Below are 57,671 nucleotides of genomic sequence, written 5' to 3' on the forward strand. Positions count from 1 at the left end.
AGAAGTTTACGATACAGGAAAGTACAATCAACAATGCTTACTTTGATTATGTGAGCCGTAAAAAGATCAACAAAAACGGAGGAACTATTTACATCGACTATAAACCGCTGATTAACTTAGAAATTCCTGAAGAGGATTTTGAAGATTTCAGGGAAGCCCATAACGAGGTCGCCGACAGTAATTTTGGAATTGGGGTCGACATTATAGAAGACGGTTTATTGAACAAGCTGAAATTCAATTTCAAAAAATTAGTAAAATAATCCTCTAAATAAGGAGGTTAATTGTAGCCTACTGTCTCAACACAAATTACACGAATTTGCACAAATTTTAATCCGTTAACCTTGTTTGTGGAATTAATTACACAAACAAATTAGTGACAATTCGTGCAATTCGTGTTATTTTTTATAACAGTAATCTATATTTCTGTTTGGTTAAAAAAGTTAAAGCAATTCAAAATCTGCTTTTAATTTGAGGTCAGCTGATGAAGCTCCGATCATGACTTCAAAATCTCCCGGTTCTGCTGTCCATTCTAATTTATTATTGTAGAACGAAAGTTTCTCTTTGTCAATAGTAAATTCAATTGTTTTAGATTCTCCTGCATTTAGTTTTACTTTTTGAAAATCTCTCAATTCTAAAACGGGTCTTACCACCGATCCGAATTTGTCTTTTAAATACAATTGAACCACTTCTTCTCCTGCTACTTTTCCAACATTTGATAATTGAAAAGAAACTTTAATAGTTTCGTTGTTTTTCATTTTTACTGCTGACAATTTCAAATCAGAATAATTGAATTTGGTATAACTCAACCCGTATCCAAAAGGAAATTTAGGAGAGTTTTTCAGATCAATGTAGGCCGAAACATAGTTTTTGGCATCTTCATCTTTAGCAGGTCTTCCTGTACTGAAATGATTGTAATAAATTGGGATCTGCCCCACTTCTCTCGGGAAGGTCATGGGCAATTTTCCTGATGGATTGTAATCTCCAAATAAAACATCGGCTATAGCATTACCTGCTTCGGTTCCCAACCACCAGGTGTAAACAATTGCCGGAACATGATCTGCTGTCCAGTTAAATATAAGAGGTCTTCCGGCGTTTACCAGAACGATTACCGGTTTTCCTGTTGCCTGAATCGCTTTTACCAAATCTTCCTGAACACCCGGCAAATGAAGATCGCTTCGGCTTTTTGCTTCACCGCTCATGTCACGTCTTTCACCAATACTCAAAATCACCACATCTGCCTGTTGGGCCGTTGCCACTGCTTCTGCAAAACCGTCTTTGTTATCTCCGTCTACTTCACAGCCTTTGGCATAAAGCAGTTTTGTGTTTTTACCCACTTTGTTCTGCAAACCATCCCATTGTGAGACAATCCATTTATTGTAATCAACCTCAGGTAATTCTACGGACCAAAACCCCATATTTTCTTTGTACTCTTTCACCATTGGACCAATGAATGCAATTGTTTTCAGGTTTTTGGACAGCGGTAATGTTTCGTTGTCGTTCTTTAATAAAACGATACTCTTCTTAGCTACTTCAAGAGCTGCCTTTCTGTTTTCAGGGTTGTTTAAAGCTTTATCGGCTCTTTTTTGATCTGAATATCGATAAGGATCATCAAATAAACCCAATTCATATTTCTTGCGTAAAATACGCTTCACAGCATCATCAATCCAATCTACAGGTACTTTGCCTTCTTTCACTAATTCTGCCAAATGATATCGGTAGGCATTACTTTCCATATCCATATCACTTCCAGCTGTAATCGCGGCAAGTGCAGCAGCTTTCAAATCTTTAGAGTATCCGTGTGCTACCATTTCCCCAATCGATCCCCAGTCTGAAACTACGAATCCCTGAAAGTTCCATTTTCCTTTTAAGATATCACGCTGCAAATGCACATTTGCGGTAGCCGGAATTCCGTTTAAGTCATTAAAGGAATTCATAAAAGTGGCTGCACCGGCATCGAGAGCTGCTTTAAAAGGAGGCAGATAGGTTTCTAAAAGCATGCGTTCACTCATATCTACCGAGTTGTAATCTCTGCCACCCACAGCTGCGCCATAAGCTGCAAAATGTTTTACGCAGGCCATGACCGAGTTCAGATCTCCGAGTTTATTTCCCTGAAAACCTTTAACTCTGGCATAGGCAATTTTAGAACCCAGCCAGGTGTCTTCTCCCGCTCCTTCCATCACTCTCCCCCAACGCGGATCACGGCCAATGTCGACCATTGGAGCAAATGTCCAGTGAATCCCACTTGCTGAAGCCTCTGTAGCCGCTACTCTTGCCGCCAATTCAATAGTTGCTAAGTCCCAGCTCGCTGCTTCGGCTAACGGAATTGGAAAAGTTGTTTTGTAGCCATGGATGACATCCTGACCAAATAACAGGGGGATTTTCAAACGGGACTGCATGGCCAGTTCCTGATATTGTCGGGTGTATTTTGTTCCGGTTACGTTTAACATCGAACCTATTAATCCAGCCTTTATTTCGGCTTGTTTGTTGGCGTTTATGGTAATAGGCCCCGTTGCTGCATTGTCGCCCGTATACTGATTTAGCTGACCGATTTTTTCCTCAAGAGTCATTTTTTTCAACAGAGCATTAACTTTCTGATCTATTGTTTCTTGCTGAGCGGTCGCAAAAAGCGATACCATCAACAGGGTAAATGTGGTTATTTTTTTCATAATTAATTTATTTGGATCAAAACAGGCAAATGATCGGATGGATATTTTAAATCTTTTGAATCACTTAAGACTGCATGTTTTTGAATTTTTAATCCGCTATTTTTTGATACAAAAATATAATCCAGTAACAAATTCACTGGTTCATTGTGTTTGAATTCATTAAAGGTTCCCAAAGGACCAAAAGGTTTTTCTATCGAAATATCCCTGGTATCGTCCATCACCTTCTTTATCTCTACAATTTGTTTCGTGTCAGGTACTGAATTGAAGTCTCCCATTAAAAACACGGGCTGATTTTTAGTGTTTATTTCTTTTATTTTTGAGAGAACTAACTCGACTCCCTTTACGCGGGCTACCTCTCCAACATGATCCAGGTGAAGGTTAAAAACCCAAAACATTTTTTTTGTTTTTAAATCTTTAAACAATCCGTAAGTACAAACTCTGTTACAGGCAGCATCCCAGCCCCTTGATACTTTTTCCGGTGTTTCTGACAGCCAAAATGTGTTCGTATGTTCTACCTGAAAACGGTCTTTTTTATAGTAAATCGTACAGGCTTCTCCGGTTCCTTTTTCTTCTCTGCCTATCCCAAATTTATGGTACTCCGGTAAGGCCGAAGCAATCTCAGCCACCTGATTAGGCAATGCCTCCTGAATTCCAAGAATATCGGGACTGTAAAATCTGATTTGAGAATTAAAAAAGTCCTTCCGGTTTGGCCAGGCATTTTCTCCGTCAGAAGCAACATCTAAACGAATATTATACGTCATCATTTTTACACTCTGAGCATAAAATGAAGTACTGACAAAAATCAGAAACATTACGAGAGCAATTGTATTTGTCTTTTTCATAGTAAAAAAATTGAATTCGTAAAGCTACCATTTCATTAGCCCTAAAGAAAAATATAAGCTTCAAAATAATGTTAATTTAACCCGCTGCATTTATTTAAACATATAGAAAGTTTGCAGTCGCAGTTTTCAGCCACATTTCACACATCTATTTTTTCTCGCAGATTATGCAGATTTTTTTAAATCCTTTAATCTGTATCGGTTACTTAAATTCATAGATTGCAGTCGCATTTCACATCTAACATTTCACATTTCACGCATCTATTTTTTCTCGCAGATTATGCAGATTATGCAGATTTTTTTTAAATCCTTTTAATCTGTGGCGGTTATCTAAACACATAGGTACTGCACGCATAAAAAAGACGTTTCTACTTCATTTAAATACATCTATTCTCTTATAAATACCTCGTCTACCTTTATTTTTTCTGTTCTGAAAAATCTAAGTAATTCAGGTTGAAACCTCCTTTTTCGAAAACAACTTTAATTTTTTGCGTTCCGGCATTTAATATCACTCCGGACAGTACAACCGTTTTCCATTTGTCATTTCCTCCCGTTGCAGGTAATGTAACGATTTGGGATCTTTTTCTATTTTCTGCTTCGAGGTATATTTTCCCTTCTGAATTTTCAGCCGAATATCGAATTGCTACTTTGTATGTATTTTGCTTCTTTATTTCAGCTGTAAACTGTAACCATTCTCCATCCTCAATAAATGAAACCTGATATCCGTTTGATCCGGCATCTTTGCAGGGTAAAATATCAACGCCATCATTTCGCATCGTATTTCCTTTGTTCCACTCGTCAAATTTTCCGGTTTCGACTCTGTAGTTTATAAAATCTTTGTCTGAATAAGCCTTTTCATTGGTTCCCAAATCATACTCTGTTGCTGCAATTTTTCCGGGAATCAAATGCCGTTTATAAGGTTTGGTATCGTTGGTTTGCACTTGTCTGAACATGGCATCGATCACGTCCGGTTTTACGGTTACGTTTTCTATTTTGTAATTGTCGGCGATTTTCATTAAAGTTTTTTTAGCAAAATCAGGCTTTGGTTTCTCTCCGCCGTCTTTCCAGTACTTTAATAAAACATCGTATTCGGGAATCTTTGTAACAGAGGTCACTCCCGCAATATTCTCGATTTTTTTCATGGGCCAGAATGCCCAGCCTATATTGTTGTTTTCGACCAATGTCAATGCCTCTTTAAACCATACGTTCGAATTTTCTCCGCTTTCACCCAACCAGATCGGCACATTGTATTGTGTTCTGTAGTCCAGCATTTTCTGAATGGAGGCTGTGGTATTGTAGTTCCAGTATTTGTGAAAACTCAATGCCATATTTTCATCCCATAAAGGAAAAATTCCGTTGTAATTGTTTCCCCAGCAGTTTCCTTCAATAAAAATTAAATGGTTGGTATCGACTTCCCGAATGGCTTTTGTAACCCGAACCATCAGATCTCTTAAAGGACCGTTTGAGTTTTCATCACAGCCATTTTTATTCGTCCCGGTAAAATTCCAATTAGGTTCGTTGATAATGTCATAGGCTCCAATCCACGGATTATCTCTGTAACGTGAAGCCAGTTTTTTCCATAAGGCAATCATTTTTTTCTGATTGGCTTCGCTCTCCCACAAGGAGGGTTTTGTGGTATCATAATCTGAAATTGCGGCATCGTTTCCCTGGCCTCCGGGAGCGGCATGTAAGTCTAAAATCAGATACATTTTATTTTCGGCGCACCATTTCAGCAAATTATCGGTCATGGTAAAGCCTTCTTCAATCCAGGAGATTTCATCCTTTTTTTCGGCTTCGATTGGTGGTGTGTATAAATTGTAATGCATCGGCAGGCGGATCGAATTGAATCCCCAGGCGGCTAATGAATCTACATCTCTTTTGGTGATTCCGTTTGCTTTGTAGGCAGCGTAAAATTCTTTGGTTGCTTCTTCTCCAATAACATCCTGAATCTTCTGCCTGATAACATACTGCGGACTTGCAAAAGGTTGTGTCTGTAACATATAGCCTTCCTGAACCATCCAGCCTCCTGTTCCGAGACCTCTTAAAATGATATTCTTTCCGGTTCCGTCTACAATTTTTTGTCCGTCTCTATGTAAAAAACCCTGAGCGAAAGTGGCAAAGGAAAGTAGTAACGGTAGGGTAATAATTATTTTTTTCATGTCTTTGTAATATGAAATAGCAAATTTTCTTTTGACATTCAAACACCAAATATCTTTTCGGGAATAACCATGTTTGGTTTATTTACTGTAATAAAAAGTCCTTTTTAAGATTTGCGATCTGAATCGTAAAAGTTCCTTTTTCGGATATCCATTTCAGGTCTTCGTTTACGAATTGCAAATCTTTTTGGTTTAAAGTAAATTTCACCATTTTGGTTTCGTTAGGCTCCAAACTAATCTTTTCGAATCTTTTTAGCGCTTTTACTTCAGGAGTTATAGAAGCATAATGATCTGACAGGTACAATAAAACCGATTCTTTTCCGGCTCTTTTTCCGGAATTGGTAACCTCAACGGTCACCTTTATTTCATCGGTATTCGTAATTTCTGTTTTGTCGATTTTTAAATTCGAATACGTAAAGGTGGTATAAGATAATCCTGTTCCAAATTCAAACTGAGGGGAATAACTTTTCTCATATTTAGCATCATTATTTTGTTCTTCATCTGCTAAACTTTCTGTATGTTTTCTATTGTATTTTTCTAATGAATTAGGGTATCTCGGATAGTTATAAGGCAATCTTCCACTTGGATTTACCTCTCCGTACAGAATGTCAACCAAGGCTCTTCCTCCTTCATTTCCCGGCAAATAACACTGTACAACGGCACTCATTTTATCTTCGAAATCACTGATTAATCTTGGTCTTCCTTCGTTTAAAACCAGAATAATTGGTTTGTTTACTTTGGATAAGGCAAGAGCTAATTTTATCTGAGATTTACTCATATAAAGATTACTGATATCTCCCGGAGTTTCGGTGTAGTTTTTCTCTCCAAGGCACAATACAATTTTCGATGCCTTTTGAGCCAGTTCAACCGCTTTTTGAATTTCGGCATCATCTTCTTTTTCAATATCTGCTCCGGCGGTATAGAGTACATTCTCTTTTCCTAATTTAGCCTGAAAAGCTTCCAGAATAGTTAATTTGTCAGCAGCGTAAGTATCTGCATTTTCACCCTGCCAGGTGTACGACCAGCCACCGTTCAGGTTTTTCATGCTGTTTGCCGTTGCTCCGGTTACCAGGATTTTTTCCTCTTTGTTTAAAGGTAAAACGGCATCGTTATTTTTTAACAATGTAATGGATTCCGCCGCCGTTTTATAAGCTTCCTGAATGTGTTCGGCTGAACCAAATTTTGGATAATCCTTTAGATTCGCAACCGTATTCTGGAACAGGTTTAACTCGAATTTCATTCTCAGAATTCTGGTTACCGCATCATCAATACGGGACATTGGCACTTCTCCTTTTTGAACTAAATCTACAAGGTCTGTGTAAAAAGTAAATTCTTCGGGCACCATGCTCATGTCTATTCCGGCCATAACCGCGATACGAACTGCATCTCTTTTGGTTGCTGCAATTTTATGTCTGGTATTCAAATAAATAATATCCTTCCAATCGGTTACTACTACTCCCTCAAAACCTAATTCTTTTTTAAGAATGTCCGTAATCAGATGTTTACTTGAATGTACCGGAGTTCCGTTGATTTCTCCGGAACTTACCATTACGCTTTTTGCTCCGGCTTTTATGGCAGCCTGATATATGGTTAAATCATATTGTCTTAGAATGCGCTCGGGAATAATACTTGGTGTTCTGTCTTTTCCGGTTGTAGTGCTTCCGTAACCAATATAATGTTTCATACAGGAGGCTACGCTATATTTTGATCCTACATTGCTTCCTTCAAAACCATCTACCAAAGCGACGGCCATTTTGGAAGACAAATAGGCATCTTCTCCAAAAGATTCCCACATTCTGGACCAGGCCGGGTTTCTCGGAAAATCCAAATCTGGAGAGAATACCCATGGAATGGAGGAGGCTCTGGTTTCGTAAGCCGAAATTTCAGCCCCGCGTTTTACCAGCTCTGTATTAAACGTTGCCGCCAGACCTATTTGTTGTGGAAATAAGGTGGCTCCGGCGGTATAACTCGCTCCGTGTATGGCATCTATACCATACAATACCGGAATTTTAAGTCTCGATTTGTTGGCTTCATTGGTAATGGCAGTCATGGTCTCCTGCCATCTCTGAAGGGTCGGTGCTCCCGGATTAGGTACATTCAGAATGGAACCGATATGGTACTCCTGAATTCCTTTTTTTAGTTTGGCGGCATCAAAATAACCCGGTTTTTGAGCATCTTCAAAAACAGTAACTGTAATTTGCGTCATTTGCCCTACTTTTTCTTCCAATGTCATCTTTGATAACAACTCTGATACCTTGGCATCTATTGCTGCTCTCGTTTTCCTGGCTTCCTGACTCCATACTGCTCCACAAAAAAATAGAGCAACTACTATAAACTTCGTGTTTTTCATTGTATTTCTTTAAATTAATATGCTGCTAAAAGAGGCTAGTACACTAACGTTTGCATGGCATGAGCCGGTATAGTAAACGTTTTTTTCACCGCATTGATTGCTATTTCGTACACCACTGCTTTGTCTGACTGATTCATTACAACGGTGGCAATTTTTCCGTTTGTATTTAGAAAAGAAGTGCTTAATACACTTTTGTCGCTTATTACATTTCTAATTCTTTTCGCTCCCGGTTGGATGAATTTTGAAAAATGTCCAATATAATAGTACATCGGTGTGTAGATCAGTTCATCTTTCGTGGTATCGGCATGAATAGGGGCAAAACAAAAATTACCAACATGATTGGGGCCTCCGTTTTGATCCAGCAAAATGTTCCAGTCCGTCCAGCCTGTCGTTCCGTTGTTAAAATCATTGATCATATTGATTCCGTATCGTTCGGCATTTCCCCAAAACTGGAATTTCGAAGCGTCAAATTTTTCGATACAGCCTTCGGTAAACAGCAGATTTTTACTTGGAAAAGCTTCATGCACGTTCCCCACAGATTCAAATTTCGGACTACCTCCGTTCCAGGTTTCGTACCAGTGGAATCCAATTCCCCAGGCGTATTTGGAAACTTCAGGATCAGAAAAAACCAAATTAGCTCTTTTCTCTAGCATCTCTCCGCGGTTGTGGTCCCAAATAATGATCTTTTTAGACCCCAATCCTTCTTTTTCTAAAGTAGGCCCCAGAAAATTTTTCAAAAAATCTCTTTCGGCTTCCGGGGTGTAAATGCAAGACTCCCATCTCTGACTTGCCATTGGTTCATTTTGAATCGTCAGTCCCCAGACCGGAATTCCTTCTTTTTCGTATGCCTTTATAAATTTAGCATAATAATTGGCCCATGATTGTGCAAACTGCGGCAATAAAACGCCGCCGTGCAAAATATCATTATTGTCTTTCATGAAAGCCGGGGGACTCCACGGACTAACAAATAAAGTTAATGTCCCGCCGGCTGTTTCAATTGCTTTTTTGAGTAATGGAATTCGGTATTTTTTATCGTGATCAATAGTAAAGGTTTTGAGCTCTTTGTCGCCTTCCTGAATATAAGTATAACTTTCGCTGCTAAAATCACAGCTATGCATATTGGTTCTGGCCAAAGAATACCCTATTCCTTTATTTTTATCATAGTAAGCGGTTAGAAATTCCTGTTGCTTTTTGGATGACAGTTTAGCAAAAACTTCTGCACTGGCATCGGTAATGGCTCCGCCAATTCCTAAAAAAGTCTGATCAGTTTTTGAAGGATCAATCGCAATTGAAACCGTTGATTTTGTTTGCTGTGAAGCTGAATTTAAAATGAAATTATTGGATAATGACAATCTTAATTTGGGGTTTTCGGCAGTAGTATATACTTGTATTTTGGGGTTTGATTTAAATGAGGGTGCTGCAGACTGTGCTCCAACTTTTGAAGAAGAAACGAATTGCAGCACTAGCAATGGGGCGATTAAAACTCTATTTATGGCTTTCATGGTACACTCAAAACGATTTCATTATTATTAAAAAGCAAGGGGCGAAACGGACGAATCAGATTGCCCCTCTAACTAACTCCAAAATTTTAATAGACCAGCGTTTGTATCGCGTGTGCAGGAATTTTTACAATGGTCTGTTCTGTTGCAATAATAAAATTATAGGTAATAGCATTGTCGGTATTGTTCATCACTACGGTTGCCATTTTTCCGTCAGTATTTAAAAAAGAGGTACTTGACAAATAACTGCGGCTTACCGAAGTACTTACACGAACGGCATTCGGACGAATGAATTTTGAAAAATGCCCGATATAATAATACGATGGGGTGTAAATGAGTTCCCCTGTAGTGGTATCTGCATGTATGGGTGCGAAGCAAAAATTGCCTACATGGTTCGGTCCTCCAAATTGGTCCAAAAGTATATTCCAGTCTGTCCAGCCCACGGTTCCGTTGTTAAAATCATTGATCATAGAAGTGCCGTATCGCTCTGCGTTTGGCCAGAATTGATATTTTGCAGCGTCAAATTTCTCGACACAGCCTTCTGTAAAAATGAGTTTTTTGTCCGGATATGCTTCATGTACTCTTGCGACATTGTCAAACATCGGCTGAGCTCCTGTCCAGGTTTCGTACCAATGAAAACCCATTCCCCAAACATATTTGGAAGCTTCCGGGTCGGAGAAAATAACATTGGCTCTCTGTACCATTAAATCACGATTATGATCCCAGGCAATAATTTTTACCTTTCCCAAGCCTTCTTTTTTTAAGGTTGGTCCAAGGTAATTCTTCAGAAAATCTCTTTCCTGTTCGGCAGTGTACAAACAGGATTCCCAAGTTTGGGTGGCCATGGGTTCATTCTGAACGGATGTTGCCCAAATTGGAATTCCTTCTTTTTCGTATGCTTTTATAAATTTTGCATAGAAGTTTGCCCACGGTTGATAAAATTCCGGGAGTAATGTTCCGCCTTTGAGTACATTCTTATTGCTTTTCATAAAAGCATTTGGTGACCACGGAGTAGCATAAGTAATCATTTTTCCGCCTGCCGTTTTTAGGACCGCTTTAATCATTGGTAAACGGTATTTGCGGTCATGATCAATCGAAAATGTTTTTAAATCTTTGTCGCCTTCTTCGATATAAGAATAACTTCCGCTGCTAAAATCAGAACTTTGAATAGTTGTTCTTAGCAATGAATAACCGATTCCTTTTTGAGTATCGTAGTAAGCGTTTAAAAATTCCGTCTGTTTTTCTTTTGATAATTGGGCAAAAATTTCGGCACTTGCATCGGTAATGGCACCGCCAATCCCCAGAAAACTCTGGAAACGTTTGGATGGTTCAACAAAAACGGACAACTCTGTTTCTATAGGTTGTCTGGATGCGGTAAAATTTAAATGATCTGTTGGTGTTAATCTTAATTGTGTATTCGCTGCTGTGGTATAAACCGTTATTTTTTTATTGGTAGTGGTAAATTTTTGTTGCTGTTTTTGATTTTTCTGTTGTGGAAAAACAGATAAAGAAAAACATAAACAAGTAATAATATAGCCAATCTTTCTCATTGAGTATGTTTTAATAATTGAGACTTTGATCAAATTTCTTAGTCAAATGATTTCCGGTTTGATTTAAAAATAGCCCATACTCATAATGATCATGGGCTATTTACAACCAACCTTAAACTTAAACTTAACTTACTTCATTATTGTGGATATCCCTGATTTTGAACCATCTTAGTGTTATTGAATTCACTATATGGAATTGGGAATGCTTCATTTTTATTGGCCTGAAATCCTTTGAAAGCAAGTTTGGCAGCAGCCTGACCTGTTCTCACCAAATCAAACCAACGATGACCTTCACCTGCAAGTTCTAATCTTCTTTCGGCTAAAATAGCCGGAATAGAAACCGGTACTGATGTTAATCCGGCTCTTAATCTAACAGCATCTAGTAGTGCCTGAGCTCTTGCTCCTGTTCCTCCTAAAGCTTCAGCCTCTAATAAATAAGTATCTGCCAAACGAATAACGTAAGTATTGATTCCAAAATTTAAGAAAGGGTTACTTGCTTTGATATCGGCATTAACCGGTGCATATTTAATAAAATGATATCCAGTCTCCTGATAACTGTCTTTGTAAGTAATCAAAGTGTTTGGATCTTTATCCGGATCTCCAGTAGCTCTTGCAGTCTTTGCATCAAAAATAGTAGACGCGAAACGTGGATCGCTTTTCATTGTATTTGCCAGATCTGCGGTAACAACACAAAAGCCCCATCCATTAATATAATCTGGTAAAAGTGCTGCTTTTCCATATTTTGTTCTGGAATAATCTCTAATTCCCATCAACTGAGCGGCAACGTTACCTTCGTCATCACCTCTTTCAAAATTCCCCCAATCTGCATTGGATTTATCGGTATAGGTAATTTCAAAGATAGATTCTGAATTGAATTTTTTGGTATGATCCCATAAAGAAGCGAAAGTATCCATCAGCTTATAGCCAAAACTACTTGTTCCTCCGGGAGTTCCGTTTACTTTTGCCAATTCAACCGCCGCCTGTGGCTTTTTGTTATCGTATAAATATACCTTTCCTAAAAGTGCTGTTGCAGCTCCTTTAGAGAATCTTCCCAACTCAGGTGCAGGTATGGTCATTGGCAAATCAGGAATTGCTTCATTTAAATCTTTTTCAATTTGTGCATAAACCTCGTCCGGTTTAGCCTGCATAACTAAAGGAATTTCGTTTTTCGTTAGTGGTGTCAGAATCAAAGGAATATTCTTAAACATTCTCACCAGATCAAAATAATAATAAGCACGTAACGCTTTTACTTCTGCGGCAAATCTTGCTTTCTTAGCGGCATCCATAGGAACATTCGGAAGTTTTACCAACATAACGTTGCATCTCGCTACACCTTTATAATAATCTGCCCAAATTGCTGGTGGAATATTAGCCGGACTAACAGAATAGTTCGATGCCACCTGTAGTCCAGGCTGATCGTCTGAACCACCCCCACCTGCATAGAAGTCATCGGATGCAGAGTTTAAGAATAATAAGGGCGCATTTTCCATTGCTCCTGCAAACTTTCCTAGTTTATCGTATGCTGCTACCAGACCTGAATAAGCCTCGGTTTCGTTTCTGTAAAAATTATCTTCCAGTACTACTCCATCTCCCTTTACCTCCAATTTTTCATCGGTATCGCACGATCCAAGTGTAAGTAACACCCCAAAAGCGAATAATGATTGTTTAAAACTTATAAGTTTCATAATATCTTTTTTTTTAAATTTAAAATTGCAAATTAACTCCTAACATATACGATTTTGCCTGAGGGTAATATCCTCTGTCAACACCCTGTACGTTGTTCATTCCGGCTGTAGTAGGACCTCCAATTTCAGGATCATAACCTGTATATTTGGTAATCGTCCATAAATTTTCTCCTGTTACATACAATCTTACTTTTTGCAATGAGATGCTTTCTATCCATTCTTTTGGAAATGAATATCCAAGTTGGATTGTTTTGAATCGGAAGAAATCTCCTTTTTGCAAATTGAAATCTGATGGATTTGTAAAGTTTTTGTTGGAATCATCAGTAGTGACTCTCGGATAACTGTTTGTTGATCCCGGTCCTGTCCAGCGTCCCATAACTTCTGTTTGATAATTTGCGGTAGAAATATCAAGTCTTCTCAATCCCTGATAGATCATATTTCCTCCTGCACCCTGACCGAAAACTAACATATCAAATCCTTTGTATGCTAAGTTCATTGTAAATCCATACGTGAATTTAGGCAATGAAGTTCCTAAGAAAGTTCTGTCGTTAGCTCCAATTACGCCATCTCCATCCAAATCCTGCCAACGGAAATCTCCCGGTTTAGCATTAGGCTGAATTACTTTTCCTGCCGCATTTTTATAAGAATCAATATCGGCCTGAGTCTGGAAAATACCATTTGTTTTAAATCCGTAGAAGGAGTTATACGCATGACCAACTTCCGTTCTGTTGATTTCATAAGAACTGGACTGTACCGTTTCGTCTCCAACTAAGAAATTAACTCCTTTGTCTATATAAGTAATTTCATTTTTGATGTAAGAGAAGTTTCCATTAACAGACAGGTTCAATTCTCCAATTTTCTTACGGTAGCCTAATTCAATATCTACACCGCGGTTTTCCATATCTGCTAAGTTTGCATAAGTATTACCTGTGGCTCCAACATAACCCGGAATTGGCACTTTCATTAAGATACCTTCTGTTTTTTTGTTGAAAAGGTCCACACTTAAATTGAAATCATGCAATAAAGTAGTTTCGAAACCAATGTTAAGTTGTTTGGTTTCTTCCCATTTCAAATCAGGGTTTGGAATCGCATTCGGACTTTGTCCGTTAACAATTACCCCACCGATAGTATAGTTTCTTTGAATTCCAACTGTAGAAATGTATAAGAAATCAGGAGAGGAATCATTACCCGTAACTCCATAACCTCCTCTTATTTTTAAAGTATTCACGATTTTATTTTCTCCCCAGAAATTTTCTTTGGAAGGAACCCAGCCTAAAGATACTGACGGGAAAGTTCCGTATTTATGGTTTGGTCCAAAGCGTGTAGAACCATCACGACGAAGAATCCCGGTAAAAATATATTTTTCTTTGTAATCGTAGTTTAATCTGGAAAACAAGGACTCCACTCTGTGTTCTAAAGCTTGTGCATTGTAAGCGTTTGCTATTTTATCAGAAATTGGAATGTCAACATTAAAAGAAGCTTCGGCATGTGTCGTAGCCGGTACACCTCTGTAGGTGATATCATTACCGGAAGTAATATTATCAACATAAGTACCTTTTCCAATTAAAATACCGAAATGATGATTTCCAATTTTCTTATCGTAGTTTAGAGTGTTCTCCCAGTTCCAGCTGAAAGATTTTTTGTACGATCGGAACAATTCATTTACATCTTTTTTGGTAGCTCCGTTTAAGTAATAAACCGGTGTAAAGTTATCTGAACCGTAATAGGCTAATTTTCCACCTGCAGTAGATTTGAATTTTAATCCGGGTAAAATTTCTGCTTCAGCAAAAATATTTCCAACAAAATTATCTGCAAAATCATTATTTCCTAATCTTGTTTGCGTATACGCTAATGGATTTGAAGTTTCCTGAGTTACAATTGTCGAGATACCGTAATAATTTCCGTTTGCATCTCTAAGCGCATTTTTGTTCTCGTACGGAGTACCTGCCCCGGTTGCCGCACCCGGTGCAACAAGTACCGGTGTTAACGGATCTAAGTTTATGGCTGACGACAAAGGCCCTCCAAACTCATCATTGGTATTTCCTACACCAATTGTTTTTTCGTGAGAATATCCTAAAGTTTGACCAATTTTAATATACTTCCCTAATTTATGGTTAGAGTTCAAACGGATATTTTTTCTGTTGTAATTAGAAATATCAGAGTTTACAATACCTTCCTGATCTGTTAATCCAAAAGACATGTAAAAAGTTGACGTATCATTACCACCGCTAAAACTTAGCTCATGAGAAGAACGTTGTGCATGATTATTAAAAATTACATTCTGCCAGTCTGTTCCGTTTCCAACATTTGCAGGAACGGTGTATCTATTCGGAGTTCCGCCATTTACGTTAGCTTCATTCATAATAGTTACGTACTGATTAGCATCTAGTAAATCTAATTTTTTAGCTGCCTGAGATGTTCCTGCAAAACCGGTATAGCTTACTGATATTTTACCTGCTTTACCTTTTTTTGTAGTTACAAGAATAACTCCGGCCGCTGCACGAGAACCATAAATAGCTCCTGAAGCGCCATCTTTAAGCACCTCAATAGACTCGATATCAGACTGGTTTAGGTAACCAATACCTCCATTATCAACAATTACACCATCTACAACCCATAAAGGATCATTATTGTTTAATGTAGTAAAACCTCGAATACGTATGGTCGAAGCTGATCCCGGTTGTCCTGCATTTGCTGCAATAGAAACCCCGGAAACTCTTCCTTGTAGCGCTTGTTCTACCCTTGTTATAGGGAGACTCTCTAAGTCTTTTGCCTTAACACTGGATATAGAACCTGTAACGACACTTTTCTTTTGTGTACCGTATCCTACTACTACAACTTCATTTAGGGCCTGAGATTCCGCTTTTAACTTAACATCAATTTTAGTTCTTCCGTTTACAGCTTCCTGTACTGTATTATAACCTACAAAACTAATTGTTAAGGTGCCGTTTGCAGGAACATTGATCTGAAATTTTCCATCGAAATCAGATGCTGTCGCTTTATTTGTGCCTTTTATTAAAATAGACGCACCCGGAACTGGCATTCCATTTTCATCATTTATGATTCCGCTTACTGTAACATCCTGCGCCATTGTGACAACTGAAAACAACAGAAACGAAAAACAAAAAATAAGTAATTTTGTTAATTTCATTTTTCTAAAAATTTTGGTTAATTAATTAGTAATTCGATGCAATAATAAATTTAAAATTTCAGTATGTGTAATTAAAATTCATTACAAAAACACATCAACCTATAAATTCACACCTTACAAAAACACATCAAATTATGAATAATTTGTTGATTTTTAGGATTTTAAAAATCATTTTATACTGTTATAGAATTGTTAACTAAATAAAATAAACACTACATTTACTAAAAATGAATTATTTTCGATTTTATGGAAAAATTCTATAGAAAAACACAATATTCCGATTGCATTAATCCAAAAAAAGAGGATTACAAAACATTACTAATAAAAACACTGATCTAAAATTATGAAATTCGCAAATGCATCTATTTCGATTTTTATCCTTTTTATACTGCCTTTTACTCTTTTTTCCCAAGTAAAAAACATTGGATTACCCGCAATCAAAAACTATAAGCGATCCGATTATAAAGGAGGCACTCAAAATTGGAATATTGATCAGGATAAAAATGGCAACATCTACTTCGCAAACAATAACGGCTTAATACAGTTTGACGGATCAACCTGGAACAAATATCCGCTTCCCAACAATACTGCTATCAGAAGCTTAAAAATAGACGGCCAGTCCGGCAGAATATATGTTGGCGGAAATAATGAATTTGGTTATTTTAAGAGTGATGCAAAAGGCAGATTACAATACCATTCCCTTTCTGCGTTAATCAGTAAAAAAGACAGCAGAAACATTAACCTGATCTGGAGAATACATCTTTATAAAGGAGAAGTCGTATTTCAATCTTTCACCAAGGTCTTCTTTTACAAAAACAATAAATTACGCCTTATCAATGCCCCGAGAAGGTTTCAATTTTCGTTTCTTATAAAAGAACACCTATATTTTCAGGATAAAGTTCTGGGTATTTTAGAATACAAGAACCAGAAACTAAGTCCTTTAAAAGGAACCACTGCTTTAAACGACAAAGAGATCTGGGCGATGTTTCCGCTACCCAACAACAAATTACTTTTTGCAACCTTAGAAAAAGGACTTTTTACTTATGACTATAATAGCATTACCCCTTGGGAAACCGAAGCAAATAGTTTTATCAAAAAGAACACCTCTTTGGGCGGAGCTATTATCGGAAACAAATTCATCGTACTCAATTCGGTTCTCAATGGCGCAGTCATTTGCGACCTGAATGGAAAAATCCTTCAGCATCTAAACCGACAAAAAGGACTCCAAAACAACACGGTACTGACCTCTTTTGTTGATAATAAAAATAATCTATGGCTAGGACTGGATAACGGAATCGCCTTTATAAACCAAAACTCTCCTTTTACCTTTTTTGACTATAGTTATAATATAGGTACTGTTTATGCATCTGTAATTTTCAACAAAAACCTGTATGTTGCTACCAATCAGGGTTTATTTTATCATGCCTGGAACACACCTTTTAAAGACGAACCATTCAACCGCGTCGAGGGTACCATTGCACAAGCCTGGAACATTCAGATCATCAATAATACACTTTTGTGTGCAAGTAATAGCGGCGCCTTGGTAATTGATCAAAACAGAGTGTCAAAAACACTGGACAATAAAGGTTATTTCGGCTTCAAAACCATTCCAAACCACCCCGGTTACATTATTGGTGAGAGTTACAGTGGTTTTTCTATCTTTAAAAACTCAGCAAACGAAATCAGTTATGTCAATCAGGTTGAGGGATTTGACGAGACGACAAATACATTTGAAATCGAGCTTGATAATAATTATTTGTGGCTGAAAAAGGATCCTTATCTGTATCAGATGAGATTGTCTGAGGATTTAAAAAGATTTGACCTTGTAAAAAAACACGCTCACATTTCCACATCAAAAAAAGGAATAGGAAGTCTTCAATTGATCAACAACAAAGTTTACTTTCAAACCAAAAATCACTTTTACAGATACAGTGACGAACAGGAAGACTTTTTTGAGGACAAAAAGGTAACCGCTTTATTCGAAAAAATTCCGACTGTAAATACTATAATAGAAGACAAATACAACAATTTATGGTATTCCTACAATGAATCACTTGGCGTTTTAATAAAAGGTTCCAATGGAAAATACATCCGCACGGAAGCTCCATTTTCCAATTTAACAGGTAATCTGGTAAACAAATATATTTCGGTCAATACAATCGATCCGGAGAACATTTTTATAGGACTAACCGATGGACTTGCACATTATGATTCTCAAATTTCAAATAAATTCATCACAAAACCTAAGGTCTTTTTTGAAAGTTTCTCCTCTACCAGCGATACTATTATGACAGGTAATCTTGAAAAACCACTAACAGACCTTTTAATTCCTTATCAATCCAATCATGTCAAATTTACGTTCTCCTCTCCTACTTTCGAAAATCAGGAAAATGTAACCTATTCCTATAAATTAGAGCCATTTGAAGAAAACTGGCGCAATTGGTCGACCACCTCTATAAAAGAATACACCAATCTAAGAGAAGGCAAGTACACCATGAAAATTAAAGCAAAAAACAGCTACGGCAGAGAGTCTGATGTGTCTGAAATCATTTTTACCATCTCACCTCCCTGGTACAGACATTTCCTGGCCTATCTGACCTACTTTTTATTACTTCTGGCAGGAATTTATATTGTTTCAAACAGAATTAAACTCAAAATCAGGAAAAACAAATATTATGAAACGATAGAGCAAAGAAAACTGTATCTTGAAAAAGAATCAAAAATAAAGCAAAAACAATATGAGCTGGCAAAAGAAATTGAAAGACTAAAAAATGACAAACTCCAGATAAAAATCCTCGCCAAAGACAAAGAACTGGTGAGCAATTCCCTGCAGGTTGTAAAGAAAAACAAAGTCTTAAATGGTATCATTCACAAACTAAAAGAAATCGACAACGATGCTCTCGACGAATCGACAAAGTTTCAGGTGAGCAAACTAAATAAAAGCATTGTAAAAGAGGTCAACACAGACAAGAGCTGGAAAGACCTTGAGAAGCACATCAAAAACGTACATTTTGAATTCTTAAAACGCTTAAAAGAAAAATACCCAACAATTTCTCCGCGCGAACTGGATTTATCCACTTATTTACTGATGAATATGTCTACCAAAGAAATAGCCGAAATTATGAATATTTCGACAGGCGGAGTGGAGTTGGCACGCTACCGACTCCGGAAAAAACTAGGTTTAAACAAAAAAGAAAACCTGATTGGATTTCTGATGAGCATCTAAAAACAAAAAGGCATTCTGTAGAGAATGCCTTTTTATTAGTTTATAAATTCCAATGTTCGTTCCAAAGCCATACCTCTGGATCCTTTTATCAGAATCGTATTTTCTTTAAAATGTATCGTCTTCAAAAACTCCGCAAAAGCATCAAAAGTTTCAAAAAACTGAAGTTGATCGCCGGCCACTTTTGTTTCGTAAAAATACTTCCCAATCAAATAACAAACGGATTGATTTTGATCGGACAATGAATCTACAATTTGTTTGTGTTCCTGCAGGCTTTCGTCGCCAAGTTCAAACATATCACCTAAGATCATGACTTTATTCGAATTTTCCAATTGCAGGAAATTAGTAATAGCCACAGCCATACTACTTGGATTAGCATTATAGGCATCCAGAATAATTTCATTCGATCCCTTCTTTAATAATTGAGATCTGTTGTTCTCCGGTATGTAATTTTCGATTGCCTGTTTTACCGCCTTATCTTCAACTTTAAAATAAGCTCCCATTGCTACAGCCGCATTGATATTATTTGCGTTGTAAAGCCCAATTAAATGTGATTCTACACTAAAATTATCGTACCCGATCACCACAAATGGATTGGCCTGAATACTATTGATTTTCAGGTTTGCCTGAGCATTATTCACTCCAAAAGTAAAAGATTCAATTCCGGCTGATTTTTCAATCTGGATTGGATCTTCGAGATTAACAAAAGCAATCTTATTGTTTTTCGCCAGATATTGGTACATCTCACTTTTACCGATAATTACTCCTTCAACACCGCCAAAACCTTCTAAATGTGCTTTTCCGAAATTGGTAATATAGCCAAAATCAGGCTGCGCAATCTCACACAAGAACGCTATTTCTTTCTTGTGATTTGCTCCCATTTCAACGATTCCGATTTCTGTATCTTTTGTAAAAGACAACAAAGTCAGCGGAACCCCAATATGATTATTTAAGTTCCCAACAGTTGCTTTGGTTTTAAACTTCTGAGATAAAACTACATTGATCAATTCCTTGGTAGTTGTTTTTCCGTTACTTCCTGTTAAAGCAATAATGGGAAGTTTCAAATATGCTCTGTGATACTTTGCCAGTTCCTGCAATGTTTCTAAGCTGTTTTCCACCAAAATTGTTCTGTCGTCAATAGCATAAGCGGCATTGTCAATAACCACAAATAAGGCTCCTAATTCTATCGCCTGCGAAGCAAACGTATTCGCATCAAAGTTTTCTCCTTTTATAGCAAAAAACATAGAATCCTTTTCAATTTTCCTCGTATCAATTGAAACTGATTTACATTTTAAAAACAGATTATGAAGGTCCTGAATATTCATTTATAAAAAATTTTACATATTAAAAATAAGCAATAAAAAAATTCCAAATTCCAAAAGCTGAGTAAATCAGTTGGAATTTGGAATTTTTTTATTGAATTTTCTAGAATTTAGTTTCTAGGTGATTTTCTTTTCTCAGATTTAGCACCTACTCTAGACATTGCACATCTAAATCCGATGTAATCAGTTGCCATATCCTGAGGGAAATATCTTCTTTGACCCGGATCCAACCAATAAGCTCTGTCTCTCCATGAACCTCCTTTGTAAACTCTTACATTATCATCGATCAATGTTGTACGTTTACTTGAGTTATCATATTTCTTAACCATCTGACCTAAACTATCTGTTGTGATATTGTGTTTAGGTGAGTTGTACATCGTCTGATCTGCTTTTGATCCTGATTCAGAATCTCCGAAATCAAAATACTTAGAAGATTGCTTGTCTCCGTCTCTGTAGTTGATGTTATTACTTGTATCGAAGTTAGTTCTTAAGTAAGTTTCATTTTCATCAACAGGAACCTGAGCGATTTCTCCAGGTAAATTTGTTGCTACTTTTTTACCGTTACTTAATGTTTTGTATTGAATATTATCTTTAGTAATAATTTCAATTTTACCATCTTTCCCGATTTTGTTTTTAGCATATTGATTTCCTCTAAAGTAGTTGAAATCATTTGCTTCGTTATCGATAATAGGTCTGTAAACGTCAGCAACCCATTCGGCAACGTTTCCTGCCATATCATACAATCCAAAATCGTTAGGAGCGTAACTTTTTACAGAGTTTGTAATATCTGCACCATCATCAGACCAACCTGCAATTCCACCGTAGTCACCGTTTCCTTGTTTAAAGTTAGCCAATTGATCTCCTTTGTTTTTACGTTTTGAAGAACGTGTGTAATCACCAGACCAAGGATATTTCTTTTGTCCTTTATAGATATTGTATTCTCTTTGTCCAACATCAGCAGCAGCAGCATATTCCCACTCCGCTTCGGTAGGAAGTCTGTATTCCGGCAAAATAAGTCCTGAAGAACGTTGTGCATATACATTTTTCTCTTCCTGAACAACACCGTCTTTACCTGCTTTAGGTTTTTTTCTTCCGCTAGGGTTTTTCTTTAACACAAGCTCTTCATTACCTCCATAAGTTGTACTTGGTGAAGCAACGTAACCTTCTGTATTAAATAAACTTTCAGCGCTAACATCCTGAGTTTTTGCTCCTCTTTTAAGGTAACCGTTTTTCTCTAAAACTGCTTCGTTCACACGATCAGTTCTCCATTTAGCAAATTCAACAGCCTGAATCCAATTTACACCTACTACCGGGTAGTTTGCGTAAGATGGGTGTCTTAAGTAGTTGTTTGTCATCGTTTCGTTGTATCCTAAACGATTTCTCCATACTAAAGTATCAGGAGATGCTCCTTCGTAAATATTCTTGTAATTTTCTTCTGTTGGTGGGAAAACTTTCTTTAACCATTCCAGGTACTCTAAGTACATACCGTTCGTAACTTCAGTTTCATCCATATAGAATGACTGAACGTGTTGTTGAGTTGGTGTGTTATTCCAATCGTGCATAACATCATCTTGTACTTTACCCATCGTAAATGTACCTCCCTCAACAAAAACTAAACCAGGACCAGCCTGTTGTTTTTTTCCTGCATTTCTGGCAGCAGTTCCATTCTGACTGTCTACGTCCCAACCAGTTGCCCTGGAGGCATGACTGGAACTCGATTTTTTGCTACAACTAGCCGTGCCTAACATCAATACCATTGACATCATTAATTGCAAGACTACAATTTTGTTTACTTTCATACTCATTCTTAGGTGATAAATTTAGGTGCTGCAATATAATAATTAACATTTAATTGGCAACATCTGTTCTAATAATTTTATTTCGCTGTTTTTTACCAGAAAATAACCTATTGTTACGAACGCAAAAATATACTTTTTATTATTTACTGTAACATGAAATACTATATTTTTACCTACTAAAATATTTTTAATTAAAAACCGTTTTATTCGCTAATGAAACAAGTCCTCATCTTATATCTTTTTCTCCTTCCATTTATCTCATTTTCCCAGATAAATGGTGACTTTACGTTAGATTGGCAAAACAAAAAGGAGATGAGTTTTGGCGACTCAAAATTAAAAATACCGTATTTTTCCGGAAACAGTTTTCGGTATGATACTACTAAAAAAAGCATAATATTACTGCTCTATCTGACTGAGTCCGGTTATTCAAACTACAATTCGATTCAAATTTTCAACGTCATTTACGAATCTGTTTCAACTGCCGATCTGGGTGACCTTTCGCTCGAGAATATCCCTGAAAAACCAAATGAGACTCTTAAAACAACTACCTCAAGAGACCTAAAGCAGGTATTTTTATCATTATCGCCTATTATAAAAGAAGGAAACAGCTTCAAACGAATCCGATCTTTTTCTTACAAAAAAACGACTGATAACGCTGCAAAAAACAACAACACTTCTTCCTTTCAAAAAGCAAATACGATTTACAATTCTGTATTAGCCACGGGAGACTGGTATCGTTTTTACATTGAAAAATCGGGCGTCTACAAAATTTCGAGATCTTTCCTTCAAAGCCTGGGATTTGACCCCGGAAAAACAGACCCGAGGAGAATCAAAATTTATGGAAATGGAGGAAAAATGCTTCCTCTTGCCAACAACACTTATTATCCGGAAGATCTGGCAGAAAATGCGATTCAGATCGTTGGCGAAACAGACGGCGTATTCAACAACGAAGATTATATTCTTTTTTATGGGGAAGGCGTTGAAAACTGGAGCACAGAAAGCCAGACTAACCTGAACTTGTACGACACCAAATCCTATTATTACATTACCACTACAGGTGGTGATGGAAAACGAATCGTTCCTCTAAATCAACCCACCGGCAACAGCACTTTAGAGCTCAATACTTTCGACGATTATCAATTTCATGAGATCGACAAAATAAACATTGCTCACCTGGGGCGTCAGTGGTGCGGAGAATCTTTTGACATTACTCAGGAGCAGGAATTCAGCTTTAACTTTCCCAACATCGACACTTCAGTACCTATAAAAATAGAACTCAAAGCAGCCTCAGCAGCCTATACTCCTACCTCGTTTACCATTTCTGCCAACGGACAAAATGTAGGCAATCTTAATTTTCAAGCCTTGGCACTAAATTCTGATATCAAATATTACAATCAGGAATTACCATCCAACGCAGCCTTTACCGGAGCCGAAAATGTAAAAATAAAACTCACCTACAACAATAATGGTGTTCCGGGATCAAAAGGATATCTTGACTTCATAAATCTGACTGCCAAAAGAAAACTTCTGGGCATCGGTAAACAATTCAGATTTCAATACAATTTAGCAGGTTCAACTCCCGGAATAGCCAATTACACCATCGGAAATGCTGCGGCTATTTCTCAAATTTGGGACGTTACAGATCCCACAAACACCTTAAAAATAGAAAACAACAACCAAGCTAACTTAAGCTTTAAGACATCATTGGGCGAAATCAGAACATACATCGCCCTTGACCCTGCCGATTATTACGCTCCTTTAAAAGAAAGCCAACCAAAAGTTGCGAACCAAAATTTAAAAGGAACACTTTTCAGGAATGCTCAAAACAGTTTTCAAGACATCGACTATATAATTGTGACGCCAAAAAACCTTGTTTCTCAAGCTGAAAAACTAGCCACTTTCCACCGGATAAATTCTAATTTAAATGTAAAAGTAATTCCGCTGGAAAACATCTATCAGGAATTCTCTTCAGGAAAGCAAGACGTGGCTGCCATTAGAAACTGCATTCGATACCTCTACAATAATGCCTCAACTTCCGAGAAAAAACTTAAATATGTAAATCTGTTCGGAGACGCCTCATTTGATTACAAAGACCGAATTACAAACAATACCAACATTGTACCTGTATATCAGTCCGTCATCAGCAACTCTACCGGAGAAGCCTCATTTGCCTCAGATGATTTTTACGGACTTATGGATGCCAATGAAGGCATTGTCGTTTTCCCTTTTGGAGGAATTGATATCGCAGTAGGCAGAATGTTAATTTCAGACAATGCTCAGGCAGCAGAAATGGTTAACAAAGTTTTAGAATACCACGACCAAAAATCATTTGGAAACTGGCGTAACAATGTTGTCATGGTAAGTGATGACTCTGACCGAAGCTCAGACGCAAGCCTACAATCACGCCAGAACACCCTGGCCGATGCAATCTCTACCCAAAAACCATTTTTAAATGTAGAAAAGATTTTCCTCGACGCCTACACTCAGGAAGCTTCCGCAGGAGGATCAAGATACCCGAAGGCAAGAACCGATATATTTAATGCTTTCGAAAAAGGCGCTTTAGTCTTTAACTATCTTGGACATGGTGGCGAAGACGGTCTCGCAGCCGAAAGAATCTGGGAAAAATCAGACGGTCAAAACCTGAACAATCAATACAAATACCCCTTATTCATTACAATAACCTGCGAGTTTTCAAGATTTGATGACCCAACAAGACCAACCGCAGGAGAATATACTTTTTGGAATCCAAAAGGAGGGGCCATCTCCATGTTAACCACCATTCGCGCCATAGGACAATACAATGCGGAAAACTTCAATGACAACCTGAACAAAAACCTGTTTTCATACGGATCCAACCAATACACGAGCATCGCCGAAGCGCTTCGAATTTCTAAAAATGAAAATCCAAGTTCATCCAGCAATGTCATTTTTTACATTGGCGACCCTGCTTTGATGCTTGCCATTCCGAAACCAAAAATTAATTTAACAAAAATAAATGACATTGCGATTTCTCAGCCTATTCCTGATTTCAAATCTTTGTCAAAAATTAAAATCACAGGAGAAATAACAGACGAAAACAACACGCTACTAAGCAATTACAATGGCGAACTGGCAACCGCCATCTTTGACAAGCTAATCACTACCAGCACCCTAAATAATGATGGATATAGCCCTGCAATGTCATTCAAAATACTGGGAGAAACTATTTTTAGAGGAAATGCTTCGGTAACCAACGGTCAGTTTGAATTCAGCTTTGTTGTACCCCGAGACATCCGTATTCCTGTTGATTATGGCCGAATCAGTTTTTATGCCAGAAAAAACCAAACACTTGAAAATCAATCAGGTTACAACACCAATATAAAAATTGGAGGAATAAATGAAAATGCTCCACAGGACAATATAAGTCCAAAAGTGAAGTTATATATGAACGATGAAACTTTTGTATCGGGAGGAATTACAAATGAATCGCCATTTTTGCTGGCGTTTCTTGAAGATGAAAATGGAATCAATACAGCAAGCGGAATCGGGCATGATATTACAGCAGTGCTGGACGGCGATGTAAGCAATCCTTTTGTTCTAAATGATTATTATCAGACAAAACTTGACGATTACACCAATGGAAATTTACGTTTTCCATTGCGAAATCTTGCTGCCGGAATGCACACGATAACATTTACAGCATGGGACGTTTACAACAATCCTGTAACTAGTGAAATACAATTTATAGTTGTTGGAAATGAATCGCTGACCCTAACACACGTTCTTAATTATCCTAACCCATTTTCAACCTATACGCAATTTTGGTTTTCACACAACAGACCTTATGAACCTCTGGATGTGCAAGTTCAGGTCATGACTATAACAGGAAAAGTAGTCTGGACAAAAAACCAAATCGTCACCACAGAAGGTTTTTTATCGAGAGATATAACCTGGGACGGGAAAGATGATTTTGGCGATCGAATCGGGAAAGGCGTATACATTTACAAACTCACTGTCAAATCTAATTTAACAAATAAAAAAGCAGAAAAATACGAAAAGCTTGTCATTTTATAATATTCTATATATTTGTATCACCAACACCATACCTAACATAAATGAAAAAAATATCGCTTCTATTAATTTGCCTTTTAATTATTCCGTACGCAAAAGCTCAAAACATTGAACGCCCTATTACTACAGGAGTACCTTTTTTACTTGTCGCAGCTGACGCAAGAGCTGCAGGTTTAGCCGATCAGGGGGTCGCTACATCAGCCGACGCTTATTCACAACAATGGAACCCTGCGAAATATGCTTTCTCAGTAGACAAGCAAGGATTCTCTATCAGCTACACCCCTTATTTGACAGACTTAGCCAATGATATTTCATTAGGTCAGGCAACCTATTACAACAAAATTAACGAACGAAGTGCCTTTGCAGGAAGCTTCCGTTATTTTGGCTTTGGAGACATCGAATTAAGAACAACCGGAGACCCAAATGAAGCCGCAAGAATCGTTTCTCCAAATGAGTTTGCCTTAGACGGTTCTTACTCTTTGAAATTAAGCGAGAAATTCTCAATGGCAGTAGCCGCAAGATACATTCGTTCTAATCTGAAAATTGCTTCTGAAGAAATCGACGCGTCAGCTTCAGGCTCTTTCGCTGTAGACGTTGCCGGATTCTACCAATCAGAAGAAATTGCTTATGCTGATTTTAACGGAAGATGGAGAGGTGGTTTCAACCTGCAAAATCTTGGACCAAAAATAAGTTACGATAACGACAATATCAGTTCCAACTTTTTACCGGCAAACCTTAGATTAGGAGGAGGTTTTGACTTTATCTTAGACGATTACAACAAACTAGGCCTTAGCGTTGAATTTACCAAACTTTTAGTTCCAACACCTCCGGGACCGGGAACTCCTGTAGATGCAAATGGTGACGGTGATTTTACAGATCCGGGAGACATTTCTCAGTCGCAAGCTGACGCAGCAAAATACAAAACCTACAAAGACATTGGCTGGGTATCCGGAATTTTTAAATCTTTCGGGGATGCTCCGGGTGGTTTCAGCGAAGAATTAAAAGAAATCACTTATAGTGTAGGTGCAGAATATATGTATCAGGATGCTTTTGCTGTAAGAGCAGGATATTTCCACGAAAGCCCTGTAAAAGGAGCCAGACAATTCTTCTCTTTAGGAGCAGGATTCAAATACAATGTAGTAAAAGTTGACGTTTCGTATTTATTTTCAACATCAAAAGTTAAAAATCCGTTAGAAAATACACTTCGTTTTTCTTTAACCTTTAACTTTGGCGACAAATACGAAGTATATTAAAACCTGAAAATAAAAAATTAATAACAATCCAAATTCCTGTTTCTTCAGGAATTTGGATTTTTTTTCCCTTAAACAGAAATGAAAGAAATAAGCATTACATCATCCTTCAACATTTATAACAACCTTGAAGAACTCCCAAAAGACATTCAGGAGTTAATGAGTCAGGCGGTCGAAGTTCGCAAAAAAGCATATGCGCCCTATTCTCAATTTCGGGTTGGAGCTGCTTTACTTTTAGACAATGGAAAAATAGTAGTAGGATCTAATCAGGAAAATGCAGCATATCCTTCAGGATTATGTGCTGAACGCGTTGCCATTTATCATGCCGGAAGTGTATATCCGGAAGCCAAAATTCTAAAAATGGCTATTACAGCAGCTTCAGACACTAATCAGACCACAGCACCAATTCCGCCTTGTGGATCTTGTCGTCAATCTATTGCAGAATACGAGATCAGACAGGACACCCCAATTGAAATCTTTTTTATGGGAGAAATCGGCGAAGTTTACAAATCGGCATCTCTAAAAAATTTACTCCCGTTTATGTTTGATAAAAAGTTCTTGTAAAAAAAAGCCAAAAAGTAGCTTTTAAATTTTACTTCTTACTAGGAATGTCTTATTTTTGCATCCCGACCTTTCGGGCGCAAATTTGTGGGAGGAAACTATTTTGCGTTACAGGCAACAATTGATAACACAAACAAACTTTAGCAAAAGAAAGAATTCAGATGAAAGAAGTTACAAAAGAGGTATATTTAAAGTGGTACGAAGACATGCTACTTTGGAGGAAGTTTGAAGATAAACTTGCAGCATTATACATTCAACAAAAAGTTAGAGGTTTTCTACACCTATATAATGGTCAGGAAGCTGTATTAGCAGGAGCTTTACACGCTATGGACCTGACCAAAGACAAAATGATTACTGCTTACAGAAACCACGTACAGCCAATTGGTATGGGAGTTGATCCTAGAAACGTAATGGCAGAACTTTTAGGAAAAGCAACCGGTACCTCTAAAGGTATGGGAGGTTCTATGCACATCTTCTCTAAAGAACACCGTTTTTACGGAGGACACGGAATCGTAGGTGGACAAATTCCTGTTGGAGCTGGTTTAGCTTTTGCTGATAAATATTTCAACACTGGCGGAGTTACTATGACCTATTTTGGTGATGGAGCTGCGAGACAAGGTTCTTTACACGAAGCTTTCAACATGGCAATGTTATGGAAATTACCGGTTGTATTTATCGTTGAAAACAACGGTTATGCGATGGGAACTTCTGTTGAAAGAACAGCAAACCACACCGACATCTGGAAACTTGGTTTAGGATACGAAATGCCTTGCGGACCTGTTGACGGAATGAACCCGGTAAAAGTTGCCGAAGCAATGACAGAAGCAATCGACAGAGCACGTCGTGGTGACGGACCAACTTTCCTTGAAATGAAAACGTACCGCTACAGAGGACACTCTATGTCTGACGCACAATTGTACCGTTCTAAAGAAGAGGTAGAAGAATACAAAAAAATTGACCCTATTACTCAGGTTTTAGATGTAATTATGGATCAAAAATACGCTACAGAAGAAGAAATCGAAGTAATCGACCAAAGAGTAAAAGACCTGGTTGAAGAATGTGTGAAATTCGCTGAAGAATCTCCATATCCTGAATTACAACAATTGTATGATGTAGTATACGCACAAGAAGACTATCCATTCACACCTCATAAACTATAAATCAATGGCAACAATTATTACAATGCCTCGTTTGAGCGATACTATGACGGAAGGAACGGTAGCGACTTGGCTTAAAAAAGTAGGCGACAAAATTAGCGAAGGAGATATCTTAGCTGAGATTGAAACAGACAAAGCAACAATGGAATTTGAGTCTTTCAACGAAGGAACTCTTTTACATATCGGAATACCAGCGGGAGAAACTGCTCCTGTTGACTCTTTATTAGCAATCATTGGAAACGAAGGAGAAGATATTTCTGCTCTTTTAGCCGGTGGTGCTGCTCCTGCTGCAGAAGCGCCAAAAACAGAAGCTGCCCCTGCTGCAGAAACAAAAACAGAAACTGCTGCTCCTGCAAAAGCAGCCACTGAATTACCAAAAGGTGTTGTAGTGGTTACTATGCCACGTTTGAGCGACACGATGACTGAAGGAACAGTAGCTACCTGGTTGAAAAAAGTAGGTGATGCTGTTGCCGAAGGAGATATCTTAGCAGAAATTGAAACAGACAAAGCTACTATGGAGTTTGAGTCTTTCAATGCCGGTACCTTATTATATATTGGAATTCAAGAAGGAAATACAGCTCCTGTTGACAGCTTGTTAGCTATCATCGGACCTGCCGGAACTGATGTTTCAGGAATTTCTGCAAACTATACTGCCGGAGGTGCTGTAAGCGCTCCTGCAACTGAAGAAACTAAAGCTGCTCCTGCTGCTGAAAAAGCAACAGAAACAGTAGCCGAAACTTCAAACGGAGGAAGAATTCTAGCTTCGCCATTAGCGAAGAAAATCGCTTCTGACAAAGGAATTTCATTAAATCAGGTTAAAGGTTCAGGAGAAAACGGACGTATCGTGAAAAGCGATATCGAGAACTTTACTCCTGCTGCACAAACACCTGCTGCGGCTACTGCAACTACAACTTCTGCTGCTAAACCACAAGAAGCTGCACCTGCTGCACCAAAAGTATTTGTTCCTGCCGGAGAAGTTTTCACAGAAGAGATCAAAAACTCTCAAATGCGTAAAATTATCGCAAAACGTTTGGCAGAATCTTTATTTACAGCTCCTCACTACAACTTAGTGATCGAAGTAAGTATGGACGAAGCTATGGGAGCAAGAGCAACAATCAATACGGTTCCGGATACAAAAGTATCTTTTAACGATATGGTAATTAAAGCTTGTGCTTTAGCCTTGAAAAAACATCCAAAAATCAACTCTCAGTGGAAAGAAGATGCAATCATCATCAACCACCACGTAAACATTGGTGTTGCTGTAGCAGTTGAAGACGGATTAGTAGTTCCTGTATTGAAATTCACAGACGCTATGAGTTTATCTCAAATTGGCGCAAGCGTAAGAGATCTTGCCGGAAGAGCGAAAAACAAAAAACTGGGACCACAAGAAATGGAAGGAAGTACTTTTACCGTTTCTAACCTTGGAATGTTTGGTATCACTGAATTCAATTCAATCATCAACCAGCCAAACTCTGCAATCCTTTCTGTAGGAGCAATTGTAGAAAAACCGGTAGTGAAAAATGGTCAGATTGTAGTTGGAAACACCATGATGCTTTCATTAGCATGTGACCACAGAACAATCGACGGTGCAACCGGAGCTCAGTTTTTACAAACATTAAAACAATACATCGAAAGCCCGGTGACCATGTTAGCATAATTTTTATGTCCATGCCGCCTAAGCAAAGTCAAAACGACTAAGCAAAGCCGAATATCCGTCTGAGTGAAGCCGAATGTCCGTCTGAGCGAAGTCGAATGTCCGTCTGAGCGAAGTCGAAGACCCCCTCATAATAAAATCCCGTCCCGAAGTTTTTCGGGACGGGATTTTTTGTTTAATTTTCATCCTCAAATCCAAAACATATAAAAATGAAGAAAATAACTCTTGTAGCTTTATTCTTAGCAGCTCTTGCCTGCCAGAAAAAAGAACAAACTGAAAAAAATACAGCCGTCATTGACGAACACAGCTATTCTAAGCCGGAATTAGCTGTCGTCAAACATCTTGATCTCGATATCAAAGTAGATTTTGACACACAAACCATTACCGGAAAAGCGTCGTGGCAAATTGACAACATTAGCAAAGGAAACGAAATAATCTTCGACGAAAACACCCTTAACATTACCAAAGTAACCTTAGGAGACGAAGAAAAAGAAACAAAATTCAAACTTGGTACCGACGTAGAATTTCACGGAAAACCACTTCACATTACCATCGAACCCAACACTACTAAAGTTAACATTTACTACAGCACTACCAAAGACGCAGTGGCACTACAATGGTTGACTCCGGAACAAACAGCAGACAAAAAGAAACCATTTCTTTTCTCTCAGGGCGAAAGTGTTTGGTCCCGTACCTGGATTCCATGCCAGGACTCACCGGGCATTCGTTTTACATACAATGCAAAAGTTACGGTTCCAAAAGATTTAATAGCCTTAATGAGCGCTGTTAATCCGCAAAAGAAAAATGACACGGGAGTTTACACCTTCAAACAAGACAAAGCAATTCCTTCTTATCTAATGGCTATCGCTGTTGGAGATCTTGAATTTCAATCTATCGACAAAAGAACCGGAGTTTATGCAGAACCTTCTTTGCTGAAAAAAGCAACATGGGAATTTGCCGAATTAGGCAACATGGTTGGCGCTGCCGAAAAACTATACGGACCATACCGTTGGGGACGTTACGACGTACTGGTTTTACCTCCAAGCTTTCCTTATGGCGGAATGGAAAACCCAAACTTAACTTTCCTTACTCCGGGCGTTATTGCCGGAGATCGCTCACTAACAAGTCTTTTAGCACATGAATTAGGACATAGCTGGAGCGGAAATTTAGTAACCAATGCCACCTGGGATGATATTTGGTTAAACGAAGGATTTACGACTTATGTAGAACACAGAATCGGAGAAGCCATCTTTGGAAAGAAAGAATTCGAGATGCAAAACGTTATCACAAACAAAGAATTAGTCGATAATGTAGCTGAATACGGAGACACCAATCCGGATACAAGATTGAAAGTTAGTCTTACCGGAAGAAATCCGGACGATGGTATCAGTATGATTCCTTACGTAAAAGGGTATGCCTTTTTAAGAGTTATCGAGAATGCTGTTGGTCGTGAAAAATTCGATCCGTTTATTAAAAACTATTTCGACTCACATGCTTTCCAATCGATCACAACGGAAGACTTCGTAAAATACATTAACGAAAACCTTATTAAAGGCGACAAGGCTCTGGCGGATAAAATAAAACTGGACGAATGGATTTACAAACCGGGAATTCCGTCAAACATCCTTCCGGTAAGTTCTCCTGATTTTGATGCAATTGATAAAATCCAAAAGACATGGAGAGAAACCGGCGTGACAGGTCTAAGTAAAAAAATTACGACAACTGCCGAAAAACAGCATTTTATAGATCATCTTCCAGCTGACATTACAGTAAAAGAGATGGAAGCTATCGACAAAGAATTCAACTTTACAAAAGGCGGTAATTTCATCATCAAACGTCAGTGGTTTGTTCAGGCCATTGAACATCAATACAAAGCAGCCAATCCTGCTATTGAGCAATTTCTAATTGGAATAAGCCGAACAGGATCTGTAATGATGCTATACAAAGAAATGGTTAAAACTCCTGAAGGAAAAGTGTGGGCTAAACAGATTTTCGAAAAAGCAAAATCAGGTTACCATGCGACAACTATTCAGGCTGTTGAAGGCATTTTGAAATAGTATCCAGTATTCAGTTTGCAGTCTCAGTTTTCAGTCCCGGTTACTGAAAACTGAGACTGAAAACTGTAAACTACGACTAAATACTTACTTATTCTTCGCTTCAATCCACTTTGACATGTACATGGTGCTTTTATAAGCATGATGCTGCAATAAACTGCCCATAAAATTATGCAGACGATGACTTGTAGAATCCATTAGCAATGAATTTACCACAGACATGAATCCATCTGAGTATCTGTCTTTCAGATAACACTCGTTGATAATTGCAATTCCCTTTTTCTGAGCTTCCTTCCAAAGATTCTCATCCTGATAAAGTTTAATCGCTTTTATAGCAAATTCAGCTGCATCATCTTCTATAAAACCATTCCAGAGCAAATTAGCATGCATGGCTTCAGAACCAATTGCAGTAGTCACACTTGGCGTTCCACACTGCATAGCTTCTAACAATTTCCCTTTTAAACCTGCTCCAAAACGAATTGGCGCCAGCACAACTCTCGCATTTTTCACGATTTCGACAGCATCCACTGCCCTTCCCATGATATAAAATCCATTCTTAGGCTGATGTATTTGCAATACCTTTTGTGACGGATAAGCACCGTAAATTTCCAAAACAGCCGTTGGAAAATCTTTTTTGATCAAAGGCCAAATTACTTCTCTTAAGTACTGAACCGTATTCCAATTGGGCTCATGAAAGAAATTCCCAATAAAAACAAACTTATTCCTTTCTTCAAATGATGGCAATTTCAAAAGATCATCTTCAGACATCGAATCTGTCAAAAAAGGAAGATACAAAAGCAAATCGGCACTGATTCTGAACTTGTCTTTTAGAACATCCATTTCAAACGTCGAAATAATCAAAGACAAATCACATCTTAAAATACTGGCAATTTCTCGTTTTGCTACTTCTTCAGAAAAAAGATCTGTCACTTCAAACTTTCGGTTTTCTTTAAAAGCCTTTTGTCTGGCAGCGCGTAAACAATGCAAGTCTTCGGTATCAAGAATCCGAATTGCTTCAGGACAGTTTTCCGCCACTCGCCATCCAAATTGCTCTTCGATCATAAAACGATCAAAAACGACAACTTGCGGGTTTAGTTCCTTTACAAAATCATCAAAACTGGCCGAATTGAGTTCAATGCTTTTTTTTGCTACTCCAAACTCAGACAAATCAACCATAAAATCACTGTCTAATGCCGCACTGACAAATGTGATGTCAAATTTATTCTGTTTAAAAATAGAAATTAACTGCATCATTCTTCCTCCGGCAGCAGACGAATTTGGTTCGGGCCAGACAGAACCGATAATTAAAAGTTTTTTCACTTGATTCATTTACATTCCATTCAAGCTACAAAATAATGCTTTTTTGAGCGTATTCACATGGAATTTCCTGTTTTTTGGTCATAAAAATGAGTAATTTTGCACAATACAAATTTCGGAATCAATTATGTTAGGATTAAAATTAGCCACAGACCCGCGCTGGGTAAATATAGTAGAATCAAATATCGAAGAGATTTTGACGGATCATGCGTGGTGCGAGCAAAAAGCAGCTTCAAATGCCATCAGCTTAGTGACTTACAATTCTGAACTGGAAGAATTGGTTACCGAAATGCTTGTAATCGCCAGAGAAGAGCTCGAGCACTTACAAATGGTGCACGATATTATCAAAAAAAGAGGCTTGACATTGGGGCGTGAACGAAAAGATCACTATGTAAATGAGCTTTTTAAATTTATGAAAAAAGACGGAAGCCGCAGAGACGCTCTTTGCGACCGCCTATTGTTTTCGGCTATGATTGAAGCCAGAAGCTGTGAGCGTTTTAAAGTACTTTCTGAAAACATAAAAGACGAAGAACTGGCTAAATTCTATCGTGATTTAATGATTTCTGAAGCCGGACATTATACTACATTTTTAGGTTTTGCACGAAAATATACCGACAATATCGATATTGATAAACGCTGGAAAGAATGGATTGAATTTGAAGGCTCAATTATTACCAACTACGGAAAAAGCGAAACCGTACACGGATAATATTCTTTTAAACTCGATTTTCATTTTTTACCTATAAATACCACAACTTGTTATGTCTACAAATAAAATAAAGACCATTTTACTAAAAACGGCCAAATACCTTGGGATTACCTTTGTTGTCATTATAGGACTACTATTCCTTACTCCCATTATTTTTGAAGATCAAATCAAGGAACAAATTAAAAAAACCGCTAACGAAAAGCTGAGTGCAGAATTGAATTACTCTGATGTTTCGGTTTCGTTTTTTCAACATTTCCCCTCGCTTACTTTAACCTTAAGCGATTTACACCTTAACGGATCGGCACCTTATACAAAAGAAAAATTCATCACTGCGAAAGAAGTTTCGTTTGGGATCAATGTAGCCAGTCTGATTTTCAGCAAAGAGGTAAAAATCGATCAGATTTATTTATCAGATTCCTTTATCAATGTAAAAGTAAATGAAGAGGGAGAAGCCAATTACAATATTTACAAGTCAAATTCTCAAGCCGAAACCCCTAAAGACAGTACCGAAACCGCTTTAAAACTGGAACGAATTGAAATTTTAAACAGTAAAATTGTTTACGATGACAAATCAACCAAAATCCATTTTGATGCGTTCGGATTTGATTATTTAGGAAAAGGCGATCTAAACAAAGCTGTTTTTGATTTGTATTCGAAAGCAAAAATTGAAAAATTGAATATTGTTTATGAAAATGAACCTTATCTAATGAATAAAAAAGTGAACGCTGATTTGATTACAAAAGTCAACGTCAACTCCCTGTCCTTTTATTTCCAACAGAATAACCTTAAAATAAATGATCTTGTGGTCGACTTTATAGGGAAATTCGACTTCCTGAAAGACGGTTATAATATGGATTTTGTAATCAAATCAGACAACAGTGATTTACACGATGTTTTTACCGCCTTCCCTCCAAAATATATCACCTGGCTGTCGAAAACAGAATTAAAAGGAAATACCAACCTGCTTTTAACTTTAAAAGGAGATTATATTGCCGCACAGAACATTGCACCGGATCTTAATCTGGATGTGAAAATAGACAGCGGATTTGTCAATTATAACAAAAGTGCTTTTCCGGTTTCCAATTTAAATTTAGAGATCAAAACAAAAGTTCCGTCTTTAAATCCGGATCTGCTAATTGTCGATGCCAAAAATCTGTCTTTAAACATCAAGCAGGATTATCTGAAATCAAAATTCTATGTCAAAGGCATAAACACTCCGGATATTAATGCTGATTTTAAGGCCAAAATTGATCTTGGAAAATTAATGTCGGCACTTGGAATTCCAACTATTGTTTTAAAAGGAAATCTGGCTGGTGACGTAAAAGCTAACGGAAAATTTGATTTAAAAAACAAACTTCTTCCCGTTACCAATGGTACTATTGACTTGGTAAATGGCTATTTAAAAACACCTTATTATCCAAATCCGATCACAGATATTACTATCAAATCTAAGGTTGAGAATCAAAAAGGGACTTTTAGTGATTTAAAAACAAACCTAAAACCTGCTCAGTTTACTTTTGAAGGAAAACCTGTTTTCGTAGAAGCCGATTTGAGTAATTTTAATGATTTAGCTTACGACATCAAGGCTAAAGGAGAACTGGACGTGAACAAAATCTACAAAGTTTTCTCTCAGCAAGGACTTGATCTGGACGGTTTCGTAAAAGCCGATTTGGTTTTAAAAGGAAAACAAAGCGACGCCGAGAAAGGAAATTACCGCAAGCTGTACAACAAAGGAACACTTGAACTTAGAAACATCGGAATAACTTCTGAATATCTTCCGAAGAAATTCATCATCAAAGAAGGTATTTTCAAAATCAATCAGGATAAAATGTCCTTCAATAACTTTTTGGCTGCCTACGGTCAATCTGATTTCAGGTTAAATGGTTACCTGCAGAACGTTTTCAATTATGCTACTACCAATACCGGTGTTTTAAAAGGCTCTTTTAAATCGACTTCACGATATATCAATGTGGACGAATTTATGTCGAGTACTACAACAAATACTGCTGCTACAGCAACCACAACGGAAACCAAGCCTCAGGCTCAGCCAGCTCAAACCGGTGTAATTATTATTCCGGCCAATTTGAATCTGCAGTTTACAGCCAACGCTCAAAAAGTAAATTTTGACAAATTGAATCTTTTAAATGCTGTTGGAAATCTAAGCATGAACAAGGGTAAACTGAACATGCAGAATACCGGTTTCAATCTAATTGGCTGTGATGTTAGCATGAATGCCAATTATCAGGCGATAACTCCTAAAAAGGCCAATTTTGATTACGCGATTAAAGCCTCTGATTTTGATATCAAAAAGGCCTACAACGAAATTGAAGTTTTTAGAAAAATGGCAAGCGCTGCCGAAAAAGCACAAGGAATTGTTTCTTTAGACTACCAATTAAAAGGCCGTTTAAACAGTAAAATGGAACCGGTTTATCCATCGCTTGCAGGCGGAGGAACACTTTCGATAAAAGATGTAAAAGTTCGCGGACTGAAAATGTTTAGTGCAGTAAGCAAACAAACCAATACAGAGTCGATCAAAAATCCGGATCTTTCGAAGGTCGACATTAAAACGACCATCAAAAACAACATCATGACGGTAGAACGTTTTAAGTTTAAGTTTGCGGGCTTCCGACCAAGAATCGAAGGTACCACAAGTCTGGACGGAAAACTAAACCTGAAAATGCGTCTGGGTCTTCCGCCTTTGGGGATTTTTGGAATTCCTTTAACCATTACCGGAACTCAGGATAATCCAAAAATAAAAGTGGGAAGAAAATCTCAAAATTTAGAAGAAACAAAAGATACTGAAGAATAAAACCAGAAAACCTGTTCATAATGAGCAGGTTTTTTAATTTAAATCAAATTATATTTATAGTTTTGAATAGCAATGCAACGCACTCATGAAACAATCTAAAAAAGGAGAGTTTTACGGCCAGACCAACAAAACGATTTCTCTTGAAGGAATAACGTTGACTGATACCGTATATACACACCCTACAGTAGACTGGCATTATCATGAGCATGCCTACTTCACTTTTATCCTGCAGGGAAATGTAATTGAAGGAAACAAAAAAGAGGTTTACAATTGCGCTCCCGGAAGCCTGTTGTTTCATAACTGGCAAGAACCACACTACAACATTAAACCGGAAGGCTTTACCAGAGGTTTTCATCTTGAAATTGAAAAAAAATGGTTTGATGACCTCACCTTAAACAGCAACAACCTGCAAGGAAGCACAACTGTCCTAAACCCCGACATCAAACTTTTGATGTATAAAATTTTCAGAGCGACCAAAATTGACGATTTTCATTTTGACCTTTCGACACAAACCCTGTTAATTGAAATCTTATCCAAACTAAATGGTGATTTTGAATCCATCAAACATAAAAATCCTAAATGGGTTACAATGATTGATGAAATCCTTCACGATCAGCTTACCGAAACCATTACACTTGATTATTTATCTAAAATATTAGGCATTCACCCTATTCATCTTTCAAGAGATTTTTCAAAGTATTTTCATTGCAATCTGGGAGAATACATCCGAAAATTAAAAGTAGAAAAAGCACTCTCACTCATTGCCCTTCAAAGCAAATCCTTAACCGAAATTGCGTACGAATGCGGTTTTTCTGATCAAAGTCACCTGACCAGATCCTTTAAAGAAATAAATGGCCTGAATCCTTCCGAACACAAAAAAATACTGTTCAAAAAATGAGTCAGATGTTAATCCTGTACAATTTTTTAAATTTATTACAGAGTAACTTTGCCTTTCAATCTTATAATCAATCAAATGACAAAACACTTTCTTTTACTTGCCCTGCTATTTTGCAATGGCATAATTTCGGCACAAAACAATAATCTGTTCAAACCCGATGAGATTACAACCGAACTGCATAAAAACAACATTGGTAAAGTTACTTTTATGAAGGGCAACATTCCTCTGGAGCAGTATAAAGAATCTGATATTCTGAAATCTTTTGAGCTAACCTACAAATCCGATTTGAATATCAGAGTTTTCATGAACAACTCTGTCATCAATTACCTGCACCAATTGAATCCTGAATTATCCGCAGATCAACTTTTAACAACCGGAAACCTTCAGTTTGCCTTTTACATCGACAATAAACTCCTCTACACCGAAAACCTTAACTACGGATGCAGTTTTGGATCAGCAGGCAGTAAAAACACCTCAACAACCTTTAGAGTTCCTTTAACCAGTACAAAAAAAGAAGATTGGTGGTCTATTTATTTATGGGAAAGATTCAAACTTAATGGCGGAGAAAAAGCCCTAACCAACGGCAAACACAAACTAAAAATAGAAATTCGTCCTTACCTTAAATCCGATAAAAACAATGAAATTAAAACTGGCGATTTAATTGCAAAAGGAGAAGTTCAGCTTATCTTAAAAGCTCCGAAACTAACCGCCAAACAAATCGAAGTTCAGCCTATCCAGCCTAACAGTGACTGGGAAGTTTCGAATTTTGCTTTTGACAAGAAGAAAATTGAAAAACTCAATACTGCTATTGCCAGCTACAATTTGAAGGAAATTACAAGTATCGTTGTAGTCTACAATAAAAAACTACTGCTTGAAGAATATTTTAATGATGCTAACCGAAACACATTACACGATACCCGATCGGCAGGAAAATCTTTTGCATCGACATTAGCCGGAATTGCCATGAACGACGGCTATCTTAAAAACGAAAATCAGACTTTAGACCAATTTTACGATTTAAAAAGTTTTGCAAATTACGCCCCTAAAAAAGACAACGTAAAAATAAAAGACTTACTCACCATGAGTTCCGCTTTTGAAGGATCCGATCAAAATAGCGATTCCCCCGGGAACGAAGAAAACATGTACCCTACCGATAATTGGGTAAAATTTACTTTAGATTTACCAATGGACAAATCTAAAACCAATGGCGGTCAATGGGATTATTTTACGGCCGGTGTCGTTTTATTGGGCGACATCATTCACAAATCTGTTCCTGGAGGATTAGAAAAATATGCCGATGAAAAACTTTTTAAGCCTTTAAACATCACCCACTATCAATGGCAATATACGCCTCAAAAAGTAGCGAATACTGCAGGAAGCCTTCAAATGACTTCTCTGGATTATGCAAAATATGCACAGTTGTATCAAAATAACGGTCTTTGGAAGGACAAACAAATCTTAACTGCCGATTGGGTTCAAAAAACCCTTACGCACCAAATTCAGATTCCGGAAAGACAAAATGAATTCTATGGTTACTTATTTTGGAACAAAACTTTCACTTTTAAAAACACTCCTTACGAAACCTATTATTGCGCCGGTAATGGAGGAAATGAGTTTATGATTTTTAAAAATCTTCCGCTTGTAGTAATCATTACTTCAAAAGCCTACAACAAACCTTATGGGCACGCACAAGCCGATACCATTGTACAAGATTATATTTTACCCGCAATACTAGCAAACAAACAAAAGTAGTTGCTCTAAAAAATAGACCCGAGTCCGACTGAGCAAGGGCTTCGACTTCGCTCAGCCGGACATCGTGATATCAATTATAAATCTTAGTTTTAAACTTAAATATCAAAACCTAAAACTTGAAACGTGAAACCCGAAACTTTGAACTTGAAACTTTGAACTTGAAACCTGAAACTTGAAACCTAAAATTTAACCTTTCATCATTCCACAAAAAAACCCGCTCATCAAAGATGAACGGGTTTTTGTAATAAGTAATCTAATGATTATGCTTCGAATGGAAGGATAGATACATAAGATTTGTTATCTTTTTTCTTTTGGAACTTAACAACTCCTGCTACTCTTGCGTGTAGTGTGTGATCTTTACTGATGTAAACATTTTCACCTGGATTGTGTTTTGAACCTCTTTGTCTAACGATGATGTTCCCAGCAATAGCAGCTTGACCACCAAAAATCTTAACGCCTAGACGTTTTGATTCTGATTCTCTACCATTCTTCGAACTACCGACACCTTTCTTGTGAGCCATGACGTATGAGTTTAAATATTGTTATTATTCTTTAGTAGCTTCTTTTTTTGCTTTTGGAGCTGCTTTTTTTGCTTTTGGAGCTTCTGCTTCAGCAGATACTTCTTCAGCTACAACCGCTTTTTTAGCTGCTGCTTTTTTAGTTCCACCAGCTGCAGTAATACCTTCAATTACAATTTGAGTAAGATATTGTCTGTGACCATTTCTCTTTTTGTATCCTTTTCTTCTTTTCTTTTTGAAAACGATAACTTTGTCTCCTTTTAAGTGTTGTAACACTTTAGCTTCTACTGAAGCACCTTCTATAGCTGGGGCGCCTAAAGTTACATTTCCGTTATCGTCTAATAAAAGAACTTTGTCAAAAGAAACTTTTGAACCTTCTTCGTTAGCCAAACGGTGAACATAAACCTTTAAGTCTTTGCTTACTTTAAATTGTTGCCCTGCTATCTCTACGATTGCATACATACCAAATTGATTTATTGATTTTTAAGGTTGCAAATATACAACTAATAATTTACTGTGCAATCCCTTATTCTAAAAATATTTATTTCAGCTTTATAACTGTTTTTCAAGACGTTTCTGCATTCCAAAAAAGCTATTTAGAAGTAAAATACTGTTAAAATTTAATCATTTCATTCCTGTTTTCCTAAATGCTAATTAAAATAACCTATTTTTGATGTAACGATAATCAACTCTTGACTACCTATTTATTAGGTAAATATAAATTTATTAATCTTTATGAAAAATTCAATCATTATGTTAAGTGCGGCACTAATGCTCGGCGGAGTGGCTCATGCTCAAAAGGTAGCTTTTGAAGAATACAATTTAGACAACGGAATGCACGTCATTTTACACAATGATCCTTCAGCTCCGGTTGTGATTACCTCGGTTATGTACCACGTAGGATCAAAAGACGAACGTCCGGACCGAACGGGTTTTGCACATTTCTTTGAACATTTATTATTTGAAGGAACTAAAAATATCAAACGCGGCGAATGGATGAAGATCGTTACGGCTAATGGAGGTGTAAACAACGCCAACACTACTGACGACAGAACTTATTACTACGAAGTTTTACCTTCAAACAACTTAGAACTTGGCTTATGGATGGAATCGGAAAGATTAATGCATCCGATTATCAATAAAATTGGAGTTGACACTCAAAACGAAGTAGTTAAAGAAGAAAAAAGACTGCGTTATGACAATCAGCCTTACGGAAACATCTTGCCGGTTGTAAAAGAAAACATGTTCAAAAAACATCCGTACCGCTGGACCACTATTGGTTCCATGAAGGATCTGGATGCCGCAACTCTTGAAGAATTTCAGGCTTTTAATAAAAAATTCTACACCCCAAACAATGCCGTTTTAGTGGTGGCAGGTGATTTTGACAAAGCCAAAACAAAAGAATGGATTCAGAAATATTTTGCTCCAATTCCAAAAGGAGAAGAATTAAAAAAACAAACTTACGTAGAAGAACCAATCAATCAGACCATAAAAGCCACTTACGAAGATCCGAACATTCAGATTCCAATGGTAGTTGCTTCGTACAGAACACCATCAATGAAAACCAGAGATGCAAGAGTTTTGGATTTGATTTCTTCTTACTTAAGTGATGGAAAAAGCTCTAAACTGTACAAAAAAATTGTAGACGACAAAAAAATGGCGCTTCAGATTGGAGCAGTAGGATTTAGTCAGGAAGATTATGGAATGTACATATTATACGGCTTGCCAATGGCTCCTAACACAACAGCCGACATCTTAAAAGAAATGGACGAAGAAATTGTAAAAATTCAAACGGACTTAATTTCTGAAAAAGATTATCAAAAATTACAAAACAAATTCGATAATAATTTTGTGAATGCCAATTCAACAGTAGAAGGAATCGCAGAAAATCTGGCTTCTTTTTATCTGCTTTACGGAGATGTTAATTTGATAAATACCGAGATCGACCTTTATCACTCTATCACCAGAGAAGAGATCAGAGAAGTAGCAAAAAAATACCTAAACCCTAACCAGCGTTTAATTTTAGACTATATTCCTTCAACTAAAGCTCAAAACTAAGTCATCGAATCATGAAAAAAATACATACATTTTTAATCCTTTTATTCCTAACTGGAATTATGCAAGCACAAGACCGTCCACAACCAAAACCAGGCAATTCTCCTGTAGTCAACATCAAAAAGCCGCAAACTTTTGTTTTGGCGAACGGGATGAAAGTTTTGGTGGTTGAAAATCATAAATTACCAAGAGTAAGCTTTACTCTAACCCTTGACAACGCTCCTTTTGCAGAAGGAAACAAAAAAGGAGTCGACGAATTAACAAGCGCCTTAATTGGTAACGGAACTAAAAAAATAACGAAAGAAGCTTTTAACGAAGAAATCGACTTTTACGGAGCAAATATTAATTTTTCTTCATCAGGAGCTTCCGGAAGTTCACTTTCCAAATATTCAGGACGTGTTCTGGAACTTTTAGCTGAAGGAGCTTTACAGCCAAACTTCACGCAATCAGAATTTGATAAAGAAAAAGCAAAATTAATCGAAGGACTTAAAGCCGACGAGAAAAGTGTTCCGGCAATTGCCAGCAGAGTTGTTGACGTTTTAGCGTTTGGAAAAAACCATCCATCCGGAGAATATCTTTCAGAAGCAACAGTAAAAAATGTGACTCTTGCTGATGTTCAGTCTAATTATGCGACCTATTTTGTTCCTGAAAATGCTTATTTGGTAATCATAGGTGATGTTAAATTTAAAGAAACTAAAGCTGCTGTAGAAAAACTTTTTAGCGGATGGAAAAAACAGGCTACGCCAAAAAACACCTATCCGGCTCCTGAAAATGCTGCTAAACTTCAAATTGATTTTGTTGACGTTCCAAATGCAGTTCAATCTGAAATTTCATTGGTGAATACGGTGAATTTGAGAATGAGCGATCCTGATTTCTTCCCTGCTGTGATTGCAAATCAAATTTTAGGTGGTGATTTTAACAGTTACCTGAACATGAATTTACGTGAAAAACACGGTTGGACGTATGGAGCAAGATCAAGTATCGACGGAGGAAAATATGTAACTAAATTCAAAGCTTCTTCTGCCGTTAGAAATACAGTTACGGATAGCGCAGTGGTAGAATTTGTAAAAGAAATCAAAAGAATCAGAACTGAAAAGGTTTCTGAAGATATTTTGAAAAATGTAAAAGCGGGATATATTGGACGTTTTGTAATGCAGGTTGAAAAACCACAAACTGTTGCACGATATGCTTTAAACATTGAAACAGAAAAACTTCCAGCCGATTTCTACGAAAAATACATTCAAACCATCAACAGTGTTACTGCCGATGATGTTTACCGTGTTGCCAACAAATATTTCATGCTTGACAATATGCGAATCGTAATTGCCGGAAAAGGATCTGATGTGCTAACAGGTTTAGAAAAACTTCAAATTCCGATTTTCTATTTCGATAAATACGGAAATCCTGTTGAAAAACCAGTAACTAAAAAAGAAGTTCCAGCCGGAACTACTGCTAAAACCGTTTTCGAAAACTACCTTAAAGCAATTGGTGGAGAAAAAGTAGTTGCTACCGTAAAAACACTTTCGATGACAGGATCTACTACTATTCCTCAAGCTCCTTCCCCATTGACTTTTACTTCTAAATTAGATTCAAAAGGAAAAATGATGGTATCTCTTGCGATGGGACCAATGAATTTAATGAAACAGGTTGTAAATGATAAAGGCGCTTATATCGAGCAACAAGGACAACGCAAAAACCTTGAAGGAAATGATCTTGCCGAAATGAAAGCCAGTGCTGCTCCGTTTGAAGAGCTTCAACTTGTAAAAAGAACCGACTTAAAAGTAGAAAGTATCGAACCAATAAACGGTAAAGATGCCTACGCTATCAAAGACGGTAAAACAACTTATTTCTATGACGTTGCATCAGGATTGAAACTTGCTGAAGCAAAAGTTCGTGAACAAGGCGGAAAATCAACGACGCAAATTACCAACTTCAACGATTATAAAGACGTAAAAGGAGTTAAAATTCCTTTCAATATCGTTCAGAATGTAGGTTTTGAGTTAGATATTAAAATGTCTGACATTAAGATTAACGAAGGAGTTTCTGAAGCAGATTTCTTGTAAGATACTGAGATACTAAGGTGCTGAGGCGCTAAGATTTTTTTGAGGCTTAGTCAGAGTTTAAAACTTTGACTAAGCCTTTTCTTTTTTTACCAAACAGAGCGAAGTCGAAGCTTTGTCAGACCAAACGAAGTCAAAGCTTTGTCCGGCTGAGCGAAGTCGAAGCCCCCCAGTTCCAATTGGTGCGCCCTTCGACTCCGCTCAGGGCGACAAAACAAAACAAAACAAAAGAAAGGCTGTCAATCACGACAGCCTTTCTCATTTTAATCATTCAGTTTCCAGATATGGATTTAAAATTTCTGCTAATTCATTCAACCAGTAGAAGCCGTTTTCAAGGCTTGTTTTGTCTGTCTCAAATGTTTCACATTCTCTCATCATACTTAAAGCAAGCAGATAATTTACTTTTCGAATGGTCTTTGCCATAAATTCAGGATCTACCGATTTGTTAAAGAAATCAATCAACTTCAATTCTGTTTCTTTCGAAAGGGTGTTTGTACTCATAATTTGACTTTTTAGGAATAAAAACCCGCATAGTTAAGGTGTCCTACGTTGTCAAAAACGTTGCGGTTGTTTCCAATGCCGCCACCATACCATACGGGCAATTTTTTTTGTGTTCATATATATTTGACTTTTTAGGACTACAAATATAGTCAAAACAAAAGAAAAATACTACAAATTATGTATCGTTATTTTTTAAAACCCTCAAAAACACATAACTACAACCTCATTAAATCAAACACAGTATGTCATAGAAATCGAAATGACAACTTCACGATAAATCAATGTCCGGCTGAGCGAAGTCGAAGCCCCGTTCCAATTGGCACCCTTCGACTTCGCTCAGGATGACATTTGCATAAAATCACATCTAACCTTTTACAAACAACATTTCACAGCCAAAGTTACTTCTTAGCCGATAAATATACTCCAATCAAAATTATAAAAGCACCAAAAAACTGAATTGGCGTAAGCATTTCGTTATCCAACAGTCCCCAGAAAAATGCCACAATCGGAATTAAATACGTTACCGAAGTTGCAAATACAGGTGATGAAATTTGGATTAATTTAAAGAACAAAACATTCGCGATTCCGGTTCCAAGAACCCCTAAAATCATGACAAACCAAATAGAATGCTGTGTAACTTCAAGGTTCATTCTTTGCGGAAAATCGGTCGTACTCAGAATAAGCAAAGCCGGAATAAGTAATACCGCAAAATTTCCGGTTGTGATGCTGAGCGAATTTAAATCGGATAAGTATTTTTTAATCAGATTGACATTTATGGCATAACTAAGCGTTGCGATAACCACCAGAATCACATAATAGTAATTTTGTCCCGGATGCGAAGATGCTCCGCTTAAAACCAGCAATAAACACCCCACCAGACCAATAAAAACGCCTAAAACCTGTCTTTTTTGAAATTGGATTCCGAAAATAAGTATCCCTAAAACCAATGTGTTTAAAGGGGTAAGCGAGTTCATAATGGCTACGATTGAACTGTCAACTTCAGTTTCGGCAATGGCAAAAAGAAAAGCCGGTATAAAAGTTCCGAAGAAAGACGTTATGGCGACAAATTTCCACTGACGGCGGGAGATCTTCTTCAAACTTCTGAACCCGACAATCAATAAAAATAAAGCTGCAAAAATAATCCGGAACGAACCTACCTGAACTGCTGTGAGTCCAACCAAACCTCTTTTGATGAGGATAAAAGAACTTCCCCAGATTAGTGAAAGCACCAATAAATAGGCCCACTTTAATTGTTTTGCATCCATAAAACATATTTTAGTGCAAATTTGTAATAATTTTACGAATTGACCTCTTCCTTTTTACTAATTTTGCAAAGAACATTTTTTCGCAAATTAAAATCTTAAAAATATGAAATTTACAAGAATCATAGCTTTGATTGCTATTGCAGGTTTAGTACTGGTAAGCTGCAAAAAAGAAGAAGATAAAAACCTGGCTAACATCAAAAATATAGAATCAGCTCCAAAAGAACACAAAGCAATTGCCGCTGAAAATGTACAGACTTCAAGTTTTAAAATCGAAGGAATGACTTGCGCAATGGGATGTGCCAAAACAATCGAAAAAGAATTATCGAATCTTGACGGTGTAGAAAAAGCAACGGTTGATTTTGAGAAAAAAACAGCTACTGTTGTATTTGACAAAACGGTTCAAAACCAGCAAAATTTAACCAAGACAGTTCAGGCAACCGGAGACGGAAAAACCTATAAAGTTTTAGATATTAAATCGTAATTTGACGATGTTTCAGTTCTAAAAAGACTGACAAAAAAATAAATCTTTAAACAGTAGTAAACTCAGGCTTGCTACTGTTTTTTTTATGAATCATTTCAATACAGCCTTAAAAAACAATGGAACTTAAATTTAGTCACATAGACATTTTAGTTAACGATCTGCAATCGGCATGCGACTATTATGTAAAAATCCTTGGAGCAGAGATCTCAAAAAAATTCACCTGGGAGAGAGATGAATTACACGTTGTATATGCCGTTGTAAGAATTGGCCAGGAACGGTTTATGCTGGTACAGCCTTTTTCAGGAAATCTAAAAAAATTATTGGATACAAAAGGCGAAGGCACGATTTATCGTCACTGCTATTCCACTCCTAACATCGAAGCTGCTTTTGACGAATTGGTAAATTCAGGTGTGCAGCCGGAGGACGAGAACGGAAATCCGCTGTCACGAGAAAGTCTTAACACTCCAAGTGGTGTTAGAATTATATGGCTTCCGAAACGTTTTGGAGAATTCTCGATTGAGATCCTTGAAGAAAAAGGGCTTCAACAATTTATGAATGAGGCTTTTTCTGCTTCCTGAGTTGTGGAAAATAAAATTCGGGATCCATATCGTGTAAATCTGCTTTTGCCCCTTCAGGGCAATACTTACCATTAATTTATTTCATAGCGCGTTGCGCCATGCTATTGCCAGGGCTCTTTCAGAGCGATAGCCTTCAATATTTACGCTTACTACTTGTCCCCTACAGATTCTTGGATTGATCCAAAATTTGATCTTTAAAAACCTAAAAAGATTTTCAAATAAAATGGCCTTTTAATTTATATTTGTTGAAGACTCATAAATTCAGAGGTGTTTGTAAGTCTATTTAATTTTCACCTATCACATTTGTATGTAAATGCACGAACAAAACTCTCGCACTAGCAGAAGTAAGTCTATTAAATAGACTAAAGGACAACCGAAAATAAATGAATAATAATGGATTTAATAGAAATAATTTCAGGAAGATGTTTAATTGAAATTTTAGGAGCCTGTGTAAGATTCACTTATTTAAATACAATAATTCTTTTTAAAAAAGACGATTTTATTACCTTCTCAGAAATATGGTCCCCAAAGGGAAATAAAAATAAAAAAGATGCCAATAGCGAAAGAAACCATATAATAGGGGTAATTTTTCTGGGAGGAATCATATTTCTTTTAGTAATCTTTACGACATGAAAAATGTAACCTACAGTTTTAAACCAAAAAAGAATCCAAATTGGATTCTTTTTTGGTTGTGATTTATAGTACTCTTCAAAAAAAACCGAAAGATTAAAAAAAAACATCGCAATGTGCTTTCCCGTAAAGAATTACGAATTAAATAAGCAATATTTGTTCTAAATTAATTAGGTAAAAACAAAGACACCAACCGTACAAACACCACACAATTAGATAATTACAAAAAATTAAAAAAATAACAATATATAACCTAATAAATTAATATTTGTTTAATTAGTTTTGTTAAAAATATCATAATAAATAAAATGAAAAAAATGCCTTTGTATGCTGCAGGTTTTGCAGTCCTTTTAAGTATTATCGCAATCTATTTTGCAAAATCTAGTTCAGAGTTAGTATATGTCGATGTTAATAAATTAATTACAGGTTACAGTAAGACCAAAATGGCTAAATCTGAATTTGATAAAAAAGCTTCTTTAATGAAAGCCAATGTAGACTCTCTTATCAGTAATTGGCAAAATGAATTAAAAACTTACGAAAAAGAAAGAGCCTCCTTATCTCCTAAAGAATTAAAACTGAAACAGGAGCTGCTATCTAATAAACAGCAACAAATTAATGGATACCAAGAAGCCATTCAAAAGAAAATTCAAGAAGAGGATAAAAAAGTCACACAGACTGTAATTAATGATATCAACGATTATATCAAAGAATACGGAAAAAAACATAATTACAAAATCATATTTGGCGCTAGCGGCGGAGGAAATATCATGTATGCTGACGAATCTACCGATCTAACGGAAGAAGTTTTAAAAGGTCTTAATGCGGAATATGATAAAAAATAAACTCTTACTATTTTTTTTATTACTAATTGTTTCCTCTTGCAACAAAAAATTTGATACGCAAGAGGAAATGAATAGTTATATACAAAATGAAGACAACGGCTATATCTATAAAAAAACTGTAGCCAATGTAGACTATGTTTTACAATACAGACCAACTGATTTATTAGTAAAACAAGAATTAGGAGACAAACCTAATCCTGCTCAGATAGAGAAATTCAGAAAACAATACAGCAAGTACATGTATTTCAATCTCTCTATGTCAAAAAACGATCAAGAATTATTAAATGGTGTCGCTCAAGACAAAACCAAATTCGGACAAATGGTCAATGAATTAGCTTTTGGAATGGAAGAAAAACTGCATGTGTATACTCCAACAAAAGACACCCTAGCCTTAGCCGACTTCATTTACCCAAGAATGTATGGCATGAGCAATTCTACTTCAATCATGATTGTATATCCTCGTGATGAAAAATACTTAAATCAAGACTACCTAAATTTTGTAATAGAAGATTTAGGCCTTGAAACCGGAGATGTTAAATTCAAACTTAATACCAAAGCCTTAATAAACGAACCTCAATTAGTTTTTTAATTGTTTTATCTGTAAAACTGTCTCAAATATTCCTTCAAAATAATAACTGACCATTTGATATTATGAACAAATTAACCAGAAACTTTATTCCTTTATTTTTATTACTATTTTTTATTAGCGGTTTAACCACAAATTCAAGTCTCTACGCTCAAGGACCTAATGCCCCTGAAGCATCTGGTTTTGAACCTGTCGATGCTACCGATATGGTAAGTCTACTCACTGGAGATATGACTTATGTAGTTCCGCTGCTTAACGTACCATCGCCGGAAGGAGGATATCCTATAGCATTATCTTATCACGCTGGTATTGCTGTGGATCAGGAAGCTTCATGGGTAGGGTTAGGATGGGTCTTAAACCCAGGAACAATTAATAGAAATGTTAATGGATATCCTGACGATTGGAAAGATGGTCTGGTAAGGGAATTTGCTTATGATGAAGGAGGGAGCGCATATTCATCAGCCATTTCTATTGGGTATGGAGTTCCGGGAGAATGGTCAGTTGGTGTTGGGGTATCATGGGGATCGAACAGATCGTTAGGAGGTAGTGTAAGCGCGAGTGTCGGAGGAATATATGGAAGTGTTGGTACTGATGGTGTTTCAGTAGGGGTTGGTTTGAACGATAATCTTGGAGTTAGTGCATCAGTAGGATATAGTGGATCTTTTGGTATAGGAGCTGATATTGGAATGGGTGAAGATTCTTATCTAAATTTAGGGATTGGCTATGGCCCGGGAGGAGTCAACGGTAATATTGGTTTATCGGAAAAAGGTAGAGGAAAAGATGGAAAATTAATTAAAGGAGTTTCAAGTGGAGTAGGGATTAGTTTGTCTTCTAGCGGAATGAGTGTAAATAGTCGTATACAAGGTTTTGGAACGAGTGCATCGGTGGCTTTTAATAGTTCGACAAAAGCGTCAGACTATAACGTATTACATGAGAATACTAGTTTCACTCTAACAACTCCTTTTGGATATTTTTCTTATGGTAAAAATACTATTAGATGGAGTTTATTAAATATTACCGATTTCACAATGGATGGTTCAATCTACGCTTATGACCCTAGTGGAGAAATAAGTACCGATTTTAATTATGAAAATGGAGATGTTAAAGTTTCATACGAAGCCCATAATGACACATTTGAAGTAGATACAGAGAGTAGCTTTGAACAAAGTTCAAAAGATATTTATATTAAAAGTAACAATGGTGTTTTTTCTAATTTAGATAATTATAATGTTACAGCACAGGGAATAGGAGGTTCAATAGCACCACAATTCTTAAATAATGTCAGGATGGTACCTTTCGGAGTAACAGCTAAAGGGGATAATTTTTCTGGCTTGGCTGTTGGATATGCTTATGGTAGTCAAACACATAATTTACCAAATAGTTTTAAAAAAATTAAGCCTATTCAATTTAATTTTTGCAATAGTTTTAATTCTTATTTAAATGTAATACCCTTTGATATGTCATATATACAAGGGCAAGGATTAAATTTCACGTATTCTTCTCCACCTGCTCCTTTGGCAAATGATTATTCTTATAGTCAAGATCAGTCTTTAATTTATCATCGTAGTTCTTATAAAGAAGCTGAAAATAGAAAACGTAATGGTCAGTACATAGAATATTTTACCGTTGGTGAAATCAATTCAGGAGTTGCAGCAAGCAAAGGATTTTTAGATTCAGAAAATAACTTCCAAAGAGATCAGACATCTTGTGGATACGATAGTGGTGATGCTTTTATAAAAAGGAATTTTGATTCTGGTATTGGAGGTTTTAAAATAACTTCTACAGATGGAAAAACTTATCACTACTCTATAGCAGTATATCAAGCCGAACAAATTCGAAGATTATACGGCATTGTAGATAATAAAACAGAAAATCAAGCCCATATGGATCGAATGCATGTTACTCCTTATGCCACTCATTGGCTATTGACAGCTATTACAGGACCTGATTATATTAAAAATGATGTGAACCGAAAATATCCGGACGAAGGAGATTATGGATATTGGGTTCGTTTTGATTATGGCAAATGGTCTGATGGTTATATTTGGAAAACACCGATTAAATCTGTCAATATTTTTAATAAAGTGAAAGAATATAACTGGGGAAGAAAACAAGTTTATTATCTGGATAAAATTAAGACACGCTCCCACACAGCCTTTTTCATAAAAAACCTTCGAGAAGACAATAAAAGTAGTGCGATGATCTATAAAAACATGTATCACTACCGCACATCTTCAACCAATTATATGAATATCCCTTCAAACCCACTTCTTAAACTAGAAAAAATAATACTATTAAAAAATGAAGATGCTAATTCAATTAATAAAAATAGAGGCATCCCTTTAACAAACGTTCAAAATTATAATTATTACTTATCTGGACAGTATTCACGAACTTGGAGCCCGACAAGTTTTTACCTAAGGAAGTACAGTGTTAATAATAGTGGCAATGTATTTGATACTAATGATTTTGCAGGACTAAACATTGAAGGTAAAGCACTTAAAATCATTACTTTTAATCATGACTACAATTTAGCTAAGGGAGCAACAAATTCTTCGATTGGCAAATTAACATTGAATAGCGTGAATTTTAAAGGCAAGCAGGGTATCGGGGTAATACCACCTATTAAGTTCAATTATGCATATAATTATAATTTTGATTTGGCTAGAAAAAATGATTTTGGCTATTATGAGAATGTGCCGCAGGCCTGGAGCTTAGACAAGATTACCACACCTACTGGCGGCAATATTAATATCATTTATGAACCAGACTCATATGACAAAGTAGCCATTAAAAACGGAAGGGTATTTACGAGCAAACTAAAGTTCACATTTCTTACAGAACCACCTCATGGCTCTGGAGATGATGAAGGTTCGATGAAAAATGCTCCAAAAGGAATCACTAGAATAAAAATAGAAATAGACTATCAGGACCCAACTACTTCAGGATTACGATTAGCTGATTATTTTGATCCTTCAAAACCTTTCTTTATGGATATGTGGTATTCGGCAATGTACAATAATCGCGGTGCCGGTTATGACAGATCATCCGTAAATATTGACAAAGCAAATGCGACAATAGTAGAGTTAAATACATCTCTTAATTATATGATTATCGATGTTATGGCTTCAAGTCCTGCCTTCAGAGACACATTTCAACATTCGGCAGAACCTGTTTCAGCACTGAACGCAGGAAATCAATACTCAGGAGTTGAAAATGCAAATTTACCCCGATTTGAACTGGCATGGAATGGTAGTTCAGGAGGTCGACAATATTCGATGAGACACACGATTATTGGCAATAAAATTAATCCTAACAATAATAGCGGTATTAGAGTTAAACAAATTACTGTTGATGACAATACTGGGAAAACATACAACACATATTACAATTACAATAATCCTTTTACCGGAAAAACATCAGGTATAATCCCTTACTATCCTGAGCCTAATTATGCAGTAAATCAACAAGCACCATATATTTCATTGCTACCTGGGCCTGTTGTAACCTATGCCTATGTAACGGAATCCAGCAATGAGATCAAAAAGCAATATAAGTTTAAGGTACTAGAAGAAATTGTTCAGACTAATAATTTAATCTCGTTTGGCGATCTTTTACAGATTAATACTTCTGAACAAAATCCACTAAGTAATGTTTTTTTAAAAAATGTAACTGTGAAAAATAATATGCAAGCTTTGGGGCGAATCGAAGAGATAAAAGTCTTGAATACAAAAGATCAAATCGTTCAACAAACAAAAAATAACTATAAAACTGTTACTGATTATTTTTCATTAGGACAATATCAACAGTCATACTATGCTGTTAAACATATTTCCACATGGGGTAATAATGCATACGAACAAAATTTCTATAACGTAAGTTCAATGATTGACGTCAATACTAATTTACAAAGTATCACTACTAACCAAAACGGATATACTAATACCACCTACTTTGATCAGTACGACCCTATAACAGGACAGGCTACAGAAACAAGAATAGTGTCTAGTGATGGTAAGTCATACAAAACAAAAATTATCCCAGCTTATTTAAAATATCCTGAAATGGGCTCAAAAGTTGACAACCTTGCTAATAAAAACATGTTATCACAGACAGCAGTTAATTATTCTTACATCAATGACGGTGGAACCTGGAAAGAAACTGGTGTAGGGATCACAACCTGGAGTAATATCTGGTCTTACCAAGATATTGCAGGAACCTCCGTAAATGTTCTAGCCTCCGCGCCTGTTGACCAAAAAATTTGGAGAATACATAAAACTTATGTTTGGAACGGTATCAAAGATGTGAATGGCATTTTCACCAATTACAACTCTACTACAGGAAGCAAAGATGATAACTTTGACTGGGCTATAGGAGTAGGCCAGCCTTCACAATGGAAACAAATTTCAGAAATAACCCTTTACAATCATTTTTCTTCTCCATTAGAAATGAAAGACATAAATGGTAATTACGCTTCAACCAAAATGGGCGATAACGATACAAAAGTTACAATTGTTGGGAATGCAGGATATAATGAAATGTTTTTCTCTGGAGCAGAAAACAATCCTTCTGCAAATTTCCCAACTTATCTTGAACCTGAAATAACAATAACGAATGCATCAAGAAATTCTGTTTATTTCCATACAGGAAAGCAATCTGTGGCTGCAACATCAAGCTCTCTATTTGGAACAGCTATGAAAAATGGACAACATAGACCTGGTAAATACAAAATATCTGTATGGGTAGAGAAAACTAATGCTTCAAAAGCTAGAATTAACAATAATGGGGTAATTGTTGATTTCACAGAAACTTACAATGCTGGAAATTGGGTACTAAAATCAGGCTATGTAACTGTTCCAACTAGTGCTTATTCAATAAATGTAACATCACTAGATACATCAACTGTGTATTTTGATGACCTAATGATTCGTCCTATATATTCTTCTACTACCGGTTATGTGTATAATGAGTGGGATGAACTTACTTATATTATTGGAAACAATGGTCTAGCCACAAAATTTGAATATGATGCAGGAGGAAGATTGATCAAAACATCAACAGAAGTAATAGATGATTTAGCAAATGGGGTAACCGGAGGCTTTAAAGCTGTAAAAACCAATGTGTATAATAACAAATATTTAAACTAATACAATAAATATGAAGAAAATTTTATATAAACTATTGTATCTGATAGTTTTATTCAGCTGTTGTAATTCATATTCACAAGAAACCTCAAAGCCAGCCGTAACTCAACGAATGATAGAGCCTATAGAGCCAGGTTGTGATGAAAATGAAAAATATCCATGGTTTTATGATAATGACGGTGATGGATTTGGAGATTCCAATTATTCACAAATGGCTTGTTCACAACCGAATGATAAATGGGTAAGCAACAGCGATGATTGCAATGACAATAATCCAGCTATAACCTATTATACCTGGTATTACGATGGAGATAAGGACGGCTTCGGAACAATAGACCTAACAACAACAAGTTGTACGCAACCCGCAGGTTATGTTGACAATAATTTAGACTGTAACGATAACAATAAAGACATACACCCTAATACCAAATGGTATATCGATACTAATGGAGATGGGATTGTTTCCGAACTTGATACAAATTATGTTATTAGCTGTACAAAACCAAGTGGTAATTATATTGCTATTGGCACAGATTCAAACGCACATTGGATTCATAATATCAATTTTGATGTTATGGGAAATATTGTTGGCATTAATCGATTGTATTTTGATGATTTAGGAAAATCTGATATAAGTCTGTCTAAAAATTACGTAACCAATAAAATATGGGGTACAGAAACCACTTATGATGATTTTGGGAGGCCGGATAAAACATCTTTTGTCGCGCCATCACCACTAAGCACTTTTGAAAAAACTAATTTTCTTAAAAGTAATGCCGAAGTAATTACAGGTTCCTACCCTCCTATTCTTTCACTAAATAACATTGCTGCAAACAATACTTATAAAGCCACACAATCTATAACTGTAACCGGAACTGTAGCCTCTGGCTTAAATGTAAATCTTACTGCTCCGGTTATCACATTAAGCAATACCTTTAGCATTACCGCAACATCAGGAAGTAGTTTTGTACTAACCGCCGCTTATCTTCAGGACGTTTCTGCAAATCCAAGTCTGGCAAATTATTACAGCGACAATAATACAGATGAGCCCTACCAAGCTACAGCAACACATCCTTTTGCTCAAAATAACTATGATTCCTTAAATCCGGGCAATATAATAAATGTTGTAGGTGGTAATAAAATAAATGGAGAATGGAAAACCGGATATACCTACACTGTTCCTGCTGCTCAAGAAATGTATTATGTTTATGGTTCTGATTATTATGATGGAACAATTTCTAATGGAAAAGAAGAGGTTATCACTAAGTTTTACAAATCTGTAAGTACCGATGCAAATGGCAATGAAAATGTGGCTTTTGCGGATGGAGAAGGGAAATTATTAGCAACTGCAAGATCAGGTGGTTCAACTACCTATCCAGTAGTTTCACTTATTGGTACACAAGGTTTTGTTGATGTACATATTCCAGCAGGAATAACATCAGGAATATCCTTAATTGGAGGCGCTGGTTTATATAAAATATATGATTTAAAAACAGGATTAATCACCTCTGGCCTAACCAGCGGAAATGCCTACAGAGTTGAAGCTATTACACCTCCTGCATCAGATCCTAAAACGTATATCTCTGGAGGGCAACCTACCTATGATCCTGGTTCATTAGGAATTACTTATAGCGTAAACTATTATGATTATACTGTAAATATCTATAATAAAACTGGTCAGCTAGTAAAAACAATACAGCCAAATGGCTATAGCAACAACACTACCGTAGTGGCTAGCCCAAGCCATATGACTTCAGCAAATTTTGCTACAACATATGTCTATAATGCTCTAGGGCAATTAACAGCAACAACAAGCCCAGATCAAGGAACTAGCAAATTTGCATACAGGAAAGATGGTCAAATTCGGTACTCACAAAGCGCACTCCAGACTGATACAAAAGTTTCATACACCGACTATGATGATTTAGGAAGACCAAAAGAAAGTGGTGTAATTGCGAATAATTGGACAACAGCCAATGTTAACCCTGACGGAGCATTGATTTCAGGAACTCGTACAGAGCAAACGTGTACTATATACGATGATACTGAGAACAACCTTACTTCTGTCGCAATACCAACAAATCTAAATTTAAACAGTGTATTAGCAACTGCAGGAATAAACAGCGCAAACTATACACAAAACAATTTATCCGGAAATGTTGCGGTTACTTTTACTAAACCTGAAACCACAATAACAGCAATTACCTGGTACAGTTATGATCTATACGGAAGAACCGAATGGATTGTACAATATAATGAAGGATTAGGGGCTAAGACGATTCATTACGAATACAATTACAAAGGCGATGTTAAAAAAGTTTTATTTCAAAAAGATAAAATTGCAGAACTTTTTGCACATCAATATACCTACAACTCAAATAATGCCTTAATTAAAGTACAAACATCAACAGATAATACCAATTTTACAACAAATGCAGATTACAGCTACTATCAAACCGGAGAATTAAAGCGTATTAATATAGCACAAGGTACGCAGGGTATAGATTATGTCTACACATTGGGAGGACAACTAAAAAGCATCAACCATCCAAGTTTAGAA

Annotated in this window: 36 protein-coding genes (2 of these 36 cut by a window edge); 21 read left to right on the forward strand and 15 right to left on the reverse strand. The window is 36.8% G+C overall.

What is annotated here, in order from left to right; genetic code table 11:
• Positions 1 to 260, forward strand: partial view of a DUF3857 domain-containing protein gene (locus tag BHE19_RS02605; RefSeq protein ID WP_070905825.1) — the 3' end only. Its footprint begins 1,762 nt before the window's first position; 260 of the gene's 2,022 nt are visible here — the last part of the coding sequence; its start codon lies beyond the left edge, outside the window; the stop codon is at positions 258 to 260.
• A gap of 180 nt (positions 261 to 440) precedes the next feature.
• Here BHE19_RS02605 and BHE19_RS02610 read toward each other — a convergent pair whose 3' ends face one another.
• The 8 genes from BHE19_RS02610 to BHE19_RS02645 all read right to left on the reverse strand — a co-directional run bounded on the left by BHE19_RS02610 (position 441) and on the right by BHE19_RS02645 (position 15,896).
• Positions 441 to 2,666: a glycoside hydrolase family 3 N-terminal domain-containing protein gene (locus tag BHE19_RS02610; protein WP_070905826.1), complete on the reverse strand. Its 2,226-nt coding sequence runs from the start codon at positions 2,664 to 2,666 to the stop codon at positions 441 to 443.
• Positions 2,667 to 2,668: 2 nt separating this feature from the next.
• Entirely contained in the window at positions 2,669 to 3,508 is an 840-nt protein-coding gene (locus tag BHE19_RS02615; protein ID WP_070905827.1) for an endonuclease/exonuclease/phosphatase family protein, read from the reverse strand.
• A gap of 413 nt (positions 3,509 to 3,921) precedes the next feature.
• Complete coding sequence (locus BHE19_RS02620) at positions 3,922 to 5,664, reverse strand: cellulase family glycosylhydrolase (protein WP_070905828.1); 1,743 nt, start codon at positions 5,662 to 5,664, stop codon at positions 3,922 to 3,924.
• A gap of 82 nt (positions 5,665 to 5,746) precedes the next feature.
• Positions 5,747 to 8,011 carry a glycoside hydrolase family 3 N-terminal domain-containing protein gene (locus BHE19_RS02625; RefSeq protein ID WP_070905829.1) on the reverse strand — a complete coding sequence of 755 codons (2,265 nt, stop codon included), beginning with the start codon at positions 8,009 to 8,011 and terminating at the stop codon, positions 5,747 to 5,749.
• A 35-nt stretch (positions 8,012 to 8,046) separates the two neighbouring features.
• Complete coding sequence (locus BHE19_RS02630; protein WP_070905830.1) at positions 8,047 to 9,513, reverse strand: glycoside hydrolase family 30 protein; 1,467 nt, start codon at positions 9,511 to 9,513, stop codon at positions 8,047 to 8,049.
• 86 nt (positions 9,514 to 9,599) lie between these two features.
• Complete coding sequence (locus BHE19_RS02635) at positions 9,600 to 11,060, reverse strand: glycoside hydrolase family 30 protein (protein ID WP_070905831.1); 1,461 nt, start codon at positions 11,058 to 11,060, stop codon at positions 9,600 to 9,602.
• A gap of 137 nt (positions 11,061 to 11,197) precedes the next feature.
• Positions 11,198 to 12,745 (reverse strand): RagB/SusD family nutrient uptake outer membrane protein, encoded by a 1,548-nt coding sequence (locus BHE19_RS02640; RefSeq protein ID WP_070905832.1) that lies wholly within the window; start codon positions 12,743 to 12,745, stop codon positions 11,198 to 11,200.
• A gap of 19 nt (positions 12,746 to 12,764) precedes the next feature.
• The gene (locus BHE19_RS02645; protein ID WP_017498001.1) at positions 12,765 to 15,896 is read right to left on the reverse strand and encodes a SusC/RagA family TonB-linked outer membrane protein; all 3,132 of its coding nucleotides are present in this window, start codon (positions 15,894 to 15,896) and stop codon (positions 12,765 to 12,767) included.
• A 343-nt stretch (positions 15,897 to 16,239) separates the two neighbouring features.
• Here BHE19_RS02645 and BHE19_RS02650 point away from each other — a divergent pair, with 343 nt between their 5' ends.
• Complete coding sequence (locus BHE19_RS02650) at positions 16,240 to 19,122, forward strand: helix-turn-helix and ligand-binding sensor domain-containing protein (RefSeq protein ID WP_070905833.1); 2,883 nt, start codon at positions 16,240 to 16,242, stop codon at positions 19,120 to 19,122.
• Positions 19,123 to 19,157: 35 nt separating this feature from the next.
• On the opposite strand, the gene BHE19_RS02655 is transcribed toward BHE19_RS02650, so the two are convergent.
• Together BHE19_RS02655 and gldJ are read right to left on the reverse strand one after the other, a co-directional pair.
• Positions 19,158 to 20,444: a UDP-N-acetylmuramoyl-tripeptide--D-alanyl-D-alanine ligase gene (locus BHE19_RS02655; RefSeq protein ID WP_070905834.1), complete on the reverse strand. Its 1,287-nt coding sequence runs from the start codon at positions 20,442 to 20,444 to the stop codon at positions 19,158 to 19,160.
• 107 nt (positions 20,445 to 20,551) lie between these two features.
• Complete coding sequence (gene gldJ / locus BHE19_RS02660) at positions 20,552 to 22,240, reverse strand: gliding motility lipoprotein GldJ (protein WP_017497229.1); 1,689 nt, start codon at positions 22,238 to 22,240, stop codon at positions 20,552 to 20,554.
• A gap of 213 nt (positions 22,241 to 22,453) precedes the next feature.
• Here gldJ and porU point away from each other — a divergent pair, with 213 nt between their 5' ends.
• The 6 genes from porU (at position 22,454) to BHE19_RS02690 (ending at position 32,969) form a co-directional block, all read left to right on the forward strand.
• On the forward strand, positions 22,454 to 26,293 hold the full coding sequence (porU, locus tag BHE19_RS02665; RefSeq protein WP_070905835.1) for a type IX secretion system sortase PorU: 3,840 nt from the start codon (positions 22,454 to 22,456) through the stop codon (positions 26,291 to 26,293).
• A gap of 41 nt (positions 26,294 to 26,334) precedes the next feature.
• Positions 26,335 to 27,543, forward strand: a complete 1,209-nt coding sequence (gene porV, locus BHE19_RS02670; RefSeq protein WP_070905836.1) for a type IX secretion system outer membrane channel protein PorV — start codon at positions 26,335 to 26,337, stop codon at positions 27,541 to 27,543.
• 78 nt (positions 27,544 to 27,621) lie between these two features.
• A complete protein-coding gene (gene cdd / locus BHE19_RS02675; protein ID WP_017497232.1) occupies positions 27,622 to 28,104 on the forward strand; it encodes a cytidine deaminase in 483 nt (160 codons plus the stop codon).
• A 158-nt stretch (positions 28,105 to 28,262) separates the two neighbouring features.
• On the forward strand, positions 28,263 to 29,261 hold the full coding sequence (gene pdhA / locus BHE19_RS02680; protein ID WP_017497233.1) for a pyruvate dehydrogenase (acetyl-transferring) E1 component subunit alpha: 999 nt from the start codon (positions 28,263 to 28,265) through the stop codon (positions 29,259 to 29,261).
• A gap of 4 nt (positions 29,262 to 29,265) precedes the next feature.
• Positions 29,266 to 30,915, forward strand: coding sequence for a pyruvate dehydrogenase complex dihydrolipoamide acetyltransferase (locus BHE19_RS02685; protein WP_070905837.1), 1,650 nt, complete (start codon positions 29,266 to 29,268; stop codon positions 30,913 to 30,915).
• A gap of 206 nt (positions 30,916 to 31,121) precedes the next feature.
• Positions 31,122 to 32,969, forward strand: a complete 1,848-nt coding sequence (locus tag BHE19_RS02690) for a hydrolase/aminopeptidase (RefSeq protein ID WP_070905838.1) — start codon at positions 31,122 to 31,124, stop codon at positions 32,967 to 32,969.
• Between the two features lie 84 nt (positions 32,970 to 33,053).
• Here BHE19_RS02690 and BHE19_RS02695 read toward each other — a convergent pair whose 3' ends face one another.
• Positions 33,054 to 34,295 carry a glycosyltransferase gene (locus BHE19_RS02695; RefSeq protein WP_070905839.1) on the reverse strand — a complete coding sequence of 414 codons (1,242 nt, stop codon included), beginning with the start codon at positions 34,293 to 34,295 and terminating at the stop codon, positions 33,054 to 33,056.
• Between the two features lie 115 nt (positions 34,296 to 34,410).
• Between BHE19_RS02695 and miaE the strand changes: the two genes are divergently transcribed.
• The 4 genes from miaE to BHE19_RS02715 all read left to right on the forward strand — a co-directional run bounded on the left by miaE (position 34,411) and on the right by BHE19_RS02715 (position 40,451).
• Entirely contained in the window at positions 34,411 to 34,992 is a 582-nt protein-coding gene (gene miaE, locus BHE19_RS02700) for a tRNA-(ms[2]io[6]A)-hydroxylase (RefSeq protein ID WP_017497237.1), read from the forward strand.
• Positions 34,993 to 35,044: 52 nt separating this feature from the next.
• Positions 35,045 to 37,801 (forward strand): AsmA-like C-terminal region-containing protein, encoded by a 2,757-nt coding sequence (locus tag BHE19_RS02705; RefSeq protein ID WP_070905840.1) that lies wholly within the window; start codon positions 35,045 to 35,047, stop codon positions 37,799 to 37,801.
• Between the two features lie 85 nt (positions 37,802 to 37,886).
• Positions 37,887 to 38,699 (forward strand): helix-turn-helix domain-containing protein, encoded by an 813-nt coding sequence (locus BHE19_RS02710; RefSeq protein ID WP_070905841.1) that lies wholly within the window; start codon positions 37,887 to 37,889, stop codon positions 38,697 to 38,699.
• Positions 38,700 to 38,774: 75 nt separating this feature from the next.
• The gene (locus BHE19_RS02715) at positions 38,775 to 40,451 is read left to right on the forward strand and encodes a serine hydrolase domain-containing protein (RefSeq protein WP_070905842.1); all 1,677 of its coding nucleotides are present in this window, start codon (positions 38,775 to 38,777) and stop codon (positions 40,449 to 40,451) included.
• A gap of 260 nt (positions 40,452 to 40,711) precedes the next feature.
• Here the strand turns inward: BHE19_RS02715 and rpmA are convergent, their stop codons facing one another.
• Positions 40,712 to 40,972, reverse strand: a complete 261-nt coding sequence (gene rpmA / locus BHE19_RS02720) for a 50S ribosomal protein L27 (RefSeq protein WP_017497241.1) — start codon at positions 40,970 to 40,972, stop codon at positions 40,712 to 40,714.
• 24 nt (positions 40,973 to 40,996) lie between these two features.
• Positions 40,997 to 41,431, reverse strand: a complete 435-nt coding sequence (gene rplU, locus BHE19_RS02725) for a 50S ribosomal protein L21 (protein WP_070905843.1) — start codon at positions 41,429 to 41,431, stop codon at positions 40,997 to 40,999.
• 273 nt (positions 41,432 to 41,704) lie between these two features.
• Between rplU and BHE19_RS02730 the strand changes: the two genes are divergently transcribed.
• Both BHE19_RS02730 and BHE19_RS02735 read left to right on the forward strand, forming a co-directional pair.
• Entirely contained in the window at positions 41,705 to 43,027 is a 1,323-nt protein-coding gene (locus BHE19_RS02730) for a M16 family metallopeptidase (RefSeq protein ID WP_017497243.1), read from the forward strand.
• 11 nt (positions 43,028 to 43,038) lie between these two features.
• Positions 43,039 to 45,087, forward strand: coding sequence for a M16 family metallopeptidase (locus BHE19_RS02735; protein ID WP_207544103.1), 2,049 nt, complete (start codon positions 43,039 to 43,041; stop codon positions 45,085 to 45,087).
• 264 nt (positions 45,088 to 45,351) lie between these two features.
• On the opposite strand, the gene BHE19_RS02740 is transcribed toward BHE19_RS02735, so the two are convergent.
• Together BHE19_RS02740 and BHE19_RS02745 are read right to left on the reverse strand one after the other, a co-directional pair.
• Complete coding sequence (locus BHE19_RS02740; RefSeq protein ID WP_017497245.1) at positions 45,352 to 45,585, reverse strand: hypothetical protein; 234 nt, start codon at positions 45,583 to 45,585, stop codon at positions 45,352 to 45,354.
• Between the two features lie 398 nt (positions 45,586 to 45,983).
• Positions 45,984 to 46,850, reverse strand: a complete 867-nt coding sequence (locus BHE19_RS02745; protein WP_070905845.1) for a DMT family transporter — start codon at positions 46,848 to 46,850, stop codon at positions 45,984 to 45,986.
• A 103-nt stretch (positions 46,851 to 46,953) separates the two neighbouring features.
• On the opposite strand from BHE19_RS02745, the gene BHE19_RS02750 reads away from it, so the two are divergent.
• From BHE19_RS02750 to BHE19_RS02780, 7 genes are all read left to right on the forward strand, one after another.
• Positions 46,954 to 47,331 (forward strand): heavy-metal-associated domain-containing protein, encoded by a 378-nt coding sequence (locus BHE19_RS02750; protein WP_070905846.1) that lies wholly within the window; start codon positions 46,954 to 46,956, stop codon positions 47,329 to 47,331.
• 116 nt (positions 47,332 to 47,447) lie between these two features.
• Positions 47,448 to 47,909 carry a VOC family protein gene (locus BHE19_RS02755; RefSeq protein ID WP_070905847.1) on the forward strand — a complete coding sequence of 154 codons (462 nt, stop codon included), beginning with the start codon at positions 47,448 to 47,450 and terminating at the stop codon, positions 47,907 to 47,909.
• A 393-nt stretch (positions 47,910 to 48,302) separates the two neighbouring features.
• Positions 48,303 to 48,542, forward strand: a complete 240-nt coding sequence (locus tag BHE19_RS02760; RefSeq protein ID WP_070905848.1) for a hypothetical protein — start codon at positions 48,303 to 48,305, stop codon at positions 48,540 to 48,542.
• A 305-nt stretch (positions 48,543 to 48,847) separates the two neighbouring features.
• Complete coding sequence (locus BHE19_RS02765; RefSeq protein WP_083342453.1) at positions 48,848 to 49,381, forward strand: OmpH family outer membrane protein; 534 nt, start codon at positions 48,848 to 48,850, stop codon at positions 49,379 to 49,381.
• A gap of 67 nt (positions 49,382 to 49,448) precedes the next feature.
• Positions 49,449 to 49,970, forward strand: coding sequence for a hypothetical protein (locus BHE19_RS02770; RefSeq protein WP_233431351.1), 522 nt, complete (start codon positions 49,449 to 49,451; stop codon positions 49,968 to 49,970).
• A gap of 62 nt (positions 49,971 to 50,032) precedes the next feature.
• Positions 50,033 to 55,114 carry a hypothetical protein gene (locus BHE19_RS02775; RefSeq protein ID WP_070905851.1) on the forward strand — a complete coding sequence of 1,694 codons (5,082 nt, stop codon included), beginning with the start codon at positions 50,033 to 50,035 and terminating at the stop codon, positions 55,112 to 55,114.
• A gap of 10 nt (positions 55,115 to 55,124) precedes the next feature.
• Positions 55,125 to 57,671, forward strand: the 5' portion of a protein-coding gene (locus tag BHE19_RS02780) for an RHS repeat domain-containing protein (protein WP_070905852.1). Its footprint extends 1,791 nt past the window's final position; only the first 2,547 of its 4,338 coding nucleotides appear in the window; it begins with the start codon at positions 55,125 to 55,127; its stop codon lies beyond the right edge, outside the window.

Source organism: Flavobacterium tructae (assembly GCF_001853485.1).
In the GTDB taxonomy this organism is placed as follows: Bacteria; Bacteroidota; Bacteroidia; order Flavobacteriales; family Flavobacteriaceae; genus Flavobacterium; species Flavobacterium tructae.

Excerpts from the sequence above, each read along its gene's own strand:
- porU (WP_070905835.1), top strand. The coding sequence starts at position 22,454 with ATGAAACAAGTCCTCATCTTATATCTTTTTCTCCTTCCATTTATCTCA.
- BHE19_RS02690 (WP_070905838.1), top strand. The coding sequence starts at position 31,122 with ATGAAGAAAATAACTCTTGTAGCTTTATTCTTAGCAGCTCTTGCCTGC.
- BHE19_RS02730 (WP_017497243.1), top strand. The coding sequence starts at position 41,705 with ATGAAAAATTCAATCATTATGTTAAGTGCGGCACTAATGCTCGGCGGA.
- BHE19_RS02740 (WP_017497245.1), bottom strand. The coding sequence starts at position 45,585 with ATGAGTACAAACACCCTTTCGAAAGAAACAGAATTGAAGTTGATTGAT.
- BHE19_RS02710 (WP_070905841.1), top strand. The coding sequence starts at position 37,887 with ATGAAACAATCTAAAAAAGGAGAGTTTTACGGCCAGACCAACAAAACG.
- BHE19_RS02770 (WP_233431351.1), top strand. The coding sequence starts at position 49,449 with ATGAATAGTTATATACAAAATGAAGACAACGGCTATATCTATAAAAAA.
- rplU (WP_070905843.1), bottom strand. The coding sequence starts at position 41,431 with ATGTATGCAATCGTAGAGATAGCAGGGCAACAATTTAAAGTAAGCAAA.
- BHE19_RS02765 (WP_083342453.1), top strand. The coding sequence starts at position 48,848 with ATGAAAAAAATGCCTTTGTATGCTGCAGGTTTTGCAGTCCTTTTAAGT.
- rpmA (WP_017497241.1), bottom strand. The coding sequence starts at position 40,972 with ATGGCTCACAAGAAAGGTGTCGGTAGTTCGAAGAATGGTAGAGAATCA.
- cdd (WP_017497232.1), top strand. The coding sequence starts at position 27,622 with ATGAAAGAAATAAGCATTACATCATCCTTCAACATTTATAACAACCTT.
- BHE19_RS02635 (WP_070905831.1), bottom strand. The coding sequence starts at position 11,060 with ATGAGAAAGATTGGCTATATTATTACTTGTTTATGTTTTTCTTTATCT.
- BHE19_RS02625 (WP_070905829.1), bottom strand. The coding sequence starts at position 8,011 with ATGAAAAACACGAAGTTTATAGTAGTTGCTCTATTTTTTTGTGGAGCA.
- BHE19_RS02650 (WP_070905833.1), top strand. The coding sequence starts at position 16,240 with ATGAAATTCGCAAATGCATCTATTTCGATTTTTATCCTTTTTATACTG.
- BHE19_RS02755 (WP_070905847.1), top strand. The coding sequence starts at position 47,448 with ATGGAACTTAAATTTAGTCACATAGACATTTTAGTTAACGATCTGCAA.
- BHE19_RS02705 (WP_070905840.1), top strand. The coding sequence starts at position 35,045 with ATGTCTACAAATAAAATAAAGACCATTTTACTAAAAACGGCCAAATAC.
- BHE19_RS02615 (WP_070905827.1), bottom strand. The coding sequence starts at position 3,508 with ATGAAAAAGACAAATACAATTGCTCTCGTAATGTTTCTGATTTTTGTC.
- miaE (WP_017497237.1), top strand. The coding sequence starts at position 34,411 with ATGTTAGGATTAAAATTAGCCACAGACCCGCGCTGGGTAAATATAGTA.
- BHE19_RS02620 (WP_070905828.1), bottom strand. The coding sequence starts at position 5,664 with ATGAAAAAAATAATTATTACCCTACCGTTACTACTTTCCTTTGCCACT.
- pdhA (WP_017497233.1), top strand. The coding sequence starts at position 28,263 with ATGAAAGAAGTTACAAAAGAGGTATATTTAAAGTGGTACGAAGACATG.
- porV (WP_070905836.1), top strand. The coding sequence starts at position 26,335 with ATGAAAAAAATATCGCTTCTATTAATTTGCCTTTTAATTATTCCGTAC.
- BHE19_RS02760 (WP_070905848.1), top strand. The coding sequence starts at position 48,303 with ATGGATTTAATAGAAATAATTTCAGGAAGATGTTTAATTGAAATTTTA.
- BHE19_RS02645 (WP_017498001.1), bottom strand. The coding sequence starts at position 15,896 with ATGAAATTAACAAAATTACTTATTTTTTGTTTTTCGTTTCTGTTGTTT.
- BHE19_RS02640 (WP_070905832.1), bottom strand. The coding sequence starts at position 12,745 with ATGAAACTTATAAGTTTTAAACAATCATTATTCGCTTTTGGGGTGTTA.
- BHE19_RS02610 (WP_070905826.1), bottom strand. The coding sequence starts at position 2,666 with ATGAAAAAAATAACCACATTTACCCTGTTGATGGTATCGCTTTTTGCG.
- BHE19_RS02630 (WP_070905830.1), bottom strand. The coding sequence starts at position 9,513 with ATGAAAGCCATAAATAGAGTTTTAATCGCCCCATTGCTAGTGCTGCAA.
- BHE19_RS02745 (WP_070905845.1), bottom strand. The coding sequence starts at position 46,850 with ATGGATGCAAAACAATTAAAGTGGGCCTATTTATTGGTGCTTTCACTA.
- BHE19_RS02695 (WP_070905839.1), bottom strand. The coding sequence starts at position 34,295 with ATGAATCAAGTGAAAAAACTTTTAATTATCGGTTCTGTCTGGCCCGAA.
- gldJ (WP_017497229.1), bottom strand. The coding sequence starts at position 22,240 with ATGAAAGTAAACAAAATTGTAGTCTTGCAATTAATGATGTCAATGGTA.
- BHE19_RS02750 (WP_070905846.1), top strand. The coding sequence starts at position 46,954 with ATGAAATTTACAAGAATCATAGCTTTGATTGCTATTGCAGGTTTAGTA.
- BHE19_RS02655 (WP_070905834.1), bottom strand. The coding sequence starts at position 20,444 with ATGAATATTCAGGACCTTCATAATCTGTTTTTAAAATGTAAATCAGTT.
- BHE19_RS02775 (WP_070905851.1), top strand. The coding sequence starts at position 50,033 with ATGAACAAATTAACCAGAAACTTTATTCCTTTATTTTTATTACTATTT.
- BHE19_RS02715 (WP_070905842.1), top strand. The coding sequence starts at position 38,775 with ATGACAAAACACTTTCTTTTACTTGCCCTGCTATTTTGCAATGGCATA.
- BHE19_RS02685 (WP_070905837.1), top strand. The coding sequence starts at position 29,266 with ATGGCAACAATTATTACAATGCCTCGTTTGAGCGATACTATGACGGAA.
- BHE19_RS02735 (WP_207544103.1), top strand. The coding sequence starts at position 43,039 with ATGAAAAAAATACATACATTTTTAATCCTTTTATTCCTAACTGGAATT.